Below are 50,537 nucleotides of genomic sequence, written 5' to 3'. Positions count from 1 at the left end.
ACGTTTACTCAATTCCGATCCGAAGATCGGTGACGAGTCGCTTGCCTTGATGATGTGGTGACTGATCACCTCGTCATCGACAAGCGCCCACATGAATTACCTGATCGATTGTTAAAGAGCATCTTGCATTGCCAGGCCCTTGGCCTAGCGCCCTGCAAGGAAGGCGTATTCTACTGAAGCGGCGTGCGTTGTCAAGCCTCGGCGGCGAATATCGCGGCGACCTCGTCGCTGCCAACTCACTTTGCTCGAGCGTCTTGCGACGCGCCGTTCAAGTGGTGCGCATTCTACCGTTTCCGGCGGCTCTGTCAATCGTTTATCTCGTCGAACCGACCAGAAAAACCTAACAAAACCAAGTGCTTGCACCTCTCCAAACCGCTACCAACGTGTGCCCGTCGGCAGCAGCGGATGCGTACTTTACGGACTTACCCGGAACCACGCAAGACCCACCGAAAGAAAAAGTTCATCCAAGCATCACGCGCCTGACACGGCGGCCTCCGCGACCCTAGCGCGACTCGCGCGATCCAGTAGCGACAGCACCGAGCGATAAGGAATACCGCTGTGCTGAGACAGCCCGATCTCGCAGGTGCGCGAGTTGGAATAGCCGGCGCTGCATGACGCGACCTGCGCCGCCAGCCCCTGCAGCGCCGAGGCATTCAGCTCCGGAGTAGTGAACCCCTTGTCTCCGGCGAAGCCGCAGCAGGTGATCTCGGCGGGCACTACGACTTCCTTGGCACAAACCCGAGCCAGTGCGACAAACTTGTCGGCTAGCCCCATCCGGGTGCTGGAGCAGGTCACGTGAACCGCCACCGTCTCGTCTAGCGGCTCGATCGCGAGTCTGGATAGCAGGTGATCGTGGGCAAACGCCACCGGCTCCTGGAAGGACAGTCGCTCATCGAGGTGCTCGCGGGCATGCAGGCTGCAGGGACTGGTGTCACATAGAATCGGATAACGCCCGTTGTGGCTGGCCGCCAATAACTCACGGTTGAGCTCCCGCGCCTTGTGCTCGGCTTCATCGAACTGCCCCTTGGAGGCAAACGCCATGCCGCAACACAGATGGCCGGGAATCGCCGGGATGATCGCTTCGAACCCGGCCTTGTCGAGCAGCGCCAGGGTGATCTCCATGACCGAACGCGCCTCGTCATCGTCACGCGATGCGCCCAGTACACGGGTGGCACAAGAAGGCAAATAGACCACCTTGTCACGCCCGGCATCGGCGCGCTTGGCCGCGCGCTCTAGCACCTTGATCGACGCCGCACGCGGCAGGCTTGGCGTCCACTGCGGCAGCCGCTCGCCGGAGAGCTTGCGCATCCCACCGCTGACTACCGCCATGCCACGCTCACCGAGCACTGCCTGCCCGACACCGGCGACATTCAGTGCCCCGCGGGCCACCCGCGTGGCACCGGAGAAGTGCCGACCAATACGCCGCGCCATCCCCGCCTGGCCGAGATTGCGCTCATGACGCAGTCCGCGCACCAGATCGCCGGTATTGATACCCACCGGACACTGGGTGGCACACAGCCCGTCGGCGGCGCAGGTTTCGATACCCTGGTAGTCGTAGTCGGCAAGCAGGATGTCGTGACGTTGGCGTTCTGCCTCGCTGGCACTGCTGCCCAAGGCGTCGAGACGCGCCAGCTCACGACGCACCACGATACGCTGCCGCGGCGTCAGGGTAAGATCCTTTGAAGGGCACACTGCCTCGCAGAAGCCACACTCGATGCACTTGTCGACCAGCGGGTCGGCCGCCGGCAGCGGCTTGAGGTTCTCCAGGTGCAGAGTCGGGTTGCGACTCAGGATCACCTCGGGATTGAGCAGGTTGTCGGGGTCGAACAGCGCCTTGATCTGCCACATCAGCTGATAGGCATCGCTGCCCCATTCGAGCTCGACATAGGGCGCCATGTTGCGCCCGGTGCCGTGCTCGGCCTTGAGCGAGCCACCGTACTCTACGCCCACCAGTTGGGCCACCTCGTCCATCAGCGCCTGATAGCGCTCGACTTCGCCCGGCTTTTCGAAGCCCTGGGGGAAGACGAAGTGCAGATTGCCTTCCAGGGCGTGGCCAAACAGGATCGTTTCCGGATAGCCGTGCTTGTGAAACACCTCGGTCAGCGCCGCCACGCCTTCGTCGAGCCGCTCAACAGGGAAAGCCACATCCTCGATGACCACCGTGGTGCCGGTATCGCGCACCGCCCCCACTGCCGGAAACAGCCCCTTGCGGATCTTCCAGTAGAGCTCGTAGGTGGCCACTTCGCGGGTGAACACCAACGGCTCCAAGGTCTTGAGGCCCTCGAGAGTGGCATGCACCGCCTGCATGCGCGCCTCGAGCTCCTCACCCGAGTTGGCACGCACATCGATCAGCAGCGCAGCAGCGCCATCGGGCAGCGACTTGAGCACCTCAGGCATGCCCGGCTTATCCTGCACCGAGCGCAGCGCGGCACGGTCCATCAGCTCCACGGCCGAGACCGGCGCCTGCTTGAGGGCAATGGTCGCCCGGCAGGTCGACTGCATGTCGGGGAAGAAAGCCAGCGCTGCGGCCTTCTCGGTTTCGTCGACCACGGTGTCATAGGTGATCGAACTGATGAAGCCGAGGGTACCCTCGGAGCCGATCAACAGGTGCTTGAGAATCTCGATACCATCGTGGAAATCGACCAGGCTGTTGAGCGCATAGCCGGTCGTGTTCTTGAGCCGATACTTATGACGAATTTTGTCCGCTAGCGGGCCATTGCCGCGCGTCTCGGCGGAGAGCCGCTCGAGGCCCGCCAGCAGCTCGGCGTGGGAGGCCTTGAAGGCAGCGACGCTGGCAGGGTCGGCGGTATCCAGCAGCGCTCCGTCGGCCAGCATCACCCGGATGTCACGCAATGTGTGATAGCTGTTCTGCGCCGTGCCGCAGCACATCCCCGAGGCATTATTGGCAGCGATACCGCCGATCATGCAGCTGTTGATGGAGGCTGGATCGGGGCCGATCTTGCGCTGGTAGGGCGCCAGCAGTTGATTGGCACGGGCACCGATCACCCCCGGCTGCAGGCAGATCGCAGCGCCATCGTCGAGAATCTGATGGCTGCGCCAGGCACGCCCCAGCAGAATCAACACCGAGTCGGTCACCGCCTGACCGGACAGCGAGGTACCGGCGGCACGAAAGGTCACCGACAGCCGGCGAGCATGACACTGGGCCAGCACCTCACCCAGTTCGGCTTCGCTCTCGACGCGCACGATCAACTGCGGGATCAGCCGATAGAAGCTGGCGTCACTGCCGTAAGCCAGGGTCCGCAGCGGGTCGTCGATCAGCCGCTCGGCGGGAATGCTCCCGGCCAGCGCGACTTTGAGGTCGGCCCAAGGGTTCATGTCTGCACCATTCATGCCGGCACCTCTGCGGTGTGGCGAAGGATGACTACCAGGGCCTTGGGGCCATGCACCCCGTAGGCCAGGGTCTGTTCGATATCGGCGGTCTTGCTGGGGCCCGAGACCAACAGCGCATTGGTCGGCATGCCCTGCGCCCAACCATGGCGCTCCACCACATCGAAGAAGGTGTCTTCGATGCTCTCGGCGTCGAGCACCGCGATATGGATCGGCGGCACCAGACTAATTAGGCGCGGCTCATCGGCAGTCGGCCATAGCCACAGGCTGCCGGTCTCGGCGATCCCGCCGCGGGTCGAGGTCAGACCGGCATCCACCGACTCGAACTGTTCACGCTGCCACGCCTCGATATCGCGGTCGACGTCGACCAGCTCGATGTCGCTATCGGCCAATGCCTGCCGCGCCTCGGCGGGCACCGGGTGCTCGCGCCCCAGCGCCAGCCGGCGCACGCCCTTGGCGACCAGCACCTCGCTGAGCGCTTCTATCCAACGGGCCTGAGGAGCATGCACCACCTCGCCATGCACTGAGCCGATCAGCCGCTCGAAGCGCGCCAGCCGCTCAGCGGAATCCCAGCCGCGGCCGGTGACCACCGCAAAGTCGCTGACGGGCGCGGTCAACGGCCCATCGCTGCGCTCGCGCAAGCGCTTGAGAATCTGCTCGCGGCTACTCATGCCTCACCCTCCCCGCGCCGGTGTCGCTTGACCAGCGCATGCAGCGAAGCCTTGGCAGGCTTGGGTGCGGTGCGATGGTCGGTCCAAGGGCCGATACTCGAGGGCATCAGCGCCTGCAGCTTGCCGGCCAGCGCCGTGGAGCGTCGCCAGGCGGCCGGATGGGTGGCCAACCACTGAAAGCTCTTCCACGCGGCCACTTCCTTGCCGCTGCGCTTGACGCCGGCACCCGGCACGTTGCCGCGCCCCTCGCCGACCGACTCCTTGCGCAGCCGCACCAGCAGGTCAGGAATCGGAATCTTGACCGGGCACACCTCACCGCAGGCGCCGCACAGGCTGGAGGCGGTGGGCAGGTCCTTGGTCTCCTCCAGCCCCAGCATGTGCGGCATCAGGATGCTACCGATGGGCCCTGGGTAGGTGGTGCCGTAGGTGTGGCCGCCGACCCGGGTATACACCGGACAGTGGTTCATGCACGCTCCACAGCGAATGCAGCGCAGGGTGTCGAGCAGCTCGTCGTCCTGGTAGATGCTGGAGCGGCCGTTGTCGACCAGCACCAAATGTACTTCCCGCGGACCGTCATGCTCGTCGGCCTTGCGCGGCCCTGAGATCATGTTGAAGTAAGTGGTCACGTGCTGGCCGGTGGCCGAGCGGGTCAGCAGTGCATAAAGCGGTGGCACGTCGCGCAGCTGCTCGACCACCTTTTCGATCCCGGTCACCGCGATATGCACCGGCGGCACCGTAGTGGTCATGCGGCCGTTGCCCTCGTTCTCCACCAGGCACAGGGTACCGGTCTCGGCAACCGCGAAGTTGACCCCGGACACGCCCACGTCGGCGGCCATGAAGCGCTCGCGCAGCTGCTGGCGGGCCGCCGCGGTCATGTAGTCGACGTCGCGGGTGCGCTCGGTGCCGGTCTTGGTGTGCATGATCTCGGAGATCTCATCGGTGTTGAGATGGATCGCCGGCATGATGATGTGGGAAGGCGTCTGCTGGTTGAGCTGCACCAGGTACTCGCCGAGGTCCGATTCTAGCGCCTCGATGCCGGCCTGCTCGAGATGGTCGTTGAGATGCATCTCCTCGGACACCATCGACTTGCCCTTGATGACGGCGCGCGCGTCGTGGGACTCGCAGATATCGCGAATGATACGACACGCCTCGTCACCGTCGGCCGCCCAGTGCACGCGAATGCCGTTGGCCTGGCAGTTGGCCTCGAGCTGCTCGAGCAGGTCAGGCAGCTTGGCCAGGGCACGCAAGCGAATGTTGGCGCCCAATTCGCGCAGCGTCTCGAGGTCCCAGTCGCTGAACACATCGCGACGCTTGCTCATCAGGCCGTCCATCGCGCGCCGGAAGTTGTCACGGATCTGCGGGTTGCCCAGGGCATCATGCGCCTGGCGATGAAAGGCCTTGGGGGTAAAGGTCTGTACCGCTGCACTCATGAGGTTCTCCGCCACAGATAGCTGGCAATGTGTTCGCCTTTCACATCCTTGCCCTGATGGGCGAAACGCCCGGCGATGTTCATCAGGCAACCGCAGTCGGAGGTCACGAAATGCTTGGCGCCGGTGGCCTCGATGGCCTGGGTCTTGTCCTCGACCATGGCTGACGAGACCTCGGGGTGGCGCACCGCAAAGGTGCCGCCGAAACCGCAGCACTCGCTGGCCCGCACCTGCTCTACCAGCTCGACCTGGCCCAGCTTAGCGAGCAGGGCCGGCCCGGTGTCGGCCAGTCCCATCTCGCGCCGTGCGCTGCACGAGGTGTGCATGGCGATGGTCTCGGGCTCGCCGTGGTCCTCGAGCGGCAGGTGGCAGACGTGAACCAGAAACTCGGTGAGCTCGAAGACCCGCTCGGCGACGTCTCGCGCCAGAGCCTCATCGACACTGCCGGCAAACAGCTGAGGATAATGCGTACGCATCATCCCGCCGCAGGAGCCCGAGGGCACGACGATTGGCCAGGGGTCGGGAAACAGCCCAAGCTGAGCGCGCGCCACCTCGCGGGCCTCGTCGTGATAGCCAGAGGTATAGGCCGGCTGACCGCAACAGGTCTGATCGTCGGGAAAGATCACCTCGATACCCTCGCGCTCCAAAAGGCGAATGGCATCGAGCCCCGCCTCGGGATAGAACATGTCGATCAGACAGGTGCCGAAGAGATAGACCTTCTCCGGCCTCGGGGGGTAGAGCTTGACTGGTGCCATTGCTGCTTCTCCATCACCAAGACCCATCGCGCCGGATCGCCGGCCACCTCGCTGGTGCGCATGGTTACGACCGCCCGCCCTGGGAAATTGGTAAAACCAATTTACGATTTTTATCGATGCACCTTAGTGGGCGCGCTGTTCGAGTGTCAAACCCGCCGCCCGGTTTTACCCACTCAATGGCTTTATACTTTGGTATCGAGCCTGCCGACGTGATTTTAAGCCATTGAAATTCCATCAAATACAACACGCTACCGGCATTGCAGGAGTGTCGCCAAATGGTCTAAATTTGGTAATACCAATTTTCACCAGACAGCGGCCGGCGTTTTTGCCACAATCCATGCCCGCGCCCACGTTTCACCCGCACTGCGAGAACTCCGCATGGCCTATCAGCCCGTTCGACAGCCGCGTATCGCCGACGTGATCACCGAGCGACTCGAGGCGATGATTCTTGAAGGTAGCCTCAAGCCCGGCCACCGGCTACCACCCGAGCGCGAGCTGGCCGAGCGCTTCGGCGTATCGCGTCCATCGCTACGCGAAGCGATTCAGAAGCTCGCTGCCCGGGGGCTGCTGTCGAGCCGCCAGGGCGGCGGCACCTTCGTCACCGAAACCCTCAACAGCCGTTTCAGCGATCCGCTGCTGGAGACCCTCAGTCGCCACAGCGAATTCAACCTCGACCTGCTCGAGTTTCGCGATGCCATGGAAGGGATCTCTGCCTACTATGCAGCGCTACGCTCCACGCCTGCCGACAAGGCACTGCTGGTGCAACGCTTCGAAGAGCTCGACGCCTGCTTTCTCGGCCGCAACCCGGCGCACGAAGCCAAAGCCGACGCGGCCTTTCACCTGGCCATCGCCGAGGCCGCCCACAACGTCATGCTACTGCACACCATCCGCAGTACCTTCCACCTGCTCGAGAAGAGCATCGTCGACAGCCTCGCCCACCTGTTTCAGCGGCCCGACGCCCGCAATCGTCTGATGACGCAGCACCGTGCACTGCTCGACGCCATCCTCGAAGGACGCGCCGAGGATGCGCGCACCAGGGCCCACGAACACCTCGTCTACGTCGAGGAGGGGCTGCTGGAGATGGAGCGCGTCGAGACCCGCGCCCAGCGCGCCCTGCGCCGCGCGCAGGCGATGCCCGAGCCTGCCAGTGGTTAGTCGCCGCGCTTCCCGCTGGCGTCGCTGGCTGTGGCTGCTAGCGCCGCTCGGCTTCGTGTTGGTGGTCTGGCAGGCCGCCTGGGTGGCCCGCGACCAAGCCCTTCAGACGCTGCGCGATGAGGCCGAGAACGAACTGCGGCTCTCCGCCACCGGCCTCGAAGGGCACCTGTCGCGCCATGACTACCTGCCCGAACTGCTCGCCTCGCGCAGCAGCGTGCGAGATTTCCTTGCCAACCCTGACGCTCACGATCCGATGCCCATCAACCTGATGCTGGATCGCTTTCGCGCCACCACCGATGTCTCCGACATCTACTTGCTCGACCATTTCGCCAATACCCTGGTGGCCAGTAACTGGCATATGCCCAACACCTTCATCGGCCAGAACTATGCGTTTCGCAGCTACTATCAGGACGCCATCGCCGGCGGCCTGGGTCGCTTCCACGGTCTTGGCGTGCAGTCGCTGGAGCGCGGCTACTACTTTTCCGCTCCGGTGTACCTCGACGACGAGGACGATGGTCGACCCGACGGCGTGATGGTGGTCAAGGTACTGCTCGACGCCGTTGAGGAGAGCTGGGCCGAGCAAAACGCCGAGCTACTGGTGACCGACCAGGATGACATCATCTTCATGGCCAGCCGCCCGGAGCTGCGCATGCGCGCCATGCAGCCACTCTCCGAAGAGGAGCGCCGCGCCCTACTGCGCACCCGCCGCTACGCCGACGAGCCGCTCTCCGCTGCCGGCATCGAAGCTCTCGACCGGCACCGCGACGGCAGCCTGCTGGTGGGCTTCAACGACGGTCCGCTGGCCGATCAGGAGTATCTGCTGCTGAACCGCAGCCTGCCCGAGTTCGGCTGGGAGATGCACATTCTCAAGCCGAAGCAGCAGGTACAGCGCGCCCAGTGGCAGGCCGGCCTGCTTGCCGGCGGGTTGTACGGCGTGGTGGTGTTCGCCGGCGGCTTTGGCTGGCAGCGCCTGCGCCTGCGTCGCGAACGCGAGGAGTTCGCCGAACGCGAGCGCCAGACCCTGGCTCGCGCCCGCGATGAACTGGAGCTCAACGTCGAACGTCGCACCCGCGACCTGGTCGACTCCAACCGGCGCCTCTCCGACGAGATCGAAGAACGCCGCCGCGCCGAGGACAACCTGCGCCAGACCCGTGACGAGCTGATCCAGGCCACCAAGCTTGCGGTACTCGGCCAGCTCGCCGCCGGCATCAATCATGAGCTCAACCAGCCGCTGGCGGCGATTCGCGCCTATGCCGAGAACGCCCGCACCTTTCTCGCCCACCAGCGCCCCGACGCCGCCGGCGACAATCTCGAACAGATCGTCGAACTGACCGCACGCATGGCCGAGATCAGCGCCCAGCTGCGTCAGTTCTCGCGTAAGAGCGGCGAGACCCTCACTGCGGTCTCGGTCGCTGCCTGCTTCGACTATGCGCTAAGGCTCTACCAGGCGCGGCTCAACGCCGCCAACGTTCATGTCGAGCGCCACTTCGCCGAGCAAGAGGTCTGGGTACGCGCTGACCTGGTACGCCTCGAGCAGGTGCTGGTCAACCTGATCGGCAACGCTCTGCAGGCGATGGGCGAGACGCCCGATCCGCAGCTCACCCTGAGCGTCGAGCGCCGCGACGGCGAGGTACTGATCGGGGTCGCCGATAACGGTCCGGGCATCGCCGAAGCCCACCTCGAGCGACTCTTCGAGCCATTCTTCACCACCAAGTCGCCGGGCAGCGGCCTAGGCCTGGGGCTGTCGATCTCGTCACGCATCATCGACGACCTCGGCGGCAGGCTCGCTGCCGCCAACCGCCCCGAAGGCGGCGCGCTGTTCACCATCCGTCTACCCGCCGATGGCGAAAGCAGCGCACGCACCACCCTCAGCCAGCAGGAGTCCACCCCCCATGCATGAGCCGGCTCCGCCTCCGGTCCTGATCATCGACGACGAGCAGCACCTGCGTATCACTGCCAGCCAGACCCTCGAGCTGGCCGGCTATGCCCCCGAGGCCCACGCCAGCGCCGAGGCCGCGCTGGAGGCGCTGGCGCCGGACTTCCCCGGCGTAGTGGTCAGCGACATCCGCATGCCAGGCATGGATGGCATGGCACTGCTGCGCGAAGTGCGCCGTCGCGACCCCGATATGCCGGTAATCCTGATCACCGGCCACGGCGACATTTCCACCGCGGTCGAAGCCATGCGCGAAGGCGCCTGGGACTTTCTCGAGAAGCCTTTCGCCGGCGAGCGGCTGGTGGAGATGGTACGACGTGGCGTCGAGAAGCGCCGTCTGAGCCTCGAGAACCGCGAACTCAAGGCCGAGCTCGAGGCCCAGCAGTCAGCCCCCGGGCCGCGGCTGGTGGGACGCACCGGCGTCATGCAGCGGCTCGCCTCGATGGTCCAGCGTATCAGCCAGGTCGAAACCGACGTACTACTGTTCGGCGAGACCGGTGCTGGCAAGGACCTGGTGGCGCGCTCGCTGCACGAGCGCAGCGCCCGCGGTGGCCGCCCGTTCGTCGCCATCAACTGCGGTGCGGTGCCCGAAAGCATCATCGAGTCGGAGCTGTTCGGCCACGAGAAGGGCGCCTTCACCGGCGCCGTGGAGCGGCGCATCGGCAAATTCGAGCACGCCAACGGCGGCACCGTGTTCCTCGACGAGATCGAGTCGATGCCGCTGGCGCTGCAGGTCAAGCTGTTACGGGTGCTGCAGGAGCGCAGCATCGAGCGGCTTGGTGCCAACGAACCGGTGCCACTGGATATCCGCGTGATCGCCGCCACCAAGGTCGACCTCAAGGCCGCCGCCGAGGCCGGTGATTTCCGCGAAGACCTCTACTACCGGCTCAACGTGGTGACGTTGCCAGTACCGCCGCTGCGTGAGCGCCGCGAGGACATCCCGTTGCTGTTCCAGCACTTTGCAGTGGTTGCCGCCAACCGCAGCGGCCTCGAGGCGCCACCGGTGGACAACGCCGGCATGTCGGTGCTGCTGGCCCACGACTGGCCTGGCAACGTGCGCGAGCTGCGCAACCTGGCCGAGCGCTACGTGCTGCTCGGCGCCACCTGCGACTATCGCCTCGACGCGCTGCTCGAAGGCATCGAACCGGGCCCCGGCGACATGGCGCTGCCGCAGCAGGTCGAGCTGTTCGAGAAGAGCCTGATCAGCCAGTCGCTGGCCAGCCATCGGGGTCGCATCCCTGAGGTCTGCGAGCATCTTGGCCTGCCGCGCAAGACGCTCTATGACAAGCTCAAGAAATACGCCCTCAAGGCCGACGACTATCGCCAGACCGCACCGCCCTGAGCAACCAGTTCCAGCAGTGAGGAGAGCGGGGGGAGCCAGGGAATCAGGGCCGCTCCCCCCATGAGCATGATCAGCGCATGGCCAGGGGCGCGCAGGCTACATAGCTTGAGCGCAGTACCGAACGAGCGCTTGATGCGCGCACCGACCAGATCGACGCTGTACAGCTCATCGAGCAGCAGATGAATCACATAGCCCAGCCCCAGCGCTACCCCAAACGTCCAGGCCATATCGGGGCTCTGCTGCAGCAGGCCATAGCTGAGCGCCGTGGTGATCAGGCCACACAGTGCGCCGGCCATCAGCGAGTGCCAGCTGCCGCGGTGTACCGTGAAGCGCGCAAAGATCATCCCTGCCACATAGCGCACCGTCAGATAGAGGCTCCCGCAGGCCACCAGCAGCTCGCCGGGCGTCAGGCGATGCTGCAGTAGCAGCGCCCCGGCCACCACGGCGAGCACCGCCAGCAGATTGAAGATCAGGCGAATCGCCCGCGAGTGGTCGGCATCGATATCCGGCAGGATGCCGCCCAGGGTGACCAGCGCCACTAGCGGCAGGCTCTCGACGCCCCCCCACAAGCCCGCCTGCCAGCCGCCGTGGGCCAGCAAGGCACCGCCGCCGGCGGCCACGCTGAGGTGAGTGCGAAAGTCGGCCATGCAAGGGCGCCAATACTGGATAAAATACCAGATTATCGCCTGCCTAGGCCTGCAAAAACAATCAGTTGTCGCCAAACAGCGGGCTATTCCGCCAGATACTGATCCTTGAGTTTGACGTAGTTGCCAGCGGTATAGGTAAAGAAGGCACGTTCGCTCTCCTTCAAGGCGCGCAGCGGCTTGGCCGGGTTACCGGCGTAGACATGGCCACCCTCCAGGCGCTTGCCCGGCGTGACCACCGCACCGGCAGCGATGATCACCTCGTCCTCGACCACCGCGCCATCCATGACGATGGCGCCCATGCCCACCAGGATACGACTGCCCAGGGTGCACCCGTGGAGAATCGCCTTGTGGCCGATGGTCACGTCGTCGCCAATGGTCAGCGGGTGGCCACCAGGATTGAAGTCGCTGGCATGGGTGATGTGCAGCACACAGCCGTCCTGCACGCTGCTGCGCGCACCGATGCGGATACGATGCATGTCGCCGCGCACCACCGCCATCGGCCACACCGAGCAGTCGTCACCGAGGGTCACATCGCCGAGCACCAGACTCTGGGGGTCGAGATAGACGCGCTCACCGAGGCGCGGCGTGTGGCCCTGGAAGGACCGTAGGGCAGAGGGTTCTCTCATCGCAGGCTCCTATCATGGCAGGCCACTGCCGGATGGCTCAGATCAAGCCGCTCAGCAGCACCAGTGCGGTCAGCGGAATCGACACCCAGCGTACCACGCCCTGCCATAGGCGGAAGCCGGTGGGCCCGGCGTCGAGAGCCCGCAGCGCGGTCTCACGCGGCACCACCCAGGCGGCGAAGACCGCGATCAGCAACCCGCCGATGGGCAGGAAGGTCTCGCTGGGCACACTGGAGACCAGCTCGAAGAAGTTCATGCCGGCCACGATATGCACAGCCTCAAGGTGCGAAAAAGACAGCACCGAAAGGATCCCCACCAGCCAGATGCTTACCGCGATCAGCGCCGTGGCTCGACTGCGCCGCAGACCCAGCCCCTGCAAGCCGGCGACCATCGGTTCGGCCAGGTTGATCGACGAGGTCCAGGTCGCCAGCAGCAGCAGCAGAAAGAACAAGCCCAGCCACAGCGAGCCCCACGGAAGCTCGGCAAAGACGATCGGCAGGGTGACGAACATCAGCCCCGGGCCTTCGGCCGGGTCGATGCCCTGGGCGAACACCACCGAGAAGATGGCGATACCGGCCAGCAGTGCCACCAGCACGTCGAGCACCGCCACCGCACCGGCGGCGCGCGGCAGGCTCTGGTGGTCGGGCATGTAGGCGCCGTAGGCCATCAGCGCACAAGCACCCACCGCCAGGGTGAAGAAGGCATGGCCCATGGCGTTGAGCACCACGCCTACGCTGATCGCCGACAGGTCCGGCGTGAACAGCCAGTTCAGCGCCGGCGCGAAGCCATCGGTGGTAGCGGCATAGATCGCCAGCACCACCAGCAGTAGGTAGAGCAGCGGCATCATCAGGTTGTTGAGCCGCTCCAGGCCCTTGCTGACACCGGCCGCCACCACCGTCATGGTCATCAGCAGGAATAGGGTGTGATTGAAGGTCATGCGCAGCGGGTCGGCGAGAAAACCGTCGAAGAAAGCGCCTACCTCGCCCGGCCCCTGGTCCACGAAATTGCCGTTGATGGCAGCGATCAGGTACTCGATCGACCAGCCCGATACCACCGAGTAGAAGGACAGAATACAGAATACCGTCACGGCGCCGAACAGCCCCAACCAGCGCCAATGCTCGCTGCTGCCAGCTTGGCGCGCCAATACCGCCAGTGACTGGCTTGGGCTGCGGCGCCCAGCGCGGCCAATCATGATCTCGGCCATCATCACCGGCAGGCCGAGCAGCAGCACGAAGACGATATACAGCAGCAGGAAGGCGCCACCGCCGTTTTCGCCGGTCATATAGGGGAAACGCCAGATATTGCCCAGGCCGACGGCGGCCCCGGTGACCGCCAGAATGAAGGCGCGCCGTGAGCCCCAGCGTTCGAGTGTCTCGTTCATCGAGTGATCCCTTGTTGCCTCGCCGGCCAGGCCGGCGGCGGAGGCGCAAGCCTACCAGTCCACCCAACGTCGGCCAATCCATTGAAACCCGCCGCCCCTGCCCGCATCTAAGCGGGGAGACACTTCACCGACGAGGTTCGCATGTCCCGCAATCCGCTGCTCGAACGCCACACCCTGCCGCCTTTCTCCGAGATTCAGCCCGAGCACGTGGTGCCGGCCATCGAGCAATTGCTGGACGACAACCGCACCGCCATCGAACGCCTGGTAGACCGCGCCCGGCATGAACCTCCCACCTGGGAGAGCCTGGCCGCACCGCTGGAGGCGCTCAACGACCAGTTGGCCCAGGCCTGGTCGCCGGTATCGCACCTCAACGGCACCATGAACTCAGAGCCGCTGCGAGAGGCCTACCAGGCGTGCCTGGCCAAGCTCTCCGAGTACAGCACCTGGCTCGGCCAGCACGAGGGGCTGTGCCAGGCCTACCAGGCACTCAGGGACTCGCCGGCCTATGTGCGTCTCGATGAAGGTCAGCAGCGCTCGGTGGACAATACGCTTCGCGATTTCCGTCTCGCCGGCGTCGATTTGCCGGCCGACAAGAAGGCCCGCTATGGCGAGATCCAGGCACGCTTGTCGGCACTCGCCAACGGCTTTTCCAACAATGTGCTCGACGCTACCCAGGCCTGGCACAAGGATATCGCCGACGCCTCGGCCCTCGACGGCCTGCCCGACAGCGCGCTCGATACGCTGCGTGCCAATGCAGAAGCCAAGGGCGTCGACGGTTTTCGTATCACCCTCGACTTCCCGAGCTTCTTCCCGGTGGTCAGTTACGCCCACGACCGCGAACTGCGCCGCGAGGTCTACACTGCCTTCGTCACTCGCGCCTCCGACCAGGGTCCCGACGCCGGCAAGTTCGACAACGCACCGATCATCGAGGAGCTGCTGGCACTACGCCGCGAGCTCGCCGAGCTGCTCGGCTTCTCCAGCTATGCCGACTACTCGCTGGCCACCAAGATGGCCGAGTCACCCCAAGAGGTACTCGATTTCCTCAATGACCTGGCGCGGCGTGCCTACCCGCAGGCAAAACAGGAATTCGCCGACCTGGCCGCTTTTGCTCGCGACGAGCTGGGCCTGGAGGACCTGCAGCCATGGGACGTCGGCTACGCCAGCGAGAAACTGCGTGAGGCGCGCTACGCTATCTCTCAGGAACAGCTGCGCCCCTACTTCCCCGCACCGCGGGTGATCGACGGCCTGTTCGAAGTGGTCGAGACGCTCTACGGGGTGAGCTTCGAGGAGGACCCCGAGGCGCCCCGCTACCACCCTGACGTGCGCTACTACCGGATCCTCGAACAGGGCGAGCCGATCGCCGGCTTCTACTTCGATCTCTACGCCCGCGAGGGCAAGCGCGGCGGCGCCTGGATGGACGAGTGCCGGGTACGCCGCGCCCGTGAGGACGGTCGCATCCAACTGCCGGTGGCCTACCTGACCTGCAACTTCACCCGCCCGGTGGGCGACAAGCCGGCGCTGCTGACCCACGACGAGGTCACCACCCTATTCCATGAGTTCGGCCACGGCTTGCACCATATGCTCACCAAGCAGCAGGTCGCCGATGTCTCTGGCATCAACGGTGTGGCCTGGGATGCGGTGGAGCTGCCCAGCCAGTTCATGGAGAACTTCTGCTGGGAGCGTGAGGGGCTCGACCTGATCGCCGGTCATATCGACACCGGTGCCAAACTGCCGGGCGAGCTGCTCGATCGCCTGCAGGCGGCGCGCAACTTCCAGTCGGCAATGGGCATGGCCCGCCAGCTAGAGTTCTCGCTGTTCGACTTCCGCCTGCACTTGGAGCTCGCCGCCCCCAGCGCCACTGACGTCCAGGCACTGCTCGACGAGGTGCGCGACGGCCTGTCGGTGCTGCCCAAGGTCGACTTCAACCGCTTCCAGAACGGTTTTGGGCATATCTTCGCTGGCGGCTATGCGGCAGGCTACTACAGCTACAAGTGGGCCGAAGTGCTGTCCGCCGATGCCTACAGTGCCTTCGAGGAGGCCGGCATCTTCGATGCCGACACCGGCGCGCGCTTTCGCCGCGAGATCCTCGAGCCAGGCGGCGCCCGCGATGCCGCCGAGCTGTTCCGCGCCTTCCGCGGTCGCGAGCCCAGCGTCGAGCCGCTACTGCGCCACACCGGTATTCACGCCGCCTGACAGGAGACGTTAATGGCCGTTCCCAAACGCTTTATTGCCGGCGCCATCTGCCCACGCTGCGCCGCCATGGACCGTATCCGCGCCTGGGAGCAGAACGGGGTGCGCTATCGCGACTGCGTTGCCTGCGACTTCTTCGAGCAGCTGCCCATTGAAGAACAGGCTGCCGACGAACTCGAGACCCGCGTCAACCGCGTGCGTGACGATCAGGCCCGTGACGACGTGCAGACAGTAAAGATCCTCGACCCCAAGGGGCGCTGAACGCCCTCTTGCCGCGCCGAATGCGGCAATCCACACGGCACGCCTATTGCGCCTCCCGCTCGGGAGGCGCTTTCGCATGGGCATTGAAAACGTGCGGGCCTGCTACGTCATTCCATCGCCTGGCGCCACAATCTGTGCGGATTTCCGCACGCCCCAGGACTGCCACTGTGCGAACCCTCAGACAGGAGGCGACTAACAGAATTCGACTTTGGTGGAATAAAAAATTTGCAATTAATTGAATTTAAACAACTTTATACCAATGGGCACAGGGCTTGCTGTTTATAAGGGCGATATAGCAACACCTCAACGACAACGACAGTGAGAGAGTCCCTATGACCGCTCCCAAGCACTTCATGCGCGCCGCTCCCCGCACCCTTGGCATGGCCCTGGCCTCCAGCGCCCTGATCGGCGGCTTGCTGGTCAGCGCCAGCGCCCAAGCCGACCGCGACGGCTGGCCGTCCAGCTTCACCATGGGTACGGCCAGCCAGGGCGGCACCTACTACATCTATGGCTCCGGCTGGGCCAACCTGATCGCCGACGAACTGGGCGATATCTCCGGCGGCGGCGAAGTCACCGGCGGTCCGACCCAGAACCTGGCGCTGGTTCACAACGGCGACATCTCCTTCGGCATGGCCACCATGGGGCCGGCCGCGGACGCCATGAGCGGCGAGAGCCCGCTGGCGCCGGGCGTGGTGATGGACAACGCCTGCGCCATCTTCCCGATGTACGAGACGCCGTTCTCGATCACCGCACTGTCCAGCTCCGGAATTACCAGCATCTCCGAGATTCCCGACGGCGCGCGTATCGGCTTCGGGCCGTCCGGCTCGACTTCCGACACCTATTTCCCGGCCATCCTCGAGGAGCTGGGCATCGACTTCGAGCGTCGTAACGGCGGCTGGACCGACCTCGGTGGCCAGCTCCAGGATGGCCTGCTCGACGTCATCGCCTTCGCCGCGGGCATCCCGATCCCGGCGGTCAGCCAGCTCGAGGTGCAGACCAACGTCAACATCATCGAGTTCACCGAGGAAGAGCAGCAGGCCGCCATCGACGCCTTCCCGGTCTCCGAGTTCATGATCCCCGCCGACACCTACGAGACCCTCGAGGAAGACGCCCGCGCCGTGTCGATGTGGAACTTCGCCATCGCCCGCTGCGACCTGCCGGAAGACTTCGTCTACGAAGTGACGCGCATCACCATGGAAAACAACGACAAGATGATGGACGTGCACCGCAGTGCCGCCACCACCATCCCCGAGAACGTCGTGCACAACACCGTGATGCCGTTCCACCCGGGCGCCGCGCGCTGGTTCAACGAGAACGGCTACGAGATCGATGACGACATGATCCGCTAAGCCACCAGGCAACGCACCCACCACAAGGGCCGGCACCTGTTCTCAGGGCCGGCCCTTGCCACGCTACTACTGCTTCAGGAAATGCTGATCTAGTGTGGCTCGACCGAGCCGATCAGCTGGCTTCCGACACTCAAGGGTAACTGTCCCATGAGCACCACACCCGACAACCACTCTTCCGCCAAGACCACAGCGGAAGAACAAGACGCCCAGGAGCTCCTGGCCGATGGCGTCGATGAAGAGGTCATCGAGTCCAACCGCCGGCTGTTTGCCGGCTGGCAGTGGACGCTGTTCGGCGGCCTGGCCGTGGCCTATTCGCTGTTTCACCTGATCACCCTCAACGTGCTGCCGATGGAGACCTGGTCGTACCGGGTGGTCCACATCGCCGGCGCCTTGATTCTCGGCTACGGCCTCTACACCGGCGGCCGTTTCGCCGCCGACACCCACCAGGCCGCGCCGCGCTGGCAAACCTGGGTCTCCGGGCTGCTGATGCTGCCGGCACTCTACGCGCTGCTGCAGACCGTCCTGATGTGGCGCGCCATCGAGGGCGGCGCGCAGCGCATCGAGCCGCATATCGAGGCCTGGCACTACGGCTATCCACTGATCCTGGCCACGGCCGGCGCCATCGTGATGTCGTGGTGCTACCGCCAGGTGCGCGAGAAGTGCGCACTGCCGGATGTGGTGCTGATGGTCTGTGCGCTGGCCAGCGCCGGTTACTTCCTGGTCATCTACAACACCCCGCTGCGCATGTCGACCGGCACCTCCTTCGCGCCGATGGGCATCTCCTATGCCGCCATCGCCGGCTCGCTGCTGATTCTCGAGATGACCCGCCGGGTCACCGGCAATGCGCTGGTGATCATCTCGCTGGTGTTCCTGCTCTACGTCTGGGGTGGGCCCTACCTGCCTGGCTTCCTCGGCTATCCGGGGCTGTCGATCGGCCGCTTCTTCAGCCAGGTGTACACCGATGCCGGGATCCTCGGCCCGACCACCGCGGTGTCGTCGACCTATATCATCCTGTTCATCATCTTCGCCGCCTTCCTGCAGGCTTCCAAGGTCGGCGACTACTTCGTCAACTTCGCCTTCGCCGCCGCTGGCCGTGCCCGCGGTGGCCCGGCCAAGGTGTCGATCTTCGCCTCCGGCCTGATGGGCATGATCAACGGCACCAGCGCCGGTAACGTGGTCTCCACCGGCTCGCTGACCATTCCGCTGATGAAGAAGGTCGGCTACCCGTCGCGCAGCGCCGGGGCGATCGAGGCCGCGGCCTCCAGCGGCGGCCAGATCATGCCACCGATCATGGGCGCCGGCGCCTTCATCATGGCCGAGATCACCGGTATCCCCTACCGCGAGATCGCCGTGGCGGCGCTGATTCCCGCCGCGCTCTACTTCCTGTCGGTCTACTGCATGGTCGACTTCGAGGCGGCGCGCAAGGGCATGCGCGGCATGCGCAAGGACGAGATCCCGCAGTTCCGGCGCCTGATCAAGCATGTCTACCTGTTCGCGCCGATCGTGATCCTGATCGCCGCGCTGTTCATGGGCTACTCGGTGATCCGTGCCGGTACCCTGGCGACCGCCTCGGCGGCCATGGTCAGCTGGCTGTCGCCCAACAAGATGGGCGTGCGCGCAATCCTCAAGGCGCTGCAGCTGGCCGGCACCATGTCGATCCAGATCATCGTGGTATGTGCCTGTGCCGGCCTGATCGTCGGGGTGATCTCGCTAACCGGGGTCGGCGCGCGCTTCTCGTCGCTGCTGCTGGGCCTGGCCGGGGTCAGCCAGCTGCTGGCGCTGTTCTTCGCCATGTGCATCTCGATCCTGCTGGGCATGGGCATGCCGACCACGGCGGCCTATGCGGTGGCCGCCTCGGTGGTGGCGCCGGGCCTGATCGGCATCGGCATCCAGCCGCTGGTGGCGCACTTCTTCGTGTTCTACTTCGCGGTGATGTCGGCGATCACCCCGCCGGTGGCGCTGGCCGCCTACGCCGCCTCGGGGATCTCCGGGGCCAACGCCATGGAGACCTCGACCACCTCGTTCAAGATCGGGCTGGCGGCCTTTATCGTGCCGTTCATGTTCTTCTACAGCCCGGCGATCCTGATGGAGGGCAGCGGCATGCAGATCCTGCGCGTCGCGGTGACCGCGACGATTGGCGTGGTGATGCTCGCCGCGGCCGTGCAGGCCTGGTATTTCGGGGCGGTCAAGGCGTGGCAGCGGCTACTGCTGCTGGCCGGCGCCATCTGCATGATCTACGGCGGGATCTATACCGACATCGCCGGTCTTGCGGTGGGGGTTGGCCTGCTACTGATGCAGCGCAGCCTCAAGCGTGGTGGTGATTCACCCCAAACCGCGAGTTAAGCAACACCTGAAGCAACCAAGAACGCCGGCCCAAAGGGCCGGCGTTTTTTTGCACTTCACATTTGCCAGTGTCGATCCGGGCTAACACGCTGCGCTGGGGGCAGGTCGTGAAGAAGGCGCCGATCAGGCCAGATTGTCGAGTACCCGCAGCGAAGCGGTGGCCTGATTGAGAGTGTAGAAATGTAGACCGGGTGCACCACCGTCGAGCAGCCGCTGACAGAGACGAGAGATCACCTCTTCGCCAAAGGCCTGGATGCTCTCGCTGTCGTCACCGTAGGCCTCGAGCTGCTTGCGCATCCAGCGCGGAATATCGGCACCGCAGGCATCGGAGAAGCGCGCCAGCTTGGTGTAGTTGGTAATCGGCATGATGCCGGGCACGATGGGCGCCTCGACACCCAGCGCGCGAGCGCGGTCGGCAAAATGAAAGTAGGCCTCGGCGCTGAAGAAGTACTGGGTAATCGCCAGGTTGGCACCTGCCTTCATCTTGCGTACGAAGTTCTGCAGGTCATGCTCGAAGCTCGGCGCCTGGGGGTGACACTCCGGGTAAGCGGCAACGGCGATCTCGAAGTGGTCGCCGGTTTCGGCGCGAATGAATTCCACCAGCTCGTTGGCGTAGCGCAACTCACCGATGCCGCCCATGCCCGACGGCTGGTCGCCGCGCAGGGCCACCAGGCTGTTGATGCCTTCCTCGCGGTACTGGGCGAGCAGCTCGCGCAGCTCGCCCTTGTCGCTGCCGATGCACGACAGGTGCGGCGCGGTATTGATACCACTCTCACCGATCATGCTGACAGTGCGCCGAGTGCGTGCCTGTGTCGAGCCACCGGCGCCGTAAGTCACCGAGAAGAAACGCGGCCCGCGTTCGGCGAGGGCATCGCGCACGCCGACCAGCTTCTCGTGTCCGGCCTCGGTATTGGGCGGAAAGAACTCGAAGCTGATGCCCAGCGGATGCTCTTGTACACTCATCGACTCTGATCCTCATGGGCCGCCTGCTCGGGCGGCGCGGCTAACGGGTGGTATGGCGCCATGGCCTGATAGGGTCGCATTCTGACGACTCGGCGTCGCCCCGGCCAATGAAAGTTTCCCGACCACTGTATCAATTTCATTCATGTTGCCGGCTTCACCCCCGCTCCGGGAACCGGCATCATGAGCGTTTCAGCATGTAGCGGAGACGCCCCACGTGAACCTCGACCTCGGCGGCACCTTGATAGCCCCCCTCTGGATGCTGCTGGCCTACGTCGGCCTGGGGGTGGTATGCGCTCGCTGGCTGGCGCTGGAGGCGCGCCCCATCGCCACCCTGCTGATCTACCTGATCGCCCCGCTCACGGCATTCCGCGGGCTGACCTTGGGCGGGCCAACCCTGGGCTATCTGATGCTGACACTGGGCACTTTTGTCGCTGCCAGCCTGGTGGCGATGCTCGCCAACCGGCTGGCGCAGCGCTGGTTTGCCCCCCAGGAAGCGGCGGTGCTGGCGTTCTCCGCCGGCACCGGCAATACCGGCTACTTCGGCCTGCCGGTGGCGATGGTGTTACTGCCCGCCGAAGGGGTCACGATCTATCTGTTCTGCATGCTCGGCGTGACCCTCTACGAGTTCACGGTGGGCTTCTACCTCAGCGCCCGCGGTCGCTTCTCGGTGCGCCAGAGCCTGGTCAAGATCGCCCGCCTGCCGTTGATCTATGCCTTCGTCGCGGCGCTGTTGGCCAGCGGCGTGGGGCTGTCGGTCCCCGCCGGGGTGATGGACGGCCTGGCGGTATTCCCCGCCACCTATACCCTGCTCGGCATGATGGTGATCGGCATGACCCTGGGCCGGGTGACCATTCGCGAAGTGGATGGGCGCTTTATCGCTGCCTGCGTGGCGCTGCGCTATGGGCTGTGGCCGCTGTTGGCAGGGCTCGCCGTGCTCGGGCTGCAGGCCACCCTGGGGATAGACGAACAGCTCGCCCTGGCGCTGCTGCTGGTCGGCGTGGTGCCGATGGCGGCCAACGTGGTGGTGGTGGCCATGGAGCTCAATATACGCCCCGAGAAAGGCGCCATCGCGGTGCTGATCACCACCCTGATGGCGCCGCTGTTGATTCCCCTCTATCTGTGGCTGCTGATGCGAATCGCCGGCCTGGCATAGCCGGCCTGCACAGCAGGCCGACTAAGGCTCAGTAGCGGTAGCTGTCGGGCTTGAAGGGCCCCTCGGCGGGCAGCCCAAGGTAGTCGGCCTGCTCAGGTGTCATCTGGGTCACCACGCCGCCGAAGCCCTCGACCATGTAGCGCGCCACTTCTTCATCGAGGTGGCGCGGCAGCACGCTGAGGGACAGCGCCTCACGCTTGGCCGCAGCGTCGAGCTCGGCGAAGCGCCCCTCGAAGAGGTGGATCTGGGCCAGCACCTGGTTGGCGAAGGAGCCGTCCATGATCCGCGACGGGTGCCCGGTGGCGTTGCCCAGGTTGACCAGCCGCCCCTCGGCGAGCAGCAGCAGGTAGTCGCGGCTCTCGGGGTCGAAGTCGCCGGGGTCGCTGTCACGATAGACCTTGTGGACCTGCGGCTTGATCTCCTCCCAGTGCCACTGGCGGCGCATGAAGGCAGTGTCGATCTCGCTGTCGAAGTGGCCGATGTTGCACACCACCGCGCCCTTTTTTAGCGCCTTGAGCATCGGTGCATCGCAGGCGTCGACGTTGCCGGTGGCGGTGACCACCAGGTCAATCTTGCCTAGCAGCGCCTGGTCGATGCTGCTCACCCCCTGGTTGATCCCGTCCACGTAGGGCGAGACCACCTCGAAGCCATCCATGCAGGCCTGCATGGCACAGATCGGGTCGATCTCGGTGACCTTGACGATCATGCCCTCCTGACGCAGCGACGCGGCCGAGCCCTTGCCGACGTCACCGTAGCCGATCACCAGCGCCTGCTTGCCGGCCAGCAGATGGTCGAGGGCGCGCTTGATGGCGTCGTTGAGCGAGTGGCGGCAGCCGTACTTGTTGTCGTTCTTGGACTTGGTCACGGCGTCGTTGACGTTGATCGCCGGCACCTTGAGCGAGCCGTCGCGCAGCATCTCGTGGAGGCGATGCACGCCGGTGGTGGTCTCCTCGCTGATGCCGTGGACCGCGTCGAGCAACTCGGGCCGCTGTTCATGCAATAGCTGGGTAAGGTCACCGCCATCGTCGAGCACCATGTTGGGCGTCCAGCCATCGGGGCCCTCGACGGTCTGCTCGATGCACCACCAGAACTCCTCCTCGGTCTCGCCCTTCCAGGCGAAGACCGGAATACCCGCGGCGGCAATCGCCGCGGCGGCGTGATCCTGGGTCGAGAAGATATTGCACGACGACCAGCGCACGCTGGCGCCGAGATCGATCAGCGTCTCGATCAGCACCGCGGTCTGGATGGTCATATGGATACAGCCGGCGATGCGTGCACCGGCCAGCGGCTGCTGGTCACGATACTTGGCACGGATCTTCATCAGCGCCGGCATCTCGGTCTCGGCGATGCGGATCTCGCGCCGGCCCCAGTCGGCCAGGCCGATATCGGCCACCTTGTAATCCTGGGCGGGAACTGCAGCGGAAGCCAGTTGGCTCATGGGTCTACTCCATTCCGGGGAATGGGCGCCGTTGCCTATGCCCAACCTGCCCGAGCCTCGCGCCCGTTTGACCAACCCACGGGCGCTGCAGCGCCCCTCGGGCAGCAGCAACTAGGACCATAGAGTCACAACTCACGCCGCAGTTCAAACTCCCCGATCACGCGCACCACCAACGCAAGACGCCCGGCTGCCAGAGGCAGTCGGGCGTCGCGGGGGCTGGAGCCGCTTACAGGCCGGCGGCGGCTTTCAGTGCCTCGGCCTTGTCGACCTTCTCCCAGGGGAAGGCAGTGAAGGTCTCGGTGTGCTCGCGACCGTCGACATCGATCCAGGTGTAGGAGGTCTCGAACGGCTCGCGGCCGAAGTGGCCATAGGCTGCGGTGAGGCGATACATGGGGTGCAGCAGGTCGAGCATGCGGGTGATGGCGTTGGGCCGCAGGTCGAAGTGCTCGCGTACCAGCTCGATGATCTTGGCATCGGCGACCCGGGCGGTGCCGAAGGTGTCGATCGACACCGAGGTCGGCTCGGCCACGCCAATGGCGTAGGAGACCTGGATCTCGCACTTGTCGGCAAGGCCGGCGGCGACGATGTTCTTGGCCACGTAGCGTCCGGCATAGGCAGCGCTGCGGTCGACCTTGGAGGGGTCCTTGCCGGAGAAGGCACCGCCGCCGTGGCGTGCCATGCCGCCATAGGTGTCGACGATGATCTTGCGCCCGGTGAGGCCGCAGTCGCCCACCGGCCCGCCGATCACGAATTTGCCGGTGGGGTTGATATGGTACTTGGTCGTGTCATCGAGCCACTCGGCGGGCAGCACCTGCTCGATGATCTCGTGCTTGACCATCTTGCGCAGCGCCTCCTGCTCGATTTCCGGGTCGTGCTGGGTCGAGAGTACCACCGCATCGACACCGCATGGCTTGCCCTCGGCATCGTAGCGGAAGGTCACCTGGCTCTTGGCATCCGGCCGCAGCCACGGTAGCAGCCCCTGCTTGCGCAGTTCGGCCTGGCGCTCCACCAGACGGTGAGCGTAGTGGATCGGCGCCGGCATGAACGAGGCGGTCTCGTTGGTGGCATAGCCGAACATCAGCCCCTGGTCGCCGGCGCCTTGGTCCTCGGGCTTGCTACGGTCGACGCCCTGGGCAATATCCACGCTCTGCTTACCGATCAGGTTGAGCACGCCACAGGTCTCGCCGTCGAAGCCGACGTCCGAGGAGGTATAGCCAATCTCGGTGATCACCTCGCGCACCAGCGCCTCGAGGTCGACCCAGGCGCTGGTCGAGATCTCGCCGGCGACGATCGCCACGCCGGTCTTGACCAGCGTTTCGCAGGCCACGCGGGCCTGCTTGTCGCGAGCGATGATGGCGTCCAGCACCGCATCGGAGATCTGGTCGGCAATCTTGTCGGGATGACCCTCGGAGACGGACTCAGAGGTGAACAGGGAGTATTCGCTCATGGCGTGCTCGACCCTTTGGGTAAGATAGAGAAGGGGCCCATGGGGCTCGGTGGGAAAATTCTACACAGCCCCAGGGCCGGTTCCTAGCGTCACGGCTCGTCGCCGGCTGGCAATGATTTGATGGATCGCCGCAACTCGGCGACAATAAGCGCCTGTTTTTTGCGTCGAGCGTCGGCGCCCCAGCCTAGACGACCCGCGGTTACGGCCCACTACACAGGCTCGACCGACGTCATCCCTACTATTTGCTGCCGCAGGCGAGGAGCTACTCAATGCCGTCCCGTTTCGAACTGGCCAATGCCATTCGCGCGCTCTCCATGGATGCCGTACAGAAGGCCAAGTCCGGCCACCCCGGTGCCCCCATGGGCATGGCCGATATCGCCGAAGTGCTGTGGAACGACCACCTCAGCCACAACCCGGCCAACCCGCACTGGGCCAACCGCGACCGCTTCGTGCTCTCCAACGGCCACGGCTCGATGCTGCTCTATTCGCTGCTGCATCTCAGCGGCTATGCGCTGGGCCTCGAGGACCTGCAGAACTTCCGTCAGCTGCACTCTCGGACCCCGGGCCATCCCGAGCTTGGCTACACCGCCGGCGTCGAGACCACCACCGGCCCGCTGGGTCAGGGCCTGGCCAATGCGGTGGGCATGGCCATCGCCGAGCGCACCCTGGCGGCGCAGTTCAATCGCCCCGGCCACACCGTCATCGACCATCGCACTTGGTGCTTCCTGGGTGACGGCTGCCTGATGGAGGGCATCTCCCACGAGGTCGCCTCACTGGCCGGCACCCAGGGCCTGGGCAAGCTGGTGGCCTTCTACGACGACAACGGCATCTCCATCGACGGCGAGGTCAAAGGCTGGTTCACCGACGATACCGCCAAGCGCTTCGAGGCCTACGGCTGGCACGTGGTGCCCAACGTCGACGGCCACAAGCCCGAGGAGATCCAGGCCGCCATCGAGCTGGCCAAGAACCACGACGACAAGCCCAGCCTGATCATCTGCAAGACCATCATCGGCTTCGGCGCTCCCAACAAGCAGGGCAAGGAGGAGTGCCATGGCGCCGCCCTGGGCGACGACGAGGTGGCCGCGGCACGCGTCCAGCTCGACTGGCCCCACGCGCCCTTCCATGTCCCGGAAGCGATCTACCAGGGCTGGGACGCCACCGCTCGCGGCGCCGAGCGCGAGCAGGAATGGGAGGCGCGGCTGGCGCGCTACGCCGAGGCCTTCCCCGCCGAGGCGGCCGAGCTCCAGCGGCGTCTCAAGGGCGAGCTGCCCAGCGATCTGACCAGTGAGAAGCTCATCGAGCAGGCCCAGGAGAAAGCCGAGAGCATCGCCTCGCGCAAGGCGTCGCTGGCCTGCCTAAACGAACTCGGCCCGCAGCTGCCCGAGCTGCTCGGCGGCAGTGCCGACCTGGCGCCCTCCAACCTGACCTTCTGGAACGGCGCCCAAGCGATCGCCAAGGATGCCCCCGGGGGCAACTACCTGCACTACGGGGTGCGCGAGTTCGGCATGGGCGCGATCATGAACGGCATCGGCGTACACGGCGGTTTCGTGCCCTACGGCGCGACCTTCCTGACCTTCATGGAGTACATGCACAACGCCGTACGCATGGCGGCGATCATGAACCAGCAGGCGATCTACGTCTTTACCCATGACTCCATCGGCCTGGGCGAGGATGGCCCCACCCACCAGCCCATCGAACAGCTGGGCGCGTTGCGCTCGACCCCCAACCTGGCGACCTGGCGCCCCGCCGATGCGGTGGAGACCGCCGCCGCCTGGGATGCCGCCCTCAAGCGTCACAGTGGCCCCACCGCGCTGGTGCTGTCGCGCCAGAACCTGCCCCACCAGCAGCGCGACAAGGCGCAGCTGGCCAATATCGAGCGCGGCGGCTATGTGCTGCGCGACTGCGACGGCACCCCGGAGCTGATCCTGATCGCCACCGGCTCCGAGGTCGGCCTGGCCATGGACGCCGCCGCCGAGCTGGCGACCAAGGGCCGCGCGGTGCGCGTGGTGTCGCTGCCCTCCACCAGCACCTTCGACGAGCAGGACGCCGACTACCGCGAGTCGGTGCTGCCGCGCAGCGTGACCAAGCGCATCGCCATCGAAGCCAGCCACTACGCCTACTGGTACAAGTACGTCGGCCTGGATGGCGACATCCTCGGGATGCACACCTTCGGCGAGTCGGCCCCGGCCGGCGACCTGTTCCCGCACTTCGGCTTCACCGTCGAGAATCTGGTCGACAAGGCCGAGACACTCCTGGGCTGATCGCTGGCAGGGGCATCCCCATACGCAAAGGGCACGACCTCACGGTCGTGCCCTTTTGTTTGCCTGGCGACGACGCGGCCTAGGCCACCGTCACGCGGTTGTCGAGATAGACATCCTGGATCGCGTGGAGCAACTCGACCCCCTCGGCCATCGGCTTCTGGAACGCCTTGCGTCCGGAGATCAGCCCCATGCCCCCGGCGCGCTTGTTGATCACCGCCGTGCGTACCGCCTCGCCGAGATCGGAGTGCCCCTTGGAACCGCCGCCGGAGTTGATCAGCCCGGCGCGGCCCATGAAGCAGTTGGCGACCTGATAGCGGGCCAGGTCGATGGGGTGGTCCGTGGTCAGCTCGTCGTAGACCTTGTCGTGGGTATGGCCAAAGCCCACCGCGCGGTAGCCGCCGTTGTTCTCGGGCAGCTTCTGCTTGACGATATCGGCCTTGAGGGTCGCCGCCAGGTGGTTGGCCTGGCTGGTGAGATCGGCGGCGACGTGATAGTCGCTGCCGTCCTGCTTGAAGGCCGGATTGCGCAGGTAGGCCCACAGCACCGTGACCATGCCCAACTGATGAGCACGCTCGAAGGCCTCGCTGATCTCCATGATCTGACGGCGGCTCTCGTGGGAACCGAAGTAGATGGTCGCGCCGACCGCCACACAGCCCATGTCATGGGCCTGCTCGACCTCGGCGAACAGCGTCTGGTCGTAGATCGCCGGGTAGCTCAGGGTCTCGTTGTGGTTGAGCTTGAGCATCATCGGAATCCTGTGGGCGTAGCGCCGTGCCACCGACGACAGCACGCCCAGCGTCGAGGCAACGCCGTTGCAGCCGCCCTCCAGCGCCAGCTCGACGATATTGGCGGGGTCGAAGTAGAGCGGATTGGGCGCGAAGGAGGCCCCCGCCGAGTGCTCGATGCCCTGGTCCACCGGCAGCAGGCTGAGGTAGCCAGTGCCGGCTAGTCGGCCATGATTGAAGAAGGCTTGCAGGTTGCGCAGCACCGCCGGGCTGCGGTCGCTAGCGGCCATCACCCGGTCGATGAAGTCGGGGCCGGGCAGGTGCAGGCTGTCGCGGTGCACGCCTTGGCAAGTGTGGCCGAGCAGGTTATCGGCGTCGCTGCCGAGTAAGGCGGCAATGTCCGTCATGGTGTCATCCTCTACATCCGTGAAGTGGGGTGGGTGCGATGTGCGTGGCGCGAAGCGACTCCCTTAGCGTAGAGGAATTGCCGCCCCGATGCAGGGGCGGCAGTGCAGGGTCAGGCAGCCTGTACCTCGATGCGGCGCACCCGGTGACTATCCTTCTTGGGCAGGGTCACCGTCAGCACGCCGTTGTCGATGCACGCCGAGATCGCCTCGCTATCGATCTCGTGGCTGAGCGTGAAACGCCGCGCGAAGCGTTGCCCGTTGACTTCGGCATGCAGCGCCGTGAGGCCCTCGGGCATGCTCAGCTGTATGTCGCCCTCCAGGCTGAGCACGTTGTTGTCGACCTCCAGATACAGCGACTCACGCGTCACACCCGGCATGTCGGCGATCAGCATAAGTGAATCCGCCTGTTCGACGATATCCACCGCCGGCGCCAGCGCGGTCTGGCTTCGGCTCTCGCTGGGCGGAGTCTCGGGCTGGCTCTGCTGAGTTTGATGTACGACCTCGTTCATGATCGATCACCTCCTGTTGCCAATATCACGCTCTCGGGAGCGCAGACATTCATCCAGTGTTCTCCTAGGCTTTGTCTGAAAAGTCGGCGAGCGCAGCCAGTTTTTGGACAGCGCCTAGGCGACCTGGACCTCGATACGCCGTGGCTTCAACTCCTCGCGCTTGGGCAGCACGATCTCGAACACGCCATTGGCATGGCGAGCCTCGGCGCGCTCGGCGTCCAAGCCGTCAGGCAGCGCAATGGCGCGAACGAACTCGCCGCTGGCACGCTCGCGGCGAAACACCGGGCGGGCGTTGCCAGTATCATCATTGGCGGCGATCGGCTCACGCCGGCCACGCAGGGTCAGCACGTTGTCCTGGATATCGATGGTCAGATCACCACGGGCAAGCCCTGCGGCGAACACATAGACACGTACCGCCTCGTCGCTGCGCGCCACGTTGATCATCGGGAAACTACCGCGGGGCACGGCGCGTATATCCGCGGCGCGACCGTCAGGAAACAACTCGTCGACCAACTGACGAAACCAGTCCTGGCGCTGGGATGCGCCGGTATCGAAACGCTTGAGATCTCCGAACATATCGAACACCTCCTACGTGGGCAGGTTGTGATGAAAGAGGCCACAGAGCTGACAGGGCCTCGATAATCTGCAAAATAGGAGCGCTCGAGCGGCTTTCAAGTCCCTCTCCGAGAATTTTTTTCGATGACCAAGGACGCTTATGCCGACACTGCGCGGGTTTCTGTGGCTGGTGATATTGTTGCTGTGTGGTGAGGCATTGGTCTGGGCGCTGGCGCTGCCAGTTTCCCCCGGCGTGATCGGTATGCTGCTGTTGACCCTGGGGCTGACCCTGCGCGGGCGCGCCGGCAGTGACATCCAGGCCGCCAGCCAGCCGCTTATCTCAATGCTGGCGATGCTGATCATGCCCGGCGTGGTGGGGATCTTCTTTATCGCCGATGAATTCTCCAGCCAGTGGCTGGCGGTGGCCGCCGCGCTGCTATTCGGCACCCTGGCCAGCGTCGCCACCACGCTGTGGCTGATGCTGCGCTTCATGCCACCGGAGACCACCAATGAGTGACGCCTGGGGCGCGCTACGCGAACAGCTACTGGCCACACCGATGCTGGCCATCGCCCTGACGCTCGCCGCCTATTTCGCCGGGAGCTGGATCTTCGTCCGGCTCGGCAAGCCCGGCTGGTGCCCGGGGATCCTGTTCGCCGCCATGCTGCTGGCCGCCACTCTGGCGCTGCTCGGCATCGACTATACCGACTACCGTGCCGGCGCCAGCTGGCTGATGCTGCTGCTTGGCCCGGCCACGGTGGCACTGGGCGTGCCACTCTACCAGCAGCTGCCGCGGATTCGGGCAGTATGGCGGCCGCTGCTGATCAGCCTGCCGCCGGCGGCGATGCTGGCCGCCTTCTACGCGGTCGGCCTGGCCTGGCTGCTGGGCGCCACCCCCGAGGTACTGGCCTCGCTCGCCCCCAAATCGGTTACCGCACCGATCGCCATCGGCATCACCGAACAGCTCGGCGGGGTGATCCCGCTGATGATGGGGGGCCTGCTGATCACCGGCGTGGTCACCACCGCCTGCGTCAGCCTGCTGGCCCGATACCTGCAACTACGCGATCCGCGAGTGCTGGGCTTCGTGCTAGGCGTCAACGGCCATGTCATCGGCACCGTGCGCGCCTTCGAATTGGGCCCTACCGCCGGCGCCTTCGCCTCGCTGGGCATGAGCCTCACCGGCATCTTCAGTGCGCTATTCCTGCCCCTGGCCTGGCGACTGGTGGGCCTGTGAGGGGCAAATGCGCTAGAATCGCGTTTTTTCCGACGTCAGCCATCGCTTGCGAGCTCCTCCATGGCCCATCGTATTGCCATCAATGGTTACGGCCGTATCGGCCAGTGCGTGCTGCGCGCGCTGCATGAGCGCCGCGATCTCGACGATCTCGAGGTGGTGGCGATCAACGAGCTCTCCGATCTCGACACCATTGCCTACCTGACCCGCTATGACACCACCCACGGGCGCTTCCCCGGCCGGGTCGAGCGCAACGGCGACTATTTGCTGATCGATGAGCGAGCGATCCGCGTGGTCTCGGCTGCCGAGCCGCAGCAGTTACCGTGGCGCGAACTGGGCATCGATCTGGTGCTGGAGTGTTCGGGCAGCTTCAGCGAGCGCGACATGGCCGAACGCCACCTTGCGGCCGGTGCCGGGCGCCTGCTGTTCTCGCAGCCCGCCGAGAGCGACGTCGACGCCACCATCGTGTGTGGTATCAACGACCATGCCCTGGCACCTGAGCAGCGCATCATTTCCGCCGCGTCGTGCACCACCAACTGTCTGATCCCGGTGCTCACCGTGCTCGACGACGCCCTGGGCATTGCCCACGGCGTCACCACCACCATCCATTCGGCGATGAACGACCAGCCGGTCATCGACGCCTACCATCAGACCGACCTGCGCCTGACGCGCTCGGCCATGCAGTCGATCGTGCCGGTAGACACCGGGCTGGCGCGCGGCATCAACCGACTGATGCCACATCTGGCAGGACGCTTCGAGTGCCTCCACGTGCGCGTGCCAACCATCAACGTCTCGGCCATGGATCTGGCGATCACCGTCAACCGCGACACCAGCGCCGCCGACGTCAACGCGCTGCTCGCCGAGGCCTGCGGCGGGCGCCTGAGCGGACTGCTGGGCTTCACCGAGGAGCCGATGGCCTCGGTCGACTTCAACCACGATCCACGCTCGGGTATCGTGGACGCCACCCAGACCCGAGTGGCCGGTGGCCGCCTGATCAAGCTGCTGTGCTGGTTCGACAACGAGTGGGGGTTCGCCAACCGCATGCTCGATCTCGCCGGCCGCCTGGCGCGCTTCGGCCCGCCGCCGACGTCGCCTGCATGACCCCGTTTTCCTTCATGGCATCTCAACGCGAGGACTACCCTGCGATGAACGTACGCAAGATGACCGACCTGCCCCTCGCCGGCCAGCGAGTGCTGATCCGCGAAGACTTGAACGTACCGGTCAAGCATGGGCGTGTGTCCAGCGACGCTCGCCTGCGCGCCGCCCTGCCCACCATCAGGGCCGCCGCCGAAGCCGGTGCCAAGGTGCTGCTGATGAGCCATCTCGGACGTCCCACCGAGGGCGAACCCGCCGAGGAATTCTCACTGGCGCCGGTGGCCGAGCGACTCGGCGACCTGCTCGAGCACCCCGTGCGTCTGGTCGACGACTACCTGGACGTGTCCCTCGACCTGCTCGACGGCGAAGTGGTACTGCTCGAAAACGTGCGCTTCAACGTCGGCGAGAAAAAGGACGATGAAACGCTGGCCAAGCAGTACGCCGCGCTGTGCGACATCTATGTGATGGACGCCTTCGGTACCGCCCATCGCGCCCAGGCTTCGACCCACGGCGTGGCACGCTTCGCGCCCACCGCCTGTGCCGGCCCACTGCTGGCCAAGGAGCTCGACGCCCTGGAGAAGGCCCTGGCTACCCCGCAGCGGCCGATGGCAGCGATCGTCGGCGGCTCCAAGGTCTCCACCAAGCTAGAGGTACTCAACGCCCTCTCCGAGCGCTGCGATCAGCTGATCGTCGGCGGCGGCATCGCCAATACCTTTATCGCTGCGGCGGGCCACAACGTCGGCAAGTCGCTGCATGAAGCCGACCTGATCGAGCAAGCCAAGGCGCTGATGGCCAAGGTCGAGATCCCGCTGCCTACCGACGTGGTCGTCGCCACCGAGTTCTCGGAGCGCGCCACCGCGGTGACCAAGCCGGTCGACCAGGTCAACGATGACGAGATGATTCTCGACATCGGTCCCGATACCGCCGGGCGCCTCGCCGGGCTTCTCAAGAACGCTGGCACCATCCTCTGGAATGGTCCGGTGGGCGTGTTCGAGATCGACCAGTTCGGCCACGGCACCGAGGCGCTGTCCCAGGCGATCGCCGAAAGCAACGGCTTCTCCATCGCCGGCGGCGGCGACACCCTGGCAGCCATCGACAAGTACGCCATCGCCGACCGGGTCTCCTACATTTCCACCGGCGGCGGCGCCTTCCTCGAGTACGTCGAGGGCAAGACCCTGCCGGCGGTGGCGGCGCTCGAGGCCGCCTACGAGGCCGCCCGCTAGGCCAGCCTTTACCCCGTTTACCCTACAGGCGGCGCGCCCGGCGGGCGCACCGCCATCATCGATAACGTCGAGACATACTATGGCACTGATCAGCATGCGCCAGATGCTGGACCACGCCGCTGAGCGCGGTTATGGCATCCCGGCCTTCAACGTCAACAACCTCGAGCAGATGCGCGCCATCATGGAAGCCGCCGACCAGACCGATTCACCGGTCATCGTCCAGGCCTCCGCTGGCGCCCGCAAGTACGCCGGTGCCCCCTTCCTGCGCCACCTGATCCTGGCCGCGGTGGAGGAGTTCCCGCATATCCCGGTGGTGATGCACCAGGACCACGGCACCAGCCCCGCGGTCTGCCAGCGCTCCATCCAGCTGGGGTTCTCCTCGGTGATGATGGACGGCTCGCTGGGCGAGGACGGCAAGACCCCCATGGATTACGACTACAACGTCGACGTCACCCGCCGTACCGTCGAGATGGCCCACGCCTGCGGCGTCTCGGTGGAGGGCGAGCTGGGTTGCCTGGGCAGCCTGGAGACCGGCATGGCCGGCGAGGAAGATGGCATCGGCGCCGAGGGTAAGCTCGACATGGAGCAGCTGCTCACCGACCCGGAAGAGGCCGCCGCCTTCGTCAAAGCCACTCAGGTGGACGCCCTGGCCATCGCCATCGGCACCAGCCACGGCGCCTACAAGTTTACCCGGCCGCCCACCGGCGACACCCTCTCCATTCAGCGTATCAAGGAGATCCACGCGCGCATCCCTGACACCCACCTGGTGATGCACGGCTCTTCCTCGGTGCCCCAGGAGTGGCTGGCGATCATCAACGAGTTCGGCGGTGAGATTCCCGAGACCTACGGCGTACCGGTGGAAGAGATCGTCGAGGGCATCAAGCACGGCGTGCGCAAGGTCAACATCGACACCGACCTGCGCCTGGCCTCCACCGGTGCCGTGCGTCGTTTCCTGGCCAACAACCCGGCCGAGTTCGACCCGCGCAAGTTCCTCAAGGAGACCGTCTCCGCCATGCGCGAGGTGTGCATTGCCCGCTACGAGGCCTTCGGCACCGCCGGCAACGCCAGCCGCATCAAGCCGATCAGCCTCGAAGCCATGGTCGGCCGCTACGACAGCGGCGAGCTGGCACCCAAGGTGAAGTAGCACACACCGCAGTAAACACAAGCGGCGGCCCTTGGGCCGCCGCTGCTGCATGGCAAAGACTCATCGAACCAACCGATCAGTCGTCCTCTTCGTTATTCTGCTCCGCTTCGCTACCGTCGTGGGCCTCCTCAGGACTACCCGAGCCACCGGTGCCGGCCTCTGGGCTTTCTTCCTCATCGTCGCCGTTATCATGGCTCGACGCATCCTCGTCCCGCGCCTCACCGTCGTCGTCATCATCATCGCGTATCAGCGAGCCGGCCTTGATGCCGTACTCTTCCTCGAGTTCGGCATCGCTCATCGGTTGGTCGGCGTGTACCAGGGTAGTGGTGCCCAGCAGCAGTGCGGCAGCAAGACCAACGGTGGTCCACCAGGGGGGCAATCGCATCCGGCTATCTCCTTGTATGATCGGGATGTCGTATCAGCGCGGGGAGTCAGCGCTGATTCAGCCTAGCCCAGCTCTGCGCGCAGAGAAATGCGCCTTGCGTGTTAGGCTTTGTACGAAAACTGCCTGCGCTCGGCCATGCGGCGTTGAAAGTCGGCTCAAAATGCTCATTTACACCCACGTAAACTGCGCCTTTTCGCCGACTTTTGCCTTGCCTGACCTTCGCTCGCCAACTTTTCGTATTAAAGCCTAGTCTTATGATCGACGTCTCATTCACCTCTCCGGGGAGCGCTTATGAACAAACGTATCGTGGCCTATCGACGCCTCAGCGACAGTCAGCTCGCGGCGCTGCGGCACGACTTTCACGTCGACTACTTCGCCGACCTCGCCTCCACCGACGACCCGGCCTTTCGTGAGGCGCTGAGCCAAGCCCACGGCGTAATCGGCGCCGGCCTACCGCTGACGCCGGCGCTGCTGGACAGCGCGCCTCAGCTCGAAGCAGTGGCGACGATCTCGGTGGGCTACGATAACTACCCGGTCGAGGCGCTCACCGAGCGCAATATCCTGCTCTGCAATACCCCGGACGTACTCACCGAGACCACCGCCGACACCGCCTTTACGCTGATCATGGCCAGCGCACGCCGGGTAGTAGAGCTTGCCGACTTCATCAAGCGCGGCGACTGGCAGGAGAGCATCGGCGAGGCGCAGTTCGGCAGCGACGTACACGGCAAGACCCTGGGCCTGATCGGCATGGGCCGTATCGGTGCCGCCATCGCGCGGCGGGGCGCGCTGGGCTTCAATATGCCCATTCTCTACTCCAACGCCTCGCCCAAACCCCAGCTCGAAGCCGAACTCGGTGCTCGGCGCCGTGACATGGACGCCTTGCTGGCCGAGGCCGATTTCGTCTGCGTGACCGTTCCGCTCACCGCCGACACCGAGAAGTTGATTGGCGCACGCGAGTTGGGCCTGATGAAGCCCGGCGCCATCTTCATCAATATCGCCCGCGGCAAGGTGGTCGATGAAGCTGCGCTGATCGACGCACTGCAGAACGGCCAGCTACACGCCGCCGGGCTGGATGTGTTCGAACAGGAACCGCTGGCGGCAGACTCACCGCTGCCATATCTGGCCAATGTCGTGGCACTGCCGCATATCGGCTCGGCAACCCACGAAACGCGCACCGCCATGGCCCAGCGGGCAGTCGACAACCTGACCCTGGCACTCAATGGCGAGCGCCCGATCAACTTGGTCAACGAGGCCGCATGGACGTCGCGCCGCGGCGGCTAACCACAAAAAAGCCGCCCGGCAGGGGCGGCTCATCATTAACGCATCACGCTGTTCAGGTGGCGTCATCATCTTCGAAGTCCGGCAGCGACTCGGTCCCGTGATCGGGGTCATCGGACCCTACACCGCCGTGTTCGGGCGAAGAAGATCCGTCACCTGCGGAATCGATGTCATCCATTTCCGGGGCCGATTCGGTACCCATGGTCGGATCGTCAGTGCCGACGCCGCCGTGAGTCGCATCGCCGTCGGCGGAGCCCATACCGCTGTCGGTAGTGGTTTCGACGTCAGTCGCTTCCTGCGGCGCCGGATCTTGAGGCTCGTACCCTTCGTCGTGCATGTCGGCAAAAGCCAGCGGGCTGGCAATCAGACCGAATGACACACCAACGATACCTACCTTCTTGAGAAATTCCTTGGACATCATGTCACTTACCTCTCGTTAATCCATTAGCGTCAGCGTGTGATGAATGACCACGAACACCTGACGAACAAATACTGTAGAACTATATGGCAACCTGTACAAGTGCTGCCCAATAAAAAAGCCGCTTCCGGGGGTGGCCGGAAGCGGCAGCGCTGTGATCAACGTGCAGTGGACACACGCTGGGGCTCGAGGGGGAGAGCCCACCGCCCCTCCCTGGGCAGCATCATCTTGCAAGGGAACGGTTCAATGATTACCAGGACTGCTCTTCATCGTCCTCAGGAGTCTCCCACTCCTCCTCTTCGTTCTCTTCCTCTTCGTCGAAAGTGAACTCTTCTTCCTCGTCTTCGTACTCAGTGTCGAATTCGTCGTCATTGGTGCCGAACTCGTCGCCACCGTCGACATCAGGTGCCGGCTCTTCCTGCGGCGCCGGGTCTTGCGGCTCGTACTCTTCGTCGTGCATGTCGGCGAAGGCCAGTGGGCTGGCGATCAAGCCAAACGAAACACCCAGAATTCCGATTTTCTTCAGAAAGTCCTTGGACATCATGTCGTACATCCTCCATTGGGGTGCGCCATATGACGCTGTCGATAGCGAGTGAAGCAAAGCATCCCTGTGGTCGCTGGCGCCCGTCCCTGGGCGCCCGAGTCAGCCGCTGTTACCAGGACTGCTCTTCGTCGTCCTCTTCAGGCGTTTCCCACTCTTCCTCTTCGTTCTCTTCCTCGTCATCGAAGGTGAACTCTTCTTCCTCATCCTCATATTCGGTGTCGTAATCGGTGCCACCGAATTCATCGTTGCCGTCAACATCCGGTGCAGGCTCTTCCTGCGGCGCCGGGTCCTGCGGCTCGTACTCTTCGTCGTGCATGTCGGCGAAGGCCAGCGGGCTGGCGATCAGGCCGAAAGAAACGCCGAGAATACCGATCTTCTTGAGAAATTCCTTGGACATCATGCTCGCACCTCCATTTGTCTTCAGTGCTTGCTGAGTGTGAAGACGTACCGCCTATTGCTAGGTATCGAATCGAACTTGCTGCGTCGCTTCGATGCTGTTCGTCTCTCACCCTGAGTATTGCAGCGGCCATGCCACCTCATGCCATGAAAAATAAAAATCCTTAAAAAACATTAACTTGCAAAGACCCCGGCATGCCAGGTAGCCCCCATGTCCCCGCGCAAAACGGCGAAACGGGTGGCGACATATGACACATGGGGCAGATTCGACACGCCGGGTCGGTGTGTCAGAGGGGGCCACGATGTTCGGTACGAGGACGCGGCTGATCTGCGCATTGGCGAACAGTGTTCAAAAAATGCGGAAAATGACCCTCAATATTGGGCAAGATAGGCCGATATCTGTAACACTAGGGTTATAAGTCCTTGACTTGCGCCGATAGAGGTCTGGCAATGGCAACACCTCGATGCCTACTTTTCGATTGCGACGGCACCCTCGTCGACAGCGAGCCGTTGCTGGCCGCCGAGATGGCGGAGAGCCTCACCCAGGCGGGCCTGCCCTTTTCTCCCAGCGATTACATGGGGGAGTTTCGCGGCGCACGCTTCTGTAACATCGTGGCAGAGCTGCAGCGCCGCCACGGATCCATCGACCCCCAGCGGCTCAGCCACTCCGAAGGCGAGATGCGCCGTCGGCTCGCCGATCGCATCGACAACGAATTGCTGCCGCTACCCGGCGTGCGCGAGGCGCTCGATGCCCTGGGAGACTTTCCCCGCGCCGTGGTCTCCAACGGCCCTGAGAGCAAGATCCGCGCCGGCCTGCGCGCCACTGGCCTGGCCGAGGCCTTCGGCGACAACCTGTTCAGCGGCTATACCGCCAACTGCTGGAAGCCCGACCCCTGCCTCTATCTGCATGCCGCCAGCATCATGGGATACCGGGCCGACGAATGTCTGGCAATCGACGATGCCATCGTCGGCGTCAAGGCGGCCCTGGCGGCCGGCATGCGAGTGGTGCATCTCAACCGCTTCCCCGATGTCGAAGCCACGCCTGACGGCGCCATCAGCATCAGTAACATGCATCAGCTACCTACCGTGATCGGTCGACTGCTGCTGCCACAGGTTGCCACCACCTGACACAAGGCTCGGCCTCGGGTTATCCACAGCGCCTCGCGACCACCCGCAGTGGATAACCCCCTGCCGGGCTGGGACGCCCTCGGGTATCATGGTGCGACACTCTCAACCGGGCATTGCCCGAGCAGGAGCATCAATATGGCATCCCTTCGCGACCAGCTCAGTGGACTCGTCTACTCCACCGAGCATGGCGACATCTGCCCCGGGTGTCGCGCGCCGGTCGATGACTGCGAGTGCGCATCCCAAGCTGAGCAGGCCCGCCTGGCCGAACTCGATGGCGTGGTGCGCATCCGCCGCGAAACCAGCGGCAGGAAAGGCAAGGGCGTCACCACCATCGAAGGCGTACCGCTGGGCGACGCCGAGCTCAAGGTGCTGGCCAAGTCGCTCAAGAAGCGCTGTGGCACCGGCGGCGCCGTTAAGCACGGCATCATTGAAATCCAGGGCGACCACCGCGACACCTTACGCGACGCACTCACTCGCCAAGGCTACCGCGTCAAGCTGGCCGGCGGCTGATCAGGAGACTCCCCATGACCCAAGACCCCATTCGCCCTGCGCTGGCGCGCCGCGCCTGGCACATCGCCGCGATCTGCCTGTGTACCGCGCTGCTGGCCGCCTGCGCCGGACGCCCGGATTTCGCCACCCTGGAGACTCGCGTGGTGCCCGACTCAGCATTGGAGACGGGCGATAGCGCCACGCTGCGCGTGGCCCTCGAATCCCTGGAGGCCGACGGCGCCCGCGGCGAATTGATCGCCGAGACCACCTCGTCACAGGTCAGCGATACGCCAATGGATGTCAGCCTGCAGTTCGACGCCCGCGCCATAGAAACCGAACGTAACTACGCGCTGATTGCCGAGATTCGCGACGACGGCCGCATCACCCACCGCAACAGCGAACAGGTAGAAGTGACGGGAGCGCAAATCGGCTCTCAGCGCATCGAGATACCGCTGACACCGCGCTGAGAGACGTCATGCGTCGAGATGGATCGCCAGCGCCTCGAGGGTAGCCCCGATCGGCGCTTCGAGCTTGAGGTCATAGAGCGCATCGGCCCGGGTGTGGCCGAGGTTGAGGCAGGCCAGCGGCTTGCCCTCAGCCGCCGCCTGGCGGGCGAAGCGGTAGCCGGAATAAACCATCAGCGACGAGCCCACCACCAGCAGCGCATCGCCGCGCGAGACCGCTGCACGGGCCGCGGTGACCCGTGCCTCCGGCACCCGATCACCGAAGAACACCACATCGGGTTTCCAGATGCCTCGCCCGCAGCGTGCGCAATCAGGCACTTGAAAGGTGCCGAAGTCATGCTCCAAGTCGGCATCGCCATCGGGGCCGATACGCGCCTCCACGTCCAGCCAGCGTGGATTCCTGGCCGCCAGCTCGGCATGCAGGTCGTGGCGCATGCGGCGCGCATCGCAGCTCATGCAGCGCACGATCTCGGCGCGACCGTGAAGATCGATGACACGCCGGTTGCCGGCGCGCTGATGCAGGCCGTCGACGTTCTGGGTGATCAGGGTATCGATATGGTCGAGCCGCTCGAGCAGCGCCAGACCTCGGTGGGAGGCCCCGGGACGCGCCTCGCTGAGTGCGCGAAAGCCAACCAGAGCGCGAGCCCAGTAGCGTTGCCGGGCGGCATGACTGCTCATGAACGACTGGTGATTCATCGGCGGCGGACGCTTCCAGGCGCCATCGCCGTCGCGGTAGTCGGGAATGCCACTGTCGGTGCTGACACCGGCACCGGTCAGCACCACCAGCCGCGGATGGCGGGTGATGAACCGCGCGAGCGACGCGGCGGCCCTGGCGACATGGGCCGGAACATCGCTCGCCGCTTCTGTGCTGGAGGCGCTAGGCGGCATAGTCGTCATAGAGGGCTCACTCTGCAGGCCGGTGACGATGATCTTGGAACCACAAATGATGACATTGTTCACGCAAGCCTGCCGAGGTTAGCTAGAATGAACGCGCAATCGTCACCGCCGTATGGCAATCCATCCCACTAGGTAAGGACCGCTGCCGATGGCCTGGCTGGAATACCTACTACCGCTGATCTTTATGTTCCCCCTGGGGGCAACCGCGGTAATCGTTCTCGCGCTGCGCAATCTGCACGACGCGCGGGTGCGCTCGCCGTTCGATGCCCACCCGCTGCGCGAGCCTGGCCAGGCGCTGCGCGACCGCCTCGACCGCGCCTTTGCCAGCCTGTTTCTCAACGGCGCGTTGGGGCCTATCGTGGTGCTGGCACCGCTGGTGTACGGCATGGGCCGCATGCTGTTCGCCAGCCAGCAGGACTGGGTGGAATGGAGCCTCTACGGGCTGCTCAGCACGCTGCTGGTGATGGTGTTCTGCTTCCTGCTGATCCGCGATTATCAGCGTATCCGTCGCCTCAAGCTTGGCCTGGCCTGCGAGCTGGTGATCGGCCAGGAACTGGAGCGCCTGGTGCGCCCCGACGCCCACCCCTATCACATCTTCCATGACATCCCCGCCGACACCTATACCATCGACCACGTCGCGGTCACCCCCCACGGCGTGTTCGTGATCGAGACCCGCGCCCGCACCTGGCCGGTGGACCCCGGCGGCGAAGGACGCAACCAGGTCGCCGTAGAGCGACAGCGATTGCGCTTTCCAGGCTGGAGCGAGCGCCGTCCGCTGCTCAAGACCCGCCAGGCCGTCAAATGGCTACGCAAATGGTTGGCGCAGGAGTGCGGCACCACAGTGCCGGTAAAGGGGGTGCTGGCACTGCCCGGCTGGGAGATCGATGCCAGTCAGGCCGACGACGACCTGCTGGTGGTCGGCGGCGACAAGCTCTCCGAGCAGCTCGCCGTGATGCCGCTCGGCCCGTTCGACGATGCCACGCACGACCGCGCCATCCGTGCTCTGATGCAGCGCGCCGCGCTGGTCGAGTTGCAGCATCTCCAGGAACCCTCCGTCTGAGCCCAGGGCTATCGCTCAATCCCCCTTGAGCCGCCCGCCCATTTCCTGGGCCAGGTCGACGGCGTAGTGGTCGGTCATGCCACCGATGAAATCGAGCATGCGCCGGTAGCTGGCGTAGAGCGACCAGGAGCGACGCGGCGTATTCTCGCCGATCAGTGCCAGCACCCGCTGGTGCTTGAAGCTCGACTCGCCGTGATAGTGCAGCTCATGGGCGGCGCCGATAAAAGCCTCGAGCAGAATCCCCAGGGTGGTGTAGGCGCCGATCTCCAGCTTGGCCTTGCGCTCATTCTGGAAGATCCGCTCGCGGGCCAGCTGCTTGGCGGACTTGACCCCCCAGTCGAGATCCGGATGGCACAGCTCCAGCAGGTCGTGCTCGAGTGCACCGTTGAGCAGTTCGCTCTCATGCTGGACGAATACCGCCCCCACATCGCTGACCGCACGCTCCATGGCCGCACCGCGCAGCGCAGCGATGCGCCGCCGCTGGGAAACCCCGTCGCGCAGCATGGCGTCATACTCCGGCGGCTTGCCACCGGCGATCTGGGTCAGCACCTCGGCGACCTCGTCGTAGCGCAGGATGCCCATCTCCAGGCCATCCTCGAGATCCAGCAGCGCGTAGCAGATGTCGTCTGCCGCTTCGACCAACCAGGCCAGCGGATGGCGGCACCAGGCATTGCTGCCGCGCGGCTTGAGCCCCAGGCGCTCGGCGACCTCGGTGAGCAGGTGCGCCTCGGACTGGTAGCTGCCGAACTTGCCGGCGCTGCCGCCGTGCTCCACGGTCCAGGGATATTTGAGCAGGGTGCCGAGGGTCGCGCCGGTGAGGCGCATGCCACCCTTGAACTGGTTGTATTCGATCTGAGTCACCACGCGAAAGCCCTGGGCATTGCCCTCGTAGGTCAGCAGGTCGGCGCGCTCGAGATCCGACAGGCCATCGAGCAGCCCGCTGCCGTCCTGTTCGGCGCGCTTGAACCAGTCGCGGATGGCGTATTCGCCGGCGTGACCGAACGGTGGGTTGCCGATATCGTGGCCCAGGCAGGCGGCCTGCACGATGACGCCGAGGTCGGCCGGGGTGATCCACTGCGGTAGCCGGTGGCTGAGCTGCTCGCCGACGATCATGCCCAACGAGCGACCCACGCAGCCCACTTCCAGCGAGTGGGTCAGCCGGGTGTGGATATGGTCGTTGTCGGTCAGCGGGTGGACCTGGGTCTTGCGCCCCAGGCGCCGGAACGAACCGGCGAAGACGATCCTGTCATGATCCTTGTGAAACGGGCTACGGCCGATCTCATTGCTCACCGAGCGCGGCTTGTCGTTGAGCCGGCTCGGGTCGAGCAGTCGCTCCCAGTGCATCTGCGTCATCGGTGAGGCCTCCTTGAGAGGCGTATTCTGGCAGTGCTAGGCGCCTGGCGCTAGGTCAGCACGCTCGGACTAGTCCGTCGGCAGGCCTGCGAGGAGGCGCTGTAAAACATCCCTGGGCGCTACCTACGCCATCCATGGCGTAGAACCTCCTCTTCGGCCTGCCCCCGGCGTCCTCCGCTTAGGGGCAACTGCGATCGCCCTGCCCCACCGTCACTCCCCGTCGGCGAGTGCCGGCAGCAGCACCTTGACCTTGCGAGTCAGCGTGTTGCGCCCCCAGCCCAGCAGCTCCGCGGCCTCGCCCTTGCGTCCGCCGGTATGCTTGAGCGCGGTCTCGATCAGGATGCGTTCGAAATCCGGCACCGCCTCTTCCAGCAGATGGGTGTGACCCGCCGCCAGGGCGCGGTCGGCCCAGTCGCGGAAGGCGGCGCGCCAGTCGCCGGCGGCAGCCTCGCTGCCTTCGGTGGTACGTAGCTCCGGCGGCAGGTCGTCGATCAGCACCTCGCGCCCCGAGGCCATCACCGTCAGCCAGCGGCAGGTGTTCTCCAACTGGCGCACGTTACCCGGCCAGGGTAGCCGGGTCAGGTGCTGCTCGGCATCCTTGGTCAGCACCTTGGCCTCGGTGGAGAGCTCACGGGCGGCCTCGGCGAGGAAGTGCTGGGCCAGCCGCGGGATGTCCTCGCGGCGCTCGGCCAGCTTGGGCAGGTGCACGCGGATCACGTTGAGGCGGTGGAACAGATCCTCGCGGAAGCGGCCGTCCTCGACCAGGGTCTCGAGGTTCTGGTGGGTCGCGGCGATGATGCGCACGTCGGCCTTGACCGACAGATGGCCGCCGACCCGGTAGAACTCGCCGTCGGCCAGCACCCGCAGCAGGCGGGTCTGGGTGTCCGGCGGCATGTCGCCGATCTCGTCGAGGAACAGCGTGCCGCCGTCGGCCTGCTCGAAGCGCCCGCGTCGCTGGGCGGTGGCGCCGGTAAAGGCTCCCTTCTCGTGGCCGAACAGCTCCGACTCCATCAGGTCCTTAGGAATCGCCGCCATGTTGAGAGCGATGAACGGCTTGCCGGCCCGCGGGCTGTGCTGATGCAGGGCCTGGGCGACCCGCTCCTTGCCGGTCCCCGACTCGCCGTTGATCAGCACCGTAATGTGCGACTGCGACAGCCGGCCGATGGCGCGAAACACCTCCTGCATCGCCGGTGCCTCGCCGATGATCTCTGCCGACAGTCCTTCAGGAGCGACGGCAGGGCTTTGGCGCTCGCGGGCATGTGCCACCGCCCGGCGCACCAGTGCCAGCGCCTCGTCAACGTCGAACGGCTTGGGCAAATACTCGAAAGCCCCACCCTGATAGGAGGCCACGGCGCTGTCGAGATCAGAGTGCGCGGTCATCACGATCACCGGCATGTCGGGGTGCGCCTCGCGCACCTTGGCCATCAGATCGAGGCCATCCAGGCCGGGCATGCGGATATCGGTGACCAGCACGTCAGGGGGGCGCTTGAGCAGGCCATCCAGGGCGCTGTCGGCGCGCTCAAAGCTCTCCACCTCGAGGTCGGGCTGGGCCAGTGCGCGCTCCAGTACCCAGCGAATGGCGCGGTCGTCATCGACGATGACGATACGGGCAGGATCTGTCATGCAAGCCTCCAGAGAACATCACGACAGTGGACAGCCGTGGCACAGATGAAATAGCGGGTGGTACGGCTCATGGCGGCGCCTCCAGCGGCGTCAACAGCCGGAACTCGGTACGCCCGGGCCGCGAGTCGCACTCGATCAGGCCCTGGTGCTGGTGAAGGATCGACTGGGCAATCGAGAGCCCCAGGCCGCTGCCCTCGGCGCGGCCTGAGACCATTGGGTAGAACAGCGTCTCGCGCAGGGGCTCGGGAATCCCCGGCCCGTTGTCGATGATCGCCACCTCGCAGACCAGCCGATGACGCTCGGCGCCGAGGGTGAACTGACGCCGGGCGCGAGTGCTAAGAATCAGCCGCGGTGAATCAATTTCGCTCTCGCTCATCGCCTCCACGGCGTTGCGTGCCACGTTGAGCACCGCCTGGATCATGCGCGCTTCATCGCCATGCAGATCCGGCAGACTGGGATCGTAGTCGCGCTCGATCGTCACCGCCGGCTGCTCGGCGATCAGCAGCGAGCGCACCCGCTCCAGCACCTTGTGAATATTGAGGGGCTGGTGGTGACTGACCTGGTTGGGCCCGAGCATGCGGTCGACCAGATCGCGCAGGCGGTCGGCCTCCTCGACGATAATGCGGGTGAATTCCGCCAGCTGTGGGTCAGGCAGATCGCGCTCGAGCAGCTGGGCGGCACCACGAATGCCGCCCAGGGGGTTCTTGACCTCATGGGCCAGGCCCCGGGTCAGGGTCTTGATGGTTTCCTGGCGGGCGATCAGCGCCTCTTCGCGGGAGATCCGCAGCAGTCGATCTCGGGGCTCGATCTCCAGCAGCAGCTCGTCATCGGAGAGTGGCGTGACGGTGAAGTCAACGGTGACGCTCTCGCCGCCAGCCAGGGTCAGTACCGCCTCGCGCTGGGTAAAGGGATGAAACTCGCGCCGCGCCTTGATCAGCACGCTGGCTACCGCCCCGTCGACGCCTTCCAGGCTATCCAGGCGCGTACCTTGAACGCGTCCGATACTTACCGCGAGCAACGCTTCGGCGGCCGGATTCATCCACCGCAGGCGCAGGGTGCCGTCTAACAGCAGCACCGCCGTGGTGAGGTGTTCCAGCAGACGTTGATACATGGGGCATTCCGCCGTCCTTGAGTTCACTATTGCTGTGCAAGAAGCGCGCCAGCCTGGCAAGCGCCTGTCGGCGGCGTTCCAGGAGAGTGCAAGGAGCACTTTCGCACCATATTAGTGCAATGCAGACGGCGCGACGATCACTGCGGTGCAGTGCCACGCTCGATCATTGGCCTCGCGGCGCGCCGGCCGCTACGATCAATCGCGGGCGGCGCTGCTGGAGCCGGCCTGATAGTCGAGCGCACTGTTGTCGCGCACTCGCTCGGCGTGATCGAAGGCATCAAAATTGCCCGCTGCCGGCGCAGCCGGGCGGCAGGGTCTGGAGCTGCCGTCCGGGCACGGCGACCGAGGTACCCGGCGAGGGGGCAGCTAATTGGGGTTGTTGGGATTCTGCGGCAGGTTGACGCTGGCACGCTGCACGTAGAGCGTCACCGGCGCACTGCGATGGCGCACCTCACCGCGGGCATCGAGCAACTCGGCCTGCAACACGCGCTCGCCGCGCTCGAGGTTGCCGATCATGAACACATCGCTGTGCAGCGCCGACTGGCTGACCGCACCATCGACCAGCAGCCGCACACGATGATCCTCACGCAGGGACGGCTCGATACCCAGCTGGACCTGCAGGTTGCCTGCCGCGCCGGTCTGCAGGGTCTCCTCATTGCGCGGTGACGCGATGCGGAAGGTCGAGTAGGGCATGAACGGCGACGACAGTGACTCCGAGGGGGAGGAGGAGGGAGCAGTGGCCTCGGGCGCCGCCTGCGGCGCCGGCGTGCGCGCCCCCGACGGCACCACGGTCAGCGGGTTGAGCTCGATCTGCTCCCCCCCACGCTCGGGATTGTCGGTGAACACTACGTTGCCCTGAGCATCGGTGGTGCGATAGATCGAGGTGGCCTGGGCACCGCTGGCGGCACTCAACAAGGCAACCAGCAGCACACAGCAACTGGCATTCATTGGCAATACAGTCATGCACCGGCTCCAACCTATGACGACCCAAGCGGGTCCGATAATCGTTTGGATAGTCTAGTGCAAAAAGGGGTTCCGCCGTGGCGGAACCCCTTCGATTGCTACCCAGCGCCGCGAACGCGGCGCGTCATCAGCAGCTGTAGTACATGTCGAACTCGACCGGATGCGTGGTCATGCGCAGGCGTTCCACATCCTCTTCCTTGAGTTCGATGTAGGCATCGATCATCTCGTCGGTGAACACGTCACCCTCGGTGAGGAAGGCGCGGTCCTTGTCCAGCGCCTCGAGGGCCTGATCGAGGCTCTCGGCGACGGTGGGAATGGACTTGCCCTCTTCCGGCGGCAGGTCATAGAGGTTCTTGTCCATGGCATCGCCAGGGTGGATCTTGTTCTTGATGCCGTCGATGCCCGCCATCAGCATGGCGGCGAAGCACAGGTAAGGGTTGGCGGTCGGATCCGGGAAACGCGCCTCGACACGCTTGCCCTTGGGGCTAGCGGTGTAAGGAATACGGATCGACGCGGAGCGGTTGCGGGCGCTGTAGGCCAGCATCACCGGCGCTTCGAAGCCCGGCACCAGACGCTTGTAGGAGTTGGTGGAGGCATTGGTGAAGGCGTTCAGGGCACGTGCGTGCTTGATGATGCCGCCAATGTAGTAGAGCGCCATCTCGGACAGCCCAGCGTACTCGTCACCGGCAAACTGGTTCTGACCATCCTTCCAGAAGGACTGGTGGACGTGCATACCGGAGCCGTTGTCGCCGACCAGCGGCTTGGGCATGAAGGTGGCGGTCTTGCCATAGGCGTGGGCCACGTTGTGGATCACGTACTTCATTTCCTGAACTTCGTCGGCCTTCTTCACCAGGGTGTTGAACTTGACGCCGATCTCGTTCTGGCCGGCGTTGGCCACCTCGTGGTGATGCACTTCGACGCTCTGGCCGATAGCTTCCAGGGTGTTACACATGGCGCTGCGGATATCGTGGAAGCTGTCCACCGGCGGCACCGGGAAGTAGCCACCCTTGACCCGCGGACGGTGGGCCAGGTTGCCGCCATCGACCTGGCGGTCGGTAGCCCAGGCGCCTTCTTCCGAGGTGATCTTGTACATGGCGCCTTCGATATCGGCCTTCCAGTGCACCTCGTCGAAGATGAAGAACTCCGGCTCCGGACCGAAGAATGCAGTGTCGCCCAGGCCGGTAGACTGCAGATACGCTTCGGCACGCTTGGCAATGGAGCGCGGATCGCGCTCATAGCCCTGCATGGTAGCCGGCTCGATGATGTCGCAACGCAGCACCAGGGTGGCGTCTTCGGTGAACGGGTCGAGGAAGGCAGAGCCATCTTCCGGACGCAGGATCATGTCCGACTCGTTGATGCCCTTCCAGCCTGAAATGGACGAGCCGTCGAACATCTGACCGTTCTCGAAGAACTCATCGTCGACGTCGCGGGCCGGGATGGTGACGTGCTGCTCTTTACCCTTGGTATCGGTGAAGCGCAGATCAACCCACTTGATATCGTGTTCTTCGATCAGGGCGAGAGTCTTCTCAGACATGTTGTCCTCCACTAGTGAGCGTTGCTCGAATATTGGCGTTGCGTGTCCAGCGTCGTTTGTAGCACGGCCGGGGCAGCTTGCCCACGGCGGTCGCCTTCGACGACGACTCGGGTGATGCTTCTGCACTGTGCAATGCAGGCAGCGTGCCAAAATGGCGCAAAATACCGAGAAAAATAGCCAACCTCATGAATGAAGGGATTTTTTTCTACCACCCACAAATGCACCATGAGTTTACACGGAACCAAGAGAGGGCCGAGCAAGGCCCTGCCCGAACCATGTTGGTGCAAAAAAACCCAGACCGCACTCATGTAGTGCAAGAACTCCACGCCATGCCACGTGATGGTGCCAATGCGCCAGTATCAGCCACGGCTCGGCGTCTCCTGCTAGGAAAATCAGCCGACAAAATGATTGATACCTTTTGAAACTCAAGGCTACTATTGCTTACATAACCACATGCTCGGCGCCACGGCGCAGACATGATGCGACCGATCTGCCGCTAGCCGCCAGTCACTGGGCCAGGGCAATGCGCTAAGGGCACGTTGTGATGGACCCCTACTGCATCATCATCGATTCTCGTCTAATGGCAGCGCGCCTGCCGCGCTGCCTGGCCACCCTGCATCACGCCGTAGCGCGCCACCCCGACAAGGTCGATATCCGTGTGGTCAGCGATGATGACAACGGCAACCTGCATACCCTGACCCGCCGCATCGGAGCACACTTCGAAACCATACGTCTGGGGTCGATCGGCGCGCGCAGCAACGAAATGGTACGCCGCACCCCGGGTGCCACGCTGATCTTTCCCACGCCCCGCATGCGCTTGGTTTCCGACTGGTTGGATAAGGCCGATCACCTACTGACGCATCATCAGTGGGACGCGGTACTGCTCACGCCGCGTCGACGACCGCTTTCCCAGGGATTCAAGCGACTCTGGCAGCGCGAGCCGGAGGCCGGCACCCTGTGCGTGAGACGCGACTGGTTCGAACGGATTGGCGGCTTCGACCCGAGCCTCGACGAGAGTGCCCACAGCGACCTGCTGGCGCGGCTGCGCGCCTGCCAGGCCCGTGTGCTGGAGTTCCCGCTATAGCAATAGATGGCCGACGTACGACGCGGCGCGATTCACCCAAGGGCATTACACTGACATAACGTGACATGCCACGCGCAGGAGGTTCACCATGACCCATTGGAACCTCGCTCTGGATATGGCCCAACGCCTACGCGGGCATTGGCGTCGCAGCCTGCGCGTGCCACTGCAGGGTCGCCGCGCGATTCTGGTACTGCACCGGGTACTGCCCGATGAAGACGCAGCCCGGCTGCCGCATCGGGCGCCCTACTGTCTCGGTCCGGAGAGCTTCAAGCATCTGCTGATGTCGCTGGTGGAGGTATCCCGCATCGTCTGCCTCGACACCGCCTTGAAACCCCACCACGACCCGCGCGCCTGCATCGCGCTGACCTTCGACGACGGCTGGCGCGACAATGCCGAGGTCGCTGCACCCCTGCTCGAGCACTATGCGCTGCCGGCCAGCATCTTCGTCACTACCGGACTGCTCGGCCGACCCCGCGGCGTATGGTGGGAGGTGATTGGCGAAGGGCTGTGGCAAGGGCGTGCCTGCCAGCTTATCCACGATAGCCTGTGCGATGCCGGGCTGCCACCGCCGCCGCTGCCCCCGGCGCATCCCGATCACGCCTACAGCGAAGCGCTGCTCGACTACCTCACCGCGCTGCGTCGCTGCGACCCGCTGACCGTCAATGCCGTGGCCGAGGCGCTCTATCCCGACCTCGACCAACCGCCCCACGGACTCGATCCGTTCAGCGTCAGGCGCCTGGAGCACAGCGGCCTGTTTCGCTTTGGCGCCCACGGCGTGCTACCGGAGTCACTGGACCCGCTCAGCGATGCCCGCATCTGCTGGCATATCCGCCGTTCCCGCGACGACCTGGCAAAGCTCTGTGAGTCACCCCTGGAGGCCTTCTCCTACCCGGATGAGCAGCCATCTAGGCGCTTAAGACGCCTGGCCAGCCGCTGCGGCGTTCGCCAGGCGCTAGCCGGTTGCGGCGGTTGGCTGACGCCCCAGCTCGATCCATTGGCACTCCCCCGAATTCCCATCAGCCAGCCAGTGGCCCAGAGCCCGGGGCGGCTCTACGACTGGCTGCTGAGCCACTGGCAACCGCTCGATACCCTCCCGCCTACGCATTGAGCGTTGAAGGCTCGTCGACCACGGAGATTGTTTCTCAACGATCGACTGGTTAGTTTGCGCGTTCGCTCTAACAAAAACAGCAATTACACTTGCTCGCGTGCACCGCATCAGAAGAAGTTGCTGTTTCATTGTCAACTAAACAACCATGGTGACGGCGGCATGATACGCATGGATTTCTGGTCGGGGCTCGCCGTCAGTGTGCTGGCCCTGGCACTGCTTACCTGGATCATCCCTGAGTATGGCGGAAGTGGCGCCTCATTCGGCCTCCCCCCTCAGCTATTGGCCAGTCTCGGTGCCTGGCTGATGCTGATCTGCGCCGCGGCACTCTGCGCGGTGAGTGCCGTCAAACTGTGGCGCATCGGCGAGCCCCCCATCCGCTTGCCGGGCGCTAGCCATCTCTGGCACCTGCTGTGGCCGTTCCTCTACGTGCTCGGCTTTATCCTGCTGGTCGACCGCTTTCCATTGACCTGGGTCGCCCCGCTGCTGATCGGCGGCCTGCTGCTGATCTTCGGCGAGCGACGCTGGTACCTGCTGCTCCCGGTAGCCGTGGTCCCGGCCCTGGGGCTCTACGTGCTGACCGCCCACCTGATGCGCATCGGGGTGGTATGACATGATCGGATTCGATGCCATTTTCACCTCCTTTTCCGCGGCCTTTCACTACGAGTCCATCGCCATCATCCTCGGCGGGGTACTGCTCGGCTATATCGTCGGGGTAATTCCTGGCCTCAACCGCTCGGTGGCCATCGCCATCGCCATTCCGCTGACCTTCTACATGTCGGCCTATGCCGCCATCGCCTTTCTGATCGGCCTCTCCAAGGGCACGGCGGCGGGCAGCGCGGTCTCGGCCATCCTCCTCAACACCCCGGGGGAGCCCTCCTCCGCCGCTACCTGCCTCGACGGCTATCCCATGGCCAGCTCGGGCAAGCCGCGCAAGGCCCTCAAGGTGGGTCTGCTGGCCTCGGTGATCGGCGACCTGCTGGCCACCCTGCTGCTGATCGCCGTGGCCATCCCGTTCGCCTCGGTGGCGCTCAAGTTCGGGCCCTATGAGCTGGCGGCGATCCTGGTCTTCGCCCTGGTGTTCATTGCCGGCATGGCCGGCGGCTCTTTCCTCAAGGGGCTGGCCGCCGG

46 protein-coding genes and 1 riboswitch are annotated in these 50,537 nt (G+C 64.8%); of the genes, 23 read left to right on the top strand and 23 right to left on the bottom strand.

Translation table 11 applies throughout. The features are described from left to right. Window positions 1-471: 471 nt before the first annotated feature. From BLT16_RS19410 to BLT16_RS19395, 4 genes are read right to left on the bottom strand one after another with little or no spacing between them, the layout of a single operon-like run. Window positions 472-3,351, bottom strand: a complete 2,880-nt coding sequence (locus BLT16_RS19410; RefSeq protein ID WP_218124475.1) for an FAD-binding and (Fe-S)-binding domain-containing protein — start codon at window positions 3,349-3,351, stop codon at window positions 472-474. Continuing rightward, window positions 3,348-4,019 (bottom strand): LutC/YkgG family protein, encoded by a 672-nt coding sequence (locus tag BLT16_RS19405; RefSeq protein ID WP_089660592.1) that lies wholly within the window; start codon window positions 4,017-4,019, stop codon window positions 3,348-3,350. The genes BLT16_RS19410 and BLT16_RS19405 overlap by 4 nt, the downstream gene beginning before the upstream one ends. After that, on the bottom strand, window positions 4,016-5,449 hold the full coding sequence (locus BLT16_RS19400; protein WP_089660591.1) for a LutB/LldF family L-lactate oxidation iron-sulfur protein: 1,434 nt from the start codon (window positions 5,447-5,449) through the stop codon (window positions 4,016-4,018). The genes BLT16_RS19405 and BLT16_RS19400 overlap by 4 nt, the downstream gene beginning before the upstream one ends. Next, window positions 5,446-6,201, bottom strand: coding sequence for a (Fe-S)-binding protein (locus BLT16_RS19395; RefSeq protein ID WP_089660590.1), 756 nt, complete (start codon window positions 6,199-6,201; stop codon window positions 5,446-5,448). Before BLT16_RS19395 ends, BLT16_RS19400 begins: the two co-directional genes overlap by 4 nt. A gap of 378 nt (window positions 6,202-6,579) precedes the next feature. Here BLT16_RS19395 and BLT16_RS19390 point away from each other — a divergent pair, with 378 nt between their 5' ends. The 3 genes from BLT16_RS19390 to BLT16_RS19380 are packed head-to-tail and all read left to right on the top strand — an operon-like array spanning window position 6,580 to window position 10,631. After that, a complete protein-coding gene (locus BLT16_RS19390) occupies window positions 6,580-7,356 on the top strand; it encodes a GntR family transcriptional regulator (RefSeq protein ID WP_089660589.1) in 777 nt (258 codons plus the stop codon). Beyond that, on the top strand, window positions 7,349-9,256 hold the full coding sequence (locus BLT16_RS19385) for a sensor histidine kinase (protein ID WP_245701779.1): 1,908 nt from the start codon (window positions 7,349-7,351) through the stop codon (window positions 9,254-9,256). The genes BLT16_RS19390 and BLT16_RS19385 overlap by 8 nt, the downstream gene beginning before the upstream one ends. Then, the gene (locus BLT16_RS19380) at window positions 9,249-10,631 is read left to right on the top strand and encodes a sigma-54-dependent transcriptional regulator (protein WP_089660588.1); all 1,383 of its coding nucleotides are present in this window, start codon (window positions 9,249-9,251) and stop codon (window positions 10,629-10,631) included. Before BLT16_RS19385 ends, BLT16_RS19380 begins: the two co-directional genes overlap by 8 nt. Here BLT16_RS19380 and BLT16_RS19375 read toward each other — a convergent pair. The 3 genes from BLT16_RS19375 to BLT16_RS19365 all read right to left on the bottom strand — a co-directional run bounded on the left by BLT16_RS19375 (window position 10,607) and on the right by BLT16_RS19365 (window position 13,282). After that, on the bottom strand, window positions 10,607-11,278 hold the full coding sequence (locus BLT16_RS19375) for a metal-dependent hydrolase (protein WP_089660587.1): 672 nt from the start codon (window positions 11,276-11,278) through the stop codon (window positions 10,607-10,609). The genes BLT16_RS19380 and BLT16_RS19375 overlap by 25 nt on opposite strands. A gap of 83 nt (window positions 11,279-11,361) precedes the next feature. Beyond that, window positions 11,362-11,904 (bottom strand): gamma carbonic anhydrase family protein, encoded by a 543-nt coding sequence (locus BLT16_RS19370; RefSeq protein ID WP_089660586.1) that lies wholly within the window; start codon window positions 11,902-11,904, stop codon window positions 11,362-11,364. Between the two features lie 37 nt (window positions 11,905-11,941). Next, window positions 11,942-13,282 (bottom strand): sodium-dependent transporter, encoded by a 1,341-nt coding sequence (locus BLT16_RS19365; RefSeq protein ID WP_089660585.1) that lies wholly within the window; start codon window positions 13,280-13,282, stop codon window positions 11,942-11,944. Between the two features lie 141 nt (window positions 13,283-13,423). Between BLT16_RS19365 and prlC the strand changes: the two genes are divergently transcribed. The 4 genes from prlC (at window position 13,424) to BLT16_RS19345 (ending at window position 19,425) form a co-directional block, all read left to right on the top strand. Beyond that, the gene (prlC, locus tag BLT16_RS19360) at window positions 13,424-15,475 is read left to right on the top strand and encodes an oligopeptidase A (protein ID WP_089660584.1); all 2,052 of its coding nucleotides are present in this window, start codon (window positions 13,424-13,426) and stop codon (window positions 15,473-15,475) included. Window positions 15,476-15,487: 12 nt separating this feature from the next. Next, window positions 15,488-15,733: a YheV family putative zinc ribbon protein gene (locus BLT16_RS19355; protein ID WP_089660583.1), complete on the top strand. Its 246-nt coding sequence runs from the start codon at window positions 15,488-15,490 to the stop codon at window positions 15,731-15,733. Between the two features lie 380 nt (window positions 15,734-16,113). Then, window positions 16,114-17,082 carry a TAXI family TRAP transporter solute-binding subunit gene (locus tag BLT16_RS19350; RefSeq protein WP_422717945.1) on the top strand — a complete coding sequence of 323 codons (969 nt, stop codon included), beginning with the start codon at window positions 16,114-16,116 and terminating at the stop codon, window positions 17,080-17,082. Between the two features lie 147 nt (window positions 17,083-17,229). Continuing rightward, window positions 17,230-19,425 carry a TRAP transporter permease gene (locus tag BLT16_RS19345; RefSeq protein WP_089660582.1) on the top strand — a complete coding sequence of 732 codons (2,196 nt, stop codon included), beginning with the start codon at window positions 17,230-17,232 and terminating at the stop codon, window positions 19,423-19,425. Window positions 19,426-19,548: 123 nt separating this feature from the next. On the opposite strand, the gene metF is transcribed toward BLT16_RS19345, so the two are convergent. After that, window positions 19,549-20,388 carry a methylenetetrahydrofolate reductase [NAD(P)H] gene (gene metF, locus BLT16_RS19340; protein ID WP_089660581.1) on the bottom strand — a complete coding sequence of 280 codons (840 nt, stop codon included), beginning with the start codon at window positions 20,386-20,388 and terminating at the stop codon, window positions 19,549-19,551. A 256-nt stretch (window positions 20,389-20,644) separates the two neighbouring features. Here metF and BLT16_RS19335 point away from each other — a divergent pair, with 256 nt between their 5' ends. Beyond that, the gene (locus BLT16_RS19335) at window positions 20,645-21,541 is read left to right on the top strand and encodes an AEC family transporter (RefSeq protein WP_089660596.1); all 897 of its coding nucleotides are present in this window, start codon (window positions 20,645-20,647) and stop codon (window positions 21,539-21,541) included. Between the two features lie 28 nt (window positions 21,542-21,569). Here BLT16_RS19335 and ahcY read toward each other — a convergent pair whose 3' ends face one another. Next, complete coding sequence (gene ahcY, locus BLT16_RS19330) at window positions 21,570-22,979, bottom strand: adenosylhomocysteinase (protein WP_089660580.1); 1,410 nt, start codon at window positions 22,977-22,979, stop codon at window positions 21,570-21,572. Window positions 22,980-22,995: 16 nt separating this feature from the next. Then, window positions 22,996-23,084: riboswitch (S-adenosyl-L-homocysteine riboswitch) on the bottom strand. Window positions 23,085-23,205: 121 nt separating this feature from the next. After that, complete coding sequence (gene metK, locus BLT16_RS19325) at window positions 23,206-24,426, bottom strand: methionine adenosyltransferase (RefSeq protein ID WP_089660579.1); 1,221 nt, start codon at window positions 24,424-24,426, stop codon at window positions 23,206-23,208. A gap of 269 nt (window positions 24,427-24,695) precedes the next feature. On the opposite strand from metK, the gene tkt reads away from it, so the two are divergent. Beyond that, window positions 24,696-26,687 (top strand): transketolase, encoded by a 1,992-nt coding sequence (gene tkt, locus BLT16_RS19320; protein WP_089660578.1) that lies wholly within the window; start codon window positions 24,696-24,698, stop codon window positions 26,685-26,687. Between the two features lie 79 nt (window positions 26,688-26,766). On the opposite strand, the gene BLT16_RS19315 is transcribed toward tkt, so the two are convergent. The 3 genes from BLT16_RS19315 to BLT16_RS19305 form a co-directional block, all read right to left on the bottom strand. Continuing rightward, window positions 26,767-27,819 (bottom strand): class I fructose-bisphosphate aldolase, encoded by a 1,053-nt coding sequence (locus BLT16_RS19315; RefSeq protein ID WP_089660577.1) that lies wholly within the window; start codon window positions 27,817-27,819, stop codon window positions 26,767-26,769. Between the two features lie 110 nt (window positions 27,820-27,929). Beyond that, a complete protein-coding gene (locus BLT16_RS19310) occupies window positions 27,930-28,328 on the bottom strand; it encodes an Hsp20/alpha crystallin family protein (protein WP_089660576.1) in 399 nt (132 codons plus the stop codon). A 114-nt stretch (window positions 28,329-28,442) separates the two neighbouring features. Beyond that, entirely contained in the window at window positions 28,443-28,904 is a 462-nt protein-coding gene (locus BLT16_RS19305) for an Hsp20/alpha crystallin family protein (RefSeq protein WP_089660575.1), read from the bottom strand. Between the two features lie 139 nt (window positions 28,905-29,043). Here BLT16_RS19305 and BLT16_RS19300 point away from each other — a divergent pair, with 139 nt between their 5' ends. From BLT16_RS19300 to fba, 5 genes are all read left to right on the top strand, one after another. Next, window positions 29,044-29,400, top strand: coding sequence for a CidA/LrgA family protein (locus tag BLT16_RS19300; protein ID WP_089660574.1), 357 nt, complete (start codon window positions 29,044-29,046; stop codon window positions 29,398-29,400). Beyond that, a complete protein-coding gene (locus BLT16_RS19295) occupies window positions 29,393-30,115 on the top strand; it encodes an LrgB family protein (protein WP_089660573.1) in 723 nt (240 codons plus the stop codon). The genes BLT16_RS19300 and BLT16_RS19295 overlap by 8 nt, the downstream gene beginning before the upstream one ends. A 60-nt stretch (window positions 30,116-30,175) precedes the next feature. Further along, the gene (locus tag BLT16_RS19290; protein WP_089660572.1) at window positions 30,176-31,213 is read left to right on the top strand and encodes a type I glyceraldehyde-3-phosphate dehydrogenase; all 1,038 of its coding nucleotides are present in this window, start codon (window positions 30,176-30,178) and stop codon (window positions 31,211-31,213) included. A gap of 44 nt (window positions 31,214-31,257) precedes the next feature. Next, window positions 31,258-32,430 (top strand): phosphoglycerate kinase, encoded by a 1,173-nt coding sequence (locus BLT16_RS19285; RefSeq protein ID WP_089660571.1) that lies wholly within the window; start codon window positions 31,258-31,260, stop codon window positions 32,428-32,430. Between the two features lie 79 nt (window positions 32,431-32,509). After that, complete coding sequence (gene fba / locus BLT16_RS19280) at window positions 32,510-33,574, top strand: class II fructose-bisphosphate aldolase (RefSeq protein ID WP_089660570.1); 1,065 nt, start codon at window positions 32,510-32,512, stop codon at window positions 33,572-33,574. A gap of 76 nt (window positions 33,575-33,650) precedes the next feature. Here fba and BLT16_RS19275 read toward each other — a convergent pair whose 3' ends face one another. After that, entirely contained in the window at window positions 33,651-33,959 is a 309-nt protein-coding gene (locus BLT16_RS19275; RefSeq protein ID WP_089660569.1) for a hypothetical protein, read from the bottom strand. 291 nt (window positions 33,960-34,250) lie between these two features. On the opposite strand from BLT16_RS19275, the gene BLT16_RS19270 reads away from it, so the two are divergent. Beyond that, window positions 34,251-35,240, top strand: a complete 990-nt coding sequence (locus BLT16_RS19270; protein WP_089660568.1) for a 2-hydroxyacid dehydrogenase — start codon at window positions 34,251-34,253, stop codon at window positions 35,238-35,240. Between the two features lie 52 nt (window positions 35,241-35,292). On the opposite strand, the gene BLT16_RS19265 is transcribed toward BLT16_RS19270, so the two are convergent. The 3 genes from BLT16_RS19265 to BLT16_RS19255 form a co-directional block, all read right to left on the bottom strand. Beyond that, window positions 35,293-35,658 carry a hypothetical protein gene (locus BLT16_RS19265; RefSeq protein ID WP_089660567.1) on the bottom strand — a complete coding sequence of 122 codons (366 nt, stop codon included), beginning with the start codon at window positions 35,656-35,658 and terminating at the stop codon, window positions 35,293-35,295. A 247-nt stretch (window positions 35,659-35,905) separates the two neighbouring features. After that, complete coding sequence (locus tag BLT16_RS19260; RefSeq protein WP_089660595.1) at window positions 35,906-36,199, bottom strand: hypothetical protein; 294 nt, start codon at window positions 36,197-36,199, stop codon at window positions 35,906-35,908. A 109-nt stretch (window positions 36,200-36,308) separates the two neighbouring features. After that, window positions 36,309-36,599, bottom strand: a complete 291-nt coding sequence (locus BLT16_RS19255) for a hypothetical protein (RefSeq protein WP_089660566.1) — start codon at window positions 36,597-36,599, stop codon at window positions 36,309-36,311. A 446-nt stretch (window positions 36,600-37,045) separates the two neighbouring features. Here BLT16_RS19255 and BLT16_RS19250 point away from each other — a divergent pair, with 446 nt between their 5' ends. The 3 genes from BLT16_RS19250 (at window position 37,046) to BLT16_RS19240 (ending at window position 38,679) form a co-directional block, all read left to right on the top strand. Continuing rightward, the gene (locus tag BLT16_RS19250; RefSeq protein ID WP_089660565.1) at window positions 37,046-37,723 is read left to right on the top strand and encodes an HAD family hydrolase; all 678 of its coding nucleotides are present in this window, start codon (window positions 37,046-37,048) and stop codon (window positions 37,721-37,723) included. Window positions 37,724-37,858: 135 nt separating this feature from the next. Next, window positions 37,859-38,233: a translation initiation factor Sui1 gene (locus BLT16_RS19245; RefSeq protein WP_089660564.1), complete on the top strand. Its 375-nt coding sequence runs from the start codon at window positions 37,859-37,861 to the stop codon at window positions 38,231-38,233. Window positions 38,234-38,247: 14 nt separating this feature from the next. After that, the gene (locus tag BLT16_RS19240; RefSeq protein ID WP_089660563.1) at window positions 38,248-38,679 is read left to right on the top strand and encodes a YbaY family lipoprotein; all 432 of its coding nucleotides are present in this window, start codon (window positions 38,248-38,250) and stop codon (window positions 38,677-38,679) included. Window positions 38,680-38,685: 6 nt separating this feature from the next. On the opposite strand, the gene BLT16_RS19235 is transcribed toward BLT16_RS19240, so the two are convergent. Beyond that, complete coding sequence (locus tag BLT16_RS19235) at window positions 38,686-39,564, bottom strand: NAD-dependent protein deacetylase (protein ID WP_089660594.1); 879 nt, start codon at window positions 39,562-39,564, stop codon at window positions 38,686-38,688. A gap of 157 nt (window positions 39,565-39,721) precedes the next feature. Here BLT16_RS19235 and BLT16_RS19230 point away from each other — a divergent pair, with 157 nt between their 5' ends. After that, window positions 39,722-40,633, top strand: coding sequence for a nuclease-related domain-containing protein (locus BLT16_RS19230; RefSeq protein WP_089660562.1), 912 nt, complete (start codon window positions 39,722-39,724; stop codon window positions 40,631-40,633). A gap of 15 nt (window positions 40,634-40,648) precedes the next feature. Here BLT16_RS19230 and BLT16_RS19225 read toward each other — a convergent pair whose 3' ends face one another. The 5 genes from BLT16_RS19225 to glnA form a co-directional block, all read right to left on the bottom strand. Next, window positions 40,649-41,986, bottom strand: a complete 1,338-nt coding sequence (locus tag BLT16_RS19225) for a deoxyguanosinetriphosphate triphosphohydrolase (protein WP_089660561.1) — start codon at window positions 41,984-41,986, stop codon at window positions 40,649-40,651. A 210-nt stretch (window positions 41,987-42,196) separates the two neighbouring features. Then, on the bottom strand, window positions 42,197-43,609 hold the full coding sequence (gene glnG, locus BLT16_RS19220) for a nitrogen regulation protein NR(I) (RefSeq protein ID WP_089660559.1): 1,413 nt from the start codon (window positions 43,607-43,609) through the stop codon (window positions 42,197-42,199). Window positions 43,610-43,676: 67 nt separating this feature from the next. After that, window positions 43,677-44,720, bottom strand: coding sequence for a nitrogen regulation protein NR(II) (gene glnL, locus BLT16_RS19215; RefSeq protein WP_089660557.1), 1,044 nt, complete (start codon window positions 44,718-44,720; stop codon window positions 43,677-43,679). Between the two features lie 366 nt (window positions 44,721-45,086). Beyond that, a complete protein-coding gene (locus tag BLT16_RS19210; RefSeq protein ID WP_245701778.1) occupies window positions 45,087-45,683 on the bottom strand; it encodes a DUF4124 domain-containing protein in 597 nt (198 codons plus the stop codon). A gap of 127 nt (window positions 45,684-45,810) precedes the next feature. Continuing rightward, window positions 45,811-47,217 (bottom strand): glutamate--ammonia ligase, encoded by a 1,407-nt coding sequence (gene glnA, locus BLT16_RS19205; RefSeq protein WP_089660553.1) that lies wholly within the window; start codon window positions 47,215-47,217, stop codon window positions 45,811-45,813. 544 nt (window positions 47,218-47,761) lie between these two features. Between glnA and BLT16_RS19200 the strand changes: the two genes are divergently transcribed. The 4 genes from BLT16_RS19200 to BLT16_RS19185 form a co-directional block, all read left to right on the top strand. Beyond that, a complete protein-coding gene (locus tag BLT16_RS19200; RefSeq protein ID WP_089660551.1) occupies window positions 47,762-48,301 on the top strand; it encodes a hypothetical protein in 540 nt (179 codons plus the stop codon). A gap of 88 nt (window positions 48,302-48,389) precedes the next feature. Next, complete coding sequence (locus tag BLT16_RS19195; protein WP_089660549.1) at window positions 48,390-49,409, top strand: polysaccharide deacetylase family protein; 1,020 nt, start codon at window positions 48,390-48,392, stop codon at window positions 49,407-49,409. A 159-nt stretch (window positions 49,410-49,568) separates the two neighbouring features. Beyond that, window positions 49,569-50,018: a hypothetical protein gene (locus BLT16_RS19190; protein ID WP_089660548.1), complete on the top strand. Its 450-nt coding sequence runs from the start codon at window positions 49,569-49,571 to the stop codon at window positions 50,016-50,018. 1 nt (window position 50,019) lies between these two features. Continuing rightward, window positions 50,020-50,537, top strand: a 518-nt coding sequence (locus BLT16_RS19185; RefSeq protein WP_143025105.1) for a tripartite tricarboxylate transporter permease, incomplete at its 3' end; no start/stop codon positions are given.

The sequence above is a fragment of the Franzmannia pantelleriensis genome (assembly GCF_900102875.1).
Lineage (GTDB): Bacteria > Pseudomonadota > Gammaproteobacteria > Pseudomonadales > Halomonadaceae > Franzmannia > Franzmannia pantelleriensis.
Note: the sequence above shows the minus strand (reverse complement) of the source record. Positions and strands in the feature narration are given on the sequence as shown.

What these genes read in the sequence shown, in the direction of transcription:
- BLT16_RS19350 (WP_422717945.1), top strand. Translation starts at nt 16,114, where the DNA reads ATGGCCCTGGCCTCCAGCGCCCTGATCGGCGGCTTGCTGGTCAGCGCC.
- glnL (WP_089660557.1), bottom strand. Translation starts at nt 44,720, where the DNA reads ATGTATCAACGTCTGCTGGAACACCTCACCACGGCGGTGCTGCTGTTA.
- BLT16_RS19355 (WP_089660583.1), top strand. Translation starts at nt 15,488, where the DNA reads ATGGCCGTTCCCAAACGCTTTATTGCCGGCGCCATCTGCCCACGCTGC.
- glnG (WP_089660559.1), bottom strand. Translation starts at nt 43,609, where the DNA reads ATGACAGATCCTGCCCGTATCGTCATCGTCGATGACGACCGCGCCATT.
- BLT16_RS19375 (WP_089660587.1), bottom strand. Translation starts at nt 11,278, where the DNA reads ATGGCCGACTTTCGCACTCACCTCAGCGTGGCCGCCGGCGGCGGTGCC.
- BLT16_RS19380 (WP_089660588.1), top strand. Translation starts at nt 9,249, where the DNA reads ATGCATGAGCCGGCTCCGCCTCCGGTCCTGATCATCGACGACGAGCAG.
- BLT16_RS19225 (WP_089660561.1), bottom strand. Translation starts at nt 41,986, where the DNA reads ATGACGCAGATGCACTGGGAGCGACTGCTCGACCCGAGCCGGCTCAAC.
- prlC (WP_089660584.1), top strand. Translation starts at nt 13,424, where the DNA reads ATGTCCCGCAATCCGCTGCTCGAACGCCACACCCTGCCGCCTTTCTCC.
- glnA (WP_089660553.1), bottom strand. Translation starts at nt 47,217, where the DNA reads ATGTCTGAGAAGACTCTCGCCCTGATCGAAGAACACGATATCAAGTGG.
- BLT16_RS19200 (WP_089660551.1), top strand. Translation starts at nt 47,762, where the DNA reads ATGGACCCCTACTGCATCATCATCGATTCTCGTCTAATGGCAGCGCGC.
- BLT16_RS19230 (WP_089660562.1), top strand. Translation starts at nt 39,722, where the DNA reads ATGGCCTGGCTGGAATACCTACTACCGCTGATCTTTATGTTCCCCCTG.
- BLT16_RS19265 (WP_089660567.1), bottom strand. Translation starts at nt 35,658, where the DNA reads ATGATGTCCAAGGAATTTCTCAAGAAGGTAGGTATCGTTGGTGTGTCA.
- BLT16_RS19370 (WP_089660586.1), bottom strand. Translation starts at nt 11,904, where the DNA reads ATGAGAGAACCCTCTGCCCTACGGTCCTTCCAGGGCCACACGCCGCGC.
- BLT16_RS19315 (WP_089660577.1), bottom strand. Translation starts at nt 27,819, where the DNA reads ATGACGGACATTGCCGCCTTACTCGGCAGCGACGCCGATAACCTGCTC.
- BLT16_RS19390 (WP_089660589.1), top strand. Translation starts at nt 6,580, where the DNA reads ATGGCCTATCAGCCCGTTCGACAGCCGCGTATCGCCGACGTGATCACC.
- BLT16_RS19245 (WP_089660564.1), top strand. Translation starts at nt 37,859, where the DNA reads ATGGCATCCCTTCGCGACCAGCTCAGTGGACTCGTCTACTCCACCGAG.
- metF (WP_089660581.1), bottom strand. Translation starts at nt 20,388, where the DNA reads ATGAGTGTACAAGAGCATCCGCTGGGCATCAGCTTCGAGTTCTTTCCG.
- BLT16_RS19305 (WP_089660575.1), bottom strand. Translation starts at nt 28,904, where the DNA reads ATGTTCGGAGATCTCAAGCGTTTCGATACCGGCGCATCCCAGCGCCAG.
- BLT16_RS19295 (WP_089660573.1), top strand. Translation starts at nt 29,393, where the DNA reads ATGAGTGACGCCTGGGGCGCGCTACGCGAACAGCTACTGGCCACACCG.
- BLT16_RS19300 (WP_089660574.1), top strand. Translation starts at nt 29,044, where the DNA reads ATGCCGACACTGCGCGGGTTTCTGTGGCTGGTGATATTGTTGCTGTGT.
- BLT16_RS19395 (WP_089660590.1), bottom strand. Translation starts at nt 6,201, where the DNA reads ATGGCACCAGTCAAGCTCTACCCCCCGAGGCCGGAGAAGGTCTATCTC.
- BLT16_RS19400 (WP_089660591.1), bottom strand. Translation starts at nt 5,449, where the DNA reads ATGAGTGCAGCGGTACAGACCTTTACCCCCAAGGCCTTTCATCGCCAG.
- BLT16_RS19260 (WP_089660595.1), bottom strand. Translation starts at nt 36,199, where the DNA reads ATGATGTCCAAGGACTTTCTGAAGAAAATCGGAATTCTGGGTGTTTCG.
- BLT16_RS19290 (WP_089660572.1), top strand. Translation starts at nt 30,176, where the DNA reads ATGGCCCATCGTATTGCCATCAATGGTTACGGCCGTATCGGCCAGTGC.
- BLT16_RS19365 (WP_089660585.1), bottom strand. Translation starts at nt 13,282, where the DNA reads ATGAACGAGACACTCGAACGCTGGGGCTCACGGCGCGCCTTCATTCTG.
- BLT16_RS19285 (WP_089660571.1), top strand. Translation starts at nt 31,258, where the DNA reads ATGAACGTACGCAAGATGACCGACCTGCCCCTCGCCGGCCAGCGAGTG.
- BLT16_RS19405 (WP_089660592.1), bottom strand. Translation starts at nt 4,019, where the DNA reads ATGAGTAGCCGCGAGCAGATTCTCAAGCGCTTGCGCGAGCGCAGCGAT.
- BLT16_RS19255 (WP_089660566.1), bottom strand. Translation starts at nt 36,599, where the DNA reads ATGATGTCCAAGGAATTTCTCAAGAAGATCGGTATTCTCGGCGTTTCT.
- BLT16_RS19235 (WP_089660594.1), bottom strand. Translation starts at nt 39,564, where the DNA reads ATGCCGCCTAGCGCCTCCAGCACAGAAGCGGCGAGCGATGTTCCGGCC.
- BLT16_RS19310 (WP_089660576.1), bottom strand. Translation starts at nt 28,328, where the DNA reads ATGAACGAGGTCGTACATCAAACTCAGCAGAGCCAGCCCGAGACTCCG.
- BLT16_RS19275 (WP_089660569.1), bottom strand. Translation starts at nt 33,959, where the DNA reads ATGCGATTGCCCCCCTGGTGGACCACCGTTGGTCTTGCTGCCGCACTG.
- tkt (WP_089660578.1), top strand. Translation starts at nt 24,696, where the DNA reads ATGCCGTCCCGTTTCGAACTGGCCAATGCCATTCGCGCGCTCTCCATG.
- BLT16_RS19195 (WP_089660549.1), top strand. Translation starts at nt 48,390, where the DNA reads ATGACCCATTGGAACCTCGCTCTGGATATGGCCCAACGCCTACGCGGG.
- BLT16_RS19250 (WP_089660565.1), top strand. Translation starts at nt 37,046, where the DNA reads ATGGCAACACCTCGATGCCTACTTTTCGATTGCGACGGCACCCTCGTC.
- BLT16_RS19240 (WP_089660563.1), top strand. Translation starts at nt 38,248, where the DNA reads ATGACCCAAGACCCCATTCGCCCTGCGCTGGCGCGCCGCGCCTGGCAC.
- metK (WP_089660579.1), bottom strand. Translation starts at nt 24,426, where the DNA reads ATGAGCGAATACTCCCTGTTCACCTCTGAGTCCGTCTCCGAGGGTCAT.
- ahcY (WP_089660580.1), bottom strand. Translation starts at nt 22,979, where the DNA reads ATGAGCCAACTGGCTTCCGCTGCAGTTCCCGCCCAGGATTACAAGGTG.
- BLT16_RS19335 (WP_089660596.1), top strand. Translation starts at nt 20,645, where the DNA reads ATGCTGCTGGCCTACGTCGGCCTGGGGGTGGTATGCGCTCGCTGGCTG.
- BLT16_RS19410 (WP_218124475.1), bottom strand. Translation starts at nt 3,351, where the DNA reads ATGAATGGTGCAGACATGAACCCTTGGGCCGACCTCAAAGTCGCGCTG.
- BLT16_RS19345 (WP_089660582.1), top strand. Translation starts at nt 17,230, where the DNA reads ATGAGCACCACACCCGACAACCACTCTTCCGCCAAGACCACAGCGGAA.
- BLT16_RS19190 (WP_089660548.1), top strand. Translation starts at nt 49,569, where the DNA reads ATGATACGCATGGATTTCTGGTCGGGGCTCGCCGTCAGTGTGCTGGCC.
- BLT16_RS19210 (WP_245701778.1), bottom strand. Translation starts at nt 45,683, where the DNA reads ATGACTGTATTGCCAATGAATGCCAGTTGCTGTGTGCTGCTGGTTGCC.
- fba (WP_089660570.1), top strand. Translation starts at nt 32,510, where the DNA reads ATGGCACTGATCAGCATGCGCCAGATGCTGGACCACGCCGCTGAGCGC.
- BLT16_RS19270 (WP_089660568.1), top strand. Translation starts at nt 34,251, where the DNA reads ATGAACAAACGTATCGTGGCCTATCGACGCCTCAGCGACAGTCAGCTC.